55 protein-coding genes, 1 tRNA gene and 1 pseudogene (1 of these 57 running past the window's edge) are annotated in these 57671 nt (G+C 68.2%); 31 read left to right on the plus strand and 26 right to left on the minus strand.

What is annotated here, in order from left to right; all coding sequences use genetic code 11:
* The 4 genes from G3I65_RS47530 to G3I65_RS47545 all read left to right on the plus strand — a co-directional run.
* The coding region (locus G3I65_RS47530) for an NmrA family NAD(P)-binding protein (protein ID WP_160701963.1) at positions 1–805 on the plus strand (805 nt) is incomplete at its 5' end.
* Entirely contained in the window at positions 805–1821 is a 1017-nt protein-coding gene (locus G3I65_RS47535) for a CE1758 family FMN-dependent luciferase-like monooxygenase (RefSeq protein WP_160701965.1), read from the plus strand. The genes G3I65_RS47530 and G3I65_RS47535, both read left to right, overlap by 1 nt.
* 39 nt (positions 1822–1860) lie before the next feature.
* Positions 1861–3531, plus strand: coding sequence for an AfsR/SARP family transcriptional regulator (locus G3I65_RS47540; RefSeq protein WP_160701967.1), 1671 nt, complete (start codon positions 1861–1863; stop codon positions 3529–3531).
* A 91-nt stretch (positions 3532–3622) separates the two neighbouring features.
* Positions 3623–3706 (plus strand) — tRNA-Leu (locus G3I65_RS47545).
* Here G3I65_RS47545 and G3I65_RS47550 read toward each other — a convergent pair.
* From G3I65_RS47550 to G3I65_RS47575, 6 genes are all read right to left on the minus strand, one after another.
* Positions 3688–5439, minus strand: a complete 1752-nt coding sequence (locus G3I65_RS47550) for a recombinase family protein (RefSeq protein WP_160701969.1) — start codon at positions 5437–5439, stop codon at positions 3688–3690. The genes G3I65_RS47545 and G3I65_RS47550 overlap by 19 nt on opposite strands.
* A 148-nt stretch (positions 5440–5587) precedes the next feature.
* On the minus strand, positions 5588–7711 hold the full coding sequence (locus G3I65_RS47555; protein ID WP_160701971.1) for a cell division protein FtsK: 2124 nt from the start codon (positions 7709–7711) through the stop codon (positions 5588–5590).
* Positions 7704–8396 (minus strand): hypothetical protein, encoded by a 693-nt coding sequence (locus G3I65_RS47560; RefSeq protein WP_160701973.1) that lies wholly within the window; start codon positions 8394–8396, stop codon positions 7704–7706. Before G3I65_RS47560 ends, G3I65_RS47555 begins: the two co-directional genes overlap by 8 nt.
* Positions 8393–8722, minus strand: coding sequence for a hypothetical protein (locus G3I65_RS47565; RefSeq protein ID WP_160701975.1), 330 nt, complete (start codon positions 8720–8722; stop codon positions 8393–8395). Before G3I65_RS47565 ends, G3I65_RS47560 begins: the two co-directional genes overlap by 4 nt.
* Entirely contained in the window at positions 8719–9051 is a 333-nt protein-coding gene (locus G3I65_RS47570; RefSeq protein ID WP_160701977.1) for a WhiB family transcriptional regulator, read from the minus strand. Before G3I65_RS47570 ends, G3I65_RS47565 begins: the two co-directional genes overlap by 4 nt.
* Complete coding sequence (locus G3I65_RS47575; protein ID WP_160701979.1) at positions 9027–9227, minus strand: helix-turn-helix domain-containing protein; 201 nt, start codon at positions 9225–9227, stop codon at positions 9027–9029. The genes G3I65_RS47570 and G3I65_RS47575 overlap by 25 nt, the downstream gene beginning before the upstream one ends.
* A 155-nt stretch (positions 9228–9382) precedes the next feature.
* Between G3I65_RS47575 and G3I65_RS47580 the strand changes: the two genes are divergently transcribed.
* From G3I65_RS47580 to G3I65_RS47590, 3 genes are all read left to right on the plus strand, one after another.
* Positions 9383–9763, plus strand: a complete 381-nt coding sequence (locus tag G3I65_RS47580) for a helix-turn-helix domain-containing protein (protein WP_160701981.1) — start codon at positions 9383–9385, stop codon at positions 9761–9763.
* A 123-nt stretch (positions 9764–9886) separates the two neighbouring features.
* Positions 9887–11434, plus strand: a complete 1548-nt coding sequence (locus G3I65_RS47585) for a transcriptional regulator (RefSeq protein ID WP_239071873.1) — start codon at positions 9887–9889, stop codon at positions 11432–11434.
* Positions 11431–11781: a signal peptidase I gene (locus tag G3I65_RS47590; RefSeq protein ID WP_160701983.1), complete on the plus strand. Its 351-nt coding sequence runs from the start codon at positions 11431–11433 to the stop codon at positions 11779–11781. Before G3I65_RS47585 ends, G3I65_RS47590 begins: the two co-directional genes overlap by 4 nt.
* Here the strand turns inward: G3I65_RS47590 and G3I65_RS47595 are convergent.
* A complete protein-coding gene (locus G3I65_RS47595) occupies positions 11770–13239 on the minus strand; it encodes a helix-turn-helix transcriptional regulator (protein WP_160701985.1) in 1470 nt (489 codons plus the stop codon). The two genes, G3I65_RS47590 and G3I65_RS47595, sit on opposite strands and share 12 nt — an antisense overlap.
* 168 nt (positions 13240–13407) lie before the next feature.
* Here G3I65_RS47595 and G3I65_RS47600 point away from each other — a divergent pair, with 168 nt between their 5' ends.
* From G3I65_RS47600 to G3I65_RS47610, 3 genes are all read left to right on the plus strand, one after another.
* Complete coding sequence (locus G3I65_RS47600) at positions 13408–13857, plus strand: hypothetical protein (protein ID WP_160701987.1); 450 nt, start codon at positions 13408–13410, stop codon at positions 13855–13857.
* Between the two features lie 238 nt (positions 13858–14095).
* Complete coding sequence (locus tag G3I65_RS47605; protein ID WP_239071875.1) at positions 14096–14500, plus strand: transcriptional regulator; 405 nt, start codon at positions 14096–14098, stop codon at positions 14498–14500.
* 347 nt (positions 14501–14847) lie between these two features.
* Entirely contained in the window at positions 14848–15015 is a 168-nt protein-coding gene (locus tag G3I65_RS47610) for a hypothetical protein (RefSeq protein WP_160701989.1), read from the plus strand.
* A 135-nt stretch (positions 15016–15150) separates the two neighbouring features.
* Here the strand turns inward: G3I65_RS47610 and G3I65_RS47615 are convergent, their stop codons facing one another.
* From G3I65_RS47615 to G3I65_RS47625, 3 genes are all read right to left on the minus strand, one after another.
* On the minus strand, positions 15151–16539 hold the full coding sequence (locus G3I65_RS47615; RefSeq protein ID WP_160701991.1) for a HEPN domain-containing protein: 1389 nt from the start codon (positions 16537–16539) through the stop codon (positions 15151–15153).
* Between the two features lie 94 nt (positions 16540–16633).
* On the minus strand, positions 16634–17359 hold the full coding sequence (locus G3I65_RS47620) for a hypothetical protein (protein WP_160701994.1): 726 nt from the start codon (positions 17357–17359) through the stop codon (positions 16634–16636).
* Positions 17352–18404 (minus strand): ComEC/Rec2 family competence protein, encoded by a 1053-nt coding sequence (locus tag G3I65_RS47625; protein ID WP_160701996.1) that lies wholly within the window; start codon positions 18402–18404, stop codon positions 17352–17354. The genes G3I65_RS47620 and G3I65_RS47625 overlap by 8 nt, the downstream gene beginning before the upstream one ends.
* Positions 18405–19357: 953 nt before the next feature.
* Between G3I65_RS47625 and G3I65_RS47630 the strand changes: the two genes are divergently transcribed.
* The 6 genes from G3I65_RS47630 to G3I65_RS56740 all read left to right on the plus strand — a co-directional run bounded on the left by G3I65_RS47630 (position 19358) and on the right by G3I65_RS56740 (position 23645).
* Complete coding sequence (locus tag G3I65_RS47630; protein ID WP_160701998.1) at positions 19358–20227, plus strand: hypothetical protein; 870 nt, start codon at positions 19358–19360, stop codon at positions 20225–20227.
* 20 nt (positions 20228–20247) lie between these two features.
* A complete protein-coding gene (locus G3I65_RS47635; RefSeq protein WP_160702000.1) occupies positions 20248–21501 on the plus strand; it encodes a pentapeptide repeat-containing protein in 1254 nt (417 codons plus the stop codon).
* A gap of 414 nt (positions 21502–21915) precedes the next feature.
* A complete protein-coding gene (locus G3I65_RS47640) occupies positions 21916–22383 on the plus strand; it encodes a hypothetical protein (protein WP_239071876.1) in 468 nt (155 codons plus the stop codon).
* Positions 22380–23021 (plus strand): hypothetical protein, encoded by a 642-nt coding sequence (locus tag G3I65_RS58935; protein WP_309236035.1) that lies wholly within the window; start codon positions 22380–22382, stop codon positions 23019–23021. Before G3I65_RS47640 ends, G3I65_RS58935 begins: the two co-directional genes overlap by 4 nt.
* On the plus strand, positions 23021–23386 hold the full coding sequence (locus tag G3I65_RS58940) for a hypothetical protein (RefSeq protein ID WP_309236036.1): 366 nt from the start codon (positions 23021–23023) through the stop codon (positions 23384–23386). Before G3I65_RS58935 ends, G3I65_RS58940 begins: the two co-directional genes overlap by 1 nt.
* Positions 23387–23489: 103 nt before the next feature.
* The gene (locus G3I65_RS56740) at positions 23490–23645 is read left to right on the plus strand and encodes a hypothetical protein (protein WP_160702002.1); all 156 of its coding nucleotides are present in this window, start codon (positions 23490–23492) and stop codon (positions 23643–23645) included.
* A gap of 18 nt (positions 23646–23663) precedes the next feature.
* Here the strand turns inward: G3I65_RS56740 and G3I65_RS47650 are convergent, their stop codons facing one another.
* The 4 genes from G3I65_RS47650 to G3I65_RS47665 are packed head-to-tail and all read right to left on the minus strand — an operon-like array spanning position 23664 to position 29397.
* The gene (locus G3I65_RS47650) at positions 23664–24212 is read right to left on the minus strand and encodes a hypothetical protein (RefSeq protein ID WP_309236037.1); all 549 of its coding nucleotides are present in this window, start codon (positions 24210–24212) and stop codon (positions 23664–23666) included.
* Positions 24202–28518, minus strand: a complete 4317-nt coding sequence (locus G3I65_RS47655) for a DUF6531 domain-containing protein (protein WP_160702004.1) — start codon at positions 28516–28518, stop codon at positions 24202–24204. Before G3I65_RS47655 ends, G3I65_RS47650 begins: the two co-directional genes overlap by 11 nt.
* Complete coding sequence (locus G3I65_RS47660; RefSeq protein ID WP_160702006.1) at positions 28515–28838, minus strand: type VII secretion target; 324 nt, start codon at positions 28836–28838, stop codon at positions 28515–28517. The genes G3I65_RS47655 and G3I65_RS47660 overlap by 4 nt, the downstream gene beginning before the upstream one ends.
* 13 nt (positions 28839–28851) lie before the next feature.
* The gene (locus G3I65_RS47665; protein ID WP_160702008.1) at positions 28852–29397 is read right to left on the minus strand and encodes a YbaB/EbfC family nucleoid-associated protein; all 546 of its coding nucleotides are present in this window, start codon (positions 29395–29397) and stop codon (positions 28852–28854) included.
* 361 nt (positions 29398–29758) lie between these two features.
* Between G3I65_RS47665 and G3I65_RS59185 the strand changes: the two are divergent.
* The 3 genes and pseudogenes from G3I65_RS59185 to G3I65_RS47675 all read left to right on the plus strand — a co-directional run.
* Positions 29759–29893, plus strand: a pseudogene (locus tag G3I65_RS59185) (M28 family peptidase); the annotation flags it as partial.
* Positions 29894–29907: 14 nt separating this feature from the next.
* Positions 29908–30240, plus strand: a complete 333-nt coding sequence (locus G3I65_RS56745; protein ID WP_239071877.1) for a hypothetical protein — start codon at positions 29908–29910, stop codon at positions 30238–30240.
* A gap of 352 nt (positions 30241–30592) precedes the next feature.
* Entirely contained in the window at positions 30593–30904 is a 312-nt protein-coding gene (locus tag G3I65_RS47675; protein WP_160702010.1) for a hypothetical protein, read from the plus strand.
* Positions 30905–30958: 54 nt separating this feature from the next.
* On the opposite strand, the gene G3I65_RS47680 is transcribed toward G3I65_RS47675, so the two are convergent.
* The 4 genes from G3I65_RS47680 to G3I65_RS47695 form a co-directional block, all read right to left on the minus strand.
* A complete protein-coding gene (locus G3I65_RS47680) occupies positions 30959–31156 on the minus strand; it encodes a hypothetical protein (RefSeq protein WP_160702012.1) in 198 nt (65 codons plus the stop codon).
* A gap of 52 nt (positions 31157–31208) precedes the next feature.
* The gene (gene tcuA / locus G3I65_RS47685) at positions 31209–32663 is read right to left on the minus strand and encodes an FAD-dependent tricarballylate dehydrogenase TcuA (protein ID WP_309236038.1); all 1455 of its coding nucleotides are present in this window, start codon (positions 32661–32663) and stop codon (positions 31209–31211) included.
* Between the two features lie 68 nt (positions 32664–32731).
* A complete protein-coding gene (locus G3I65_RS47690) occupies positions 32732–34126 on the minus strand; it encodes an MFS transporter (protein ID WP_160702016.1) in 1395 nt (464 codons plus the stop codon).
* 43 nt (positions 34127–34169) lie between these two features.
* Positions 34170–35351 carry a PrpF domain-containing protein gene (locus G3I65_RS47695; protein WP_309236039.1) on the minus strand — a complete coding sequence of 394 codons (1182 nt, stop codon included), beginning with the start codon at positions 35349–35351 and terminating at the stop codon, positions 34170–34172.
* A gap of 113 nt (positions 35352–35464) precedes the next feature.
* Here G3I65_RS47695 and G3I65_RS47700 point away from each other — a divergent pair, with 113 nt between their 5' ends.
* On the plus strand, positions 35465–36379 hold the full coding sequence (locus G3I65_RS47700) for a LysR family transcriptional regulator (RefSeq protein ID WP_239071884.1): 915 nt from the start codon (positions 35465–35467) through the stop codon (positions 36377–36379).
* 361 nt (positions 36380–36740) lie between these two features.
* Here G3I65_RS47700 and G3I65_RS47705 read toward each other — a convergent pair whose 3' ends face one another.
* On the minus strand, positions 36741–37754 hold the full coding sequence (locus G3I65_RS47705) for a LacI family DNA-binding transcriptional regulator (RefSeq protein ID WP_160702020.1): 1014 nt from the start codon (positions 37752–37754) through the stop codon (positions 36741–36743).
* A 140-nt stretch (positions 37755–37894) separates the two neighbouring features.
* On the opposite strand from G3I65_RS47705, the gene iolC reads away from it, so the two are divergent.
* The 10 genes from iolC to G3I65_RS47755 are packed head-to-tail and all read left to right on the plus strand — an operon-like array spanning position 37895 to position 48554.
* Positions 37895–38848 carry a 5-dehydro-2-deoxygluconokinase gene (gene iolC / locus G3I65_RS47710; protein WP_309236040.1) on the plus strand — a complete coding sequence of 318 codons (954 nt, stop codon included), beginning with the start codon at positions 37895–37897 and terminating at the stop codon, positions 38846–38848.
* Positions 38841–39710 (plus strand): aldolase, encoded by an 870-nt coding sequence (locus G3I65_RS47715; protein ID WP_160702022.1) that lies wholly within the window; start codon positions 38841–38843, stop codon positions 39708–39710. The genes iolC and G3I65_RS47715 overlap by 8 nt, the downstream gene beginning before the upstream one ends.
* Complete coding sequence (iolB, locus tag G3I65_RS47720; protein ID WP_160702024.1) at positions 39707–40528, plus strand: 5-deoxy-glucuronate isomerase; 822 nt, start codon at positions 39707–39709, stop codon at positions 40526–40528. The genes G3I65_RS47715 and iolB overlap by 4 nt, the downstream gene beginning before the upstream one ends.
* Positions 40525–42384, plus strand: coding sequence for a 3D-(3,5/4)-trihydroxycyclohexane-1,2-dione acylhydrolase (decyclizing) (gene iolD / locus G3I65_RS47725; protein ID WP_160702027.1), 1860 nt, complete (start codon positions 40525–40527; stop codon positions 42382–42384). Before iolB ends, iolD begins: the two co-directional genes overlap by 4 nt.
* 10 nt (positions 42385–42394) lie before the next feature.
* Positions 42395–43879, plus strand: a complete 1485-nt coding sequence (locus tag G3I65_RS47730) for a CoA-acylating methylmalonate-semialdehyde dehydrogenase (protein ID WP_160702029.1) — start codon at positions 42395–42397, stop codon at positions 43877–43879.
* Positions 43880–43893: 14 nt separating this feature from the next.
* On the plus strand, positions 43894–44835 hold the full coding sequence (locus G3I65_RS47735; protein ID WP_160702031.1) for a TIM barrel protein: 942 nt from the start codon (positions 43894–43896) through the stop codon (positions 44833–44835).
* Positions 44836–44871: 36 nt separating this feature from the next.
* Complete coding sequence (locus tag G3I65_RS47740; protein ID WP_160702033.1) at positions 44872–46314, plus strand: sugar porter family MFS transporter; 1443 nt, start codon at positions 44872–44874, stop codon at positions 46312–46314.
* 2 nt (positions 46315–46316) lie between these two features.
* Positions 46317–46658: a universal stress protein gene (locus G3I65_RS47745; protein ID WP_160702035.1), complete on the plus strand. Its 342-nt coding sequence runs from the start codon at positions 46317–46319 to the stop codon at positions 46656–46658.
* 16 nt (positions 46659–46674) lie between these two features.
* Positions 46675–47691 carry a Gfo/Idh/MocA family oxidoreductase gene (locus G3I65_RS47750; RefSeq protein ID WP_160702037.1) on the plus strand — a complete coding sequence of 339 codons (1017 nt, stop codon included), beginning with the start codon at positions 46675–46677 and terminating at the stop codon, positions 47689–47691.
* Positions 47688–48554 carry a sugar phosphate isomerase/epimerase family protein gene (locus tag G3I65_RS47755; RefSeq protein WP_160702039.1) on the plus strand — a complete coding sequence of 289 codons (867 nt, stop codon included), beginning with the start codon at positions 47688–47690 and terminating at the stop codon, positions 48552–48554. Before G3I65_RS47750 ends, G3I65_RS47755 begins: the two co-directional genes overlap by 4 nt.
* A gap of 89 nt (positions 48555–48643) precedes the next feature.
* Here G3I65_RS47755 and G3I65_RS47760 read toward each other — a convergent pair whose 3' ends face one another.
* Together G3I65_RS47760 and G3I65_RS59190 are read right to left on the minus strand one after the other, a co-directional pair.
* Positions 48644–50509 (minus strand): hypothetical protein, encoded by a 1866-nt coding sequence (locus G3I65_RS47760; RefSeq protein WP_160702041.1) that lies wholly within the window; start codon positions 50507–50509, stop codon positions 48644–48646.
* A gap of 216 nt (positions 50510–50725) precedes the next feature.
* A complete protein-coding gene (locus G3I65_RS59190) occupies positions 50726–51358 on the minus strand; it encodes an amidase family protein (RefSeq protein ID WP_375336780.1) in 633 nt (210 codons plus the stop codon).
* A gap of 997 nt (positions 51359–52355) precedes the next feature.
* Between G3I65_RS59190 and G3I65_RS56750 the strand changes: the two genes are divergently transcribed.
* A complete protein-coding gene (locus G3I65_RS56750) occupies positions 52356–53132 on the plus strand; it encodes an Ltp family lipoprotein (RefSeq protein WP_203612708.1) in 777 nt (258 codons plus the stop codon).
* A 33-nt stretch (positions 53133–53165) separates the two neighbouring features.
* On the opposite strand, the gene G3I65_RS47780 is transcribed toward G3I65_RS56750, so the two are convergent.
* The 5 genes from G3I65_RS47780 to G3I65_RS47800 form a co-directional block, all read right to left on the minus strand.
* A complete protein-coding gene (locus G3I65_RS47780; protein ID WP_203612709.1) occupies positions 53166–54065 on the minus strand; it encodes an SDR family oxidoreductase in 900 nt (299 codons plus the stop codon).
* A 126-nt stretch (positions 54066–54191) separates the two neighbouring features.
* Positions 54192–55805: a carboxylesterase/lipase family protein gene (locus G3I65_RS47785; RefSeq protein WP_160702045.1), complete on the minus strand. Its 1614-nt coding sequence runs from the start codon at positions 55803–55805 to the stop codon at positions 54192–54194.
* A 49-nt stretch (positions 55806–55854) separates the two neighbouring features.
* The gene (locus G3I65_RS47790) at positions 55855–56625 is read right to left on the minus strand and encodes an IclR family transcriptional regulator (RefSeq protein ID WP_160702047.1); all 771 of its coding nucleotides are present in this window, start codon (positions 56623–56625) and stop codon (positions 55855–55857) included.
* 60 nt (positions 56626–56685) lie between these two features.
* Positions 56686–57639 carry an alcohol dehydrogenase catalytic domain-containing protein gene (locus tag G3I65_RS47795; protein WP_160702049.1) on the minus strand — a complete coding sequence of 318 codons (954 nt, stop codon included), beginning with the start codon at positions 57637–57639 and terminating at the stop codon, positions 56686–56688.
* Positions 57636–57671, minus strand: partial view of an alpha/beta fold hydrolase gene (locus G3I65_RS47800; RefSeq protein WP_160702051.1) — the final stretch only. 819 nt of this gene lie beyond the right edge of the window; only the last 36 of its 855 coding nucleotides appear in the window; its start codon lies off the right edge, out of view; it ends in the stop codon at positions 57636–57638. Before G3I65_RS47800 ends, G3I65_RS47795 begins: the two co-directional genes overlap by 4 nt.

The raw sequence follows: 57671 nt of genomic DNA on the forward strand, positions 1-57671 counted from the left end.
GGCCCTCGCCGCGCGCGGCGCCGAAGTCGTCGCCGCCGACCTCGACGACGAAGCGAGCCTGACGAAGGCATTCGAAGGCGCGTACGGCGCTTATCTCGTCACCGCGTTCTGGGAGTACAACTCCGTGGAGCGCGAACAGCGGCAGGCCCGCGCGATGGCCGGCGCCGCCAAGGCGGCCGGGCTGCGGCACGTGATCTGGTCGACCCTGCCCGACACCCGCCTCCACCTGCGCGACGACGACCGCGCGCCGACGCTGCACGGGCGCTACAAGGTCCCGCACTTCGACAGCAAGGCCGAGGCCGAGACGTTCTTCGCCGAAGCGGGCGTGCCCACGACGTTCCTCTCGACGACGTTCTACTTCGAGGCCTTCACGGACTTCTTCCGCCCGGTCCGCGACGCCGACGGCGTCCTCGCGCTGCACCTGCCGATGGCCGCCGGCCGGCTGCCGGGCATCGCGGCCGAGGACATCGGGCGGACCGCGTTCGGGGTCTTCGCCGCCGGGCCGGAACTCGCGGGGCAGACGATCAGCATCTCCGGCGAGAACCTGACCGGCGAGGAGTACGCGGCGGCGTTCGCGAAGCAGCTCGGCACCGACGTCGCCTACCGGCCGATGGCCGTCGAAGACCTGCGTGCTTCGGGCGCTCCCGGCGCCGACGACCTCGCGAACATGTTCTTCTACTACGCCGAGCACGAAAACGTCTTCGCCGGCGCGCGCGACCCCGAGGCGGTGCGGCGGCTGAACCCGCGGCTGCAGGACTTCGCCGGCTGGCTCGCCGACCACCGCGAAGCGTTCGGAGAGCTGTGATGGAGTTCGGGATCTTCGGGGTCGGCGACATCGCGCCCGACCCCGGAACCGGCCGCGCGCCCACCGAGCACGAGCGGATCAAGCGGATGGTCGAGCTGGCCGTCCGCGCCGAGGAGGCCGGCCTCGACGTCTACGCCACGGGGGAGCACCACAACCCGCCGTTCGTGCCGTCGTCGCCGACCACCCTGCTCGGGTTCATCGCGGCGCGCACGAGCCGGATCACGCTGTCGACGTCGACGACGCTGATCACCACGAACGACCCGGTCAAGATCGCCGAGGACTACGCGACGCTGCAGCACCTCGCCGACGGCCGCCTCGACCTGATGCTTGGCCGCGGCAACACCGGCCCGGTGTACCCGTGGTTCGGCAAGGACATCCGCGACGGCATCGCGCTGGCCGTGGAGAACTACGCGCTGCTGCGGCGGCTGTGGCGCGAGGAGGTCGTGGACTGGTCCGGGCGGTTCCGGACGCCGTTGCAGGGCTTCACGTCGACGCCCCGGCCGCTCGGCGGGACGCCGCCGTTCGTCTGGCACGGGTCGATCCGCAGCCCCCAGATCGCCGAGCAGGCGGCGTACTACGGCGACGGCTTCTTCCACAACAACATCTTCTGGCCGGTCGACCACACCCGCCGCATGGTCGCCTTCTACCGGGAGCGCTTCGAGCACCACGGCCACGGCCCGGCCGAGCAGGCGATCGTCGGCCTCGGCGGCCAGGTGTTCATGCGCCGCCGCTCCCAGGACGCGATCGCGGAGTTCCGCCCGTACTTCGACAATTCGCCGATCTACGGCCACGGCCCGTCGCTCGAGGAGACGATGGCGCAGACGCCGTTGGCCGTGGGCAGCCCGCAGCAGGTCATCGACCGGACCATGCGGTTCCGCGAGGACTTCGGCGACTACCGAAGGCAGCTGTTCAACGTCGACGGCATGGGCCTGCCCCACGAGGCGGCGCTGGACCAGATCGACCTGCTGGGCGCGGAGGTGGTCCCGGCCCTGCGGGCGTCGTCGCGCGCGGCGTGACGGGAATACCGGTCCGTCGCCACGGGTTCACCCGGCGTGATGCGGTACGAGCTGCTGGGCCCGGTCCGAGCGTGGCGCGACGACGTCGAGGTCGAGCTGGGCCCACCCCAGCAGCGGGCCGCGCTGGCGGTGCTGCTCCTGCAAGGCGGCACCCCGCTGACCCCGTCCCAGCTGGTCTCGGCCCTCTGGAGCGGCGCCGAGCCCAGAGCCGCGCTCGGCATGGTCCGCTCCTACGTCTCCCGCCTGCGCCACGCGGGCGTCCCGATCGAGTCGTCGGCCGGCGGCTACGCGCTGAGCGCCCCGGCCCTGGACCTGACGGAGTTCCAGCGCCTCCTGTCCTCGGCCCGCTCCGGCGCGCCGGCGGCGGTTCTGCGCGAGGCACTGGCGTTGTGGCGCGGCACCCCGCTGTCCGGCCTGAACGGCGCCTACGCAGAGGCGGAGCGCGTGCGCCTGGCCGAGCTGCGCCTGACCGCCCGCGAAGCCCTGGCGGCGGCCGACATCGCGGAAGGCAGGCCCGCGGAGGCGGCGGTGGACCTGGCCGACCTGATCGCCGAGCAGCCGTTGCGCGAGCGCCCCCGCGAGCTGCAGATGCTGGCGCTGTACCGCTCAGGCCGCCAGGCGGAGGCGCTCGCGGTGTTCACACGCACGCAGCAGCTCCTGGAGTCCGAACTGGGCCTGTACCCGGGCCCGGAGCTGAAGGAGATGCAGCGCCGCATCCTGGCAGCGGACCCGACGCTGACCCCGGTATCGACGGGCCCTTCCCAGCTACCCCCGCAACTCCCGGAGTTCACCGGCCGCGCCACCGAGCTGGCGACGCTGGTCTCAAGCCTGAAGCCGTCGTCTTCGGTCCCGGTCCTCGGCATCGAAGGCCTGGCTGCGATCGGCAAGACAACGTTGGCGGTCCACGCGGCGCACGAGGTGTCCCAGTCCTACCCGGACGGCCGCCTGTTCGTGGACCTGTCGGCGTCCCCGGACCCGCTGGCAGAGCTGTTGCGCGCAATCGGAGTTCCACCGCCGCCTTCACCCAGCGAACGCGCGGCGTTGTGGCGAGCCCGGACAACGGGCCTGAAGCTGCTGGTCGTCCTGGACGACGCTCGTACCGAGGAGGAGATCCGCCCCCTCATCCCAGGCCCAGCGGGACCAGCCCTGATCATCACGGCCCGCAGGCGCCTGTACGGCCTCCCGCACGCCCACTGGACCAAACTGGGCGGCCTGACCCCGTCGGATTCGCTGGCCCTGCTCGAGCGCCTGATCGGCCGCGACCGCGTGACCCAGGACCCCCAGGCATCGCAGGCCCTGGCCGAGCGCACGGCGGGCTTCCCCCAGGTGATCCAGGCGGTGGGAGCCAGACTGTCCGCCCGCCCGGCTTGGACCCTGGCGGAGGCCCTGACCCGCCTGGGCCGCCCGGCCCCAGGAGCCCCGGTGACACCCCCGGAGTGCTGGGCGATCGAGAAGCCGTACGAGTCCGCCCTGGCCCAGCTGACCCCGGCCCAGTCGAGGGCATTCAGCCTGCTGGCCTCGCCGACCCCGCTCTCGGTCGCGACGGCCGCCACCACCCTGGACCTACCCCTGCCCGACGCGGCGGTCCTGCTGGAATCCCTGGTCGACGCCCACCTGCTGCAGCCGTCCGGCACGGATCGCTACCGCTACGAGGAGCCGTTGCTGATGTTCGCCCTGGGCCGGCGGGCTGAATCGATGCAGGTGGGGTGAAACTTGACGATCTTGCCAGAGGGGGAGAGGAGGTGGATGTGCACCCCCCTGAACGAGGGGGCGGGGTGGCCGTATACTCTTTCTTCAGCAGGTCCGAGTGGCGGAATGGCAGACGCGCTAGCTTGAGGTGCTAGTGCCCTTAACGGGCGTGGGGGTTCAAGTCCCCCCTCGGACACACACGTTACCCACACGGGGAGAGGCAGTCACAGTGACTGCCTCTTTTTTGTTGTCGTAGACCACCTGTAGGCCCAGGTCGCGGTAGACCTGCGTGATCCTCTCCGAGCTGCGCGAGTTGAGGTGCCTGGCGACGTCGCCGAGTTGGTCGAGCATCGCGTACACCTCCGCAATGTCGACCGCTTGCGTGTCCGGCAGGTGCTTCAGCTCCTCCATGGCGGCCTGCCGCTCGGCCTGTGCGCGCTTCATCGGCTCGACGAAGTTGACGGGGTCTACGCCGGCCTCGATGGCCGCCAAGTGTCGCCGTAGCTTCTCCTCGGCGGCCTTCAGCCGCTTCTTCGCGCTGGCTCGACGGCCGTCCACCCGGCTGTCCTGCGACCCGGTGAGCAGCCGTACCGTCTCGTCGCGGTTGTCCGGGGCAAAGATCTGGCACAGCCAGTCGTTGATCGGCGGGACCACGACGTCCTCGCGTAGGTTGACCGTCTTCGGGTGATCGGCCAACGCCGCCGAACCCGGCGCCATCGTTCGAGCAATGCACCGGTAGTAGACGCCCTTCCGGATCGCAGCACCCTGCATCTTCCGGGTACAGATCTCGCATCGCACTAGTCCCTTCAACAGGTACGTGTGCTTCGTGGCCGCTCGATTCCGTTCGAGCTTGGCAATCCCAGGCAGTCCACCGGCCGCGCGTGACCGGCGCATCAACTGCGCCTGAGTGAACGCCTCGACAGAAACAATCTCCGGGTGCGCAGGTCGCCGCGACCGAACAACGCGATCCGGCGCCGCCCGCTTGAACCGCACGACGTGCCCCGCGCCGACGTCATCCGGATTCAGAAGCGTCTCGTGCTTGGTCCAACGCCCGAAGATCGCGTACCCGGTGTATCGCGGATTCTCCAGGATGGATCGGACGGTGCTGCCTTGCCAGCCGTCGGCGAGCCGGTGCCGGTTCTGGTCGGGCCGGCGTTCGGAAGGGCAGGGCACTCCGTCCTCATTGAGCCCCTTCGCGATGGCTCGATCGCCGACGCCTTCCATGTATTCGGAGAAGATCCGTTGGACCACCTCGGCTGCGTCGGGATCGATGGCCAGCACGCGCAGCCGGAACCCCTCAGCGGCCTTTCGGGGGTTCGGATGCGGACCGCCGTCAACGACGACGTACCCGTACGGCGCCCGGCCGCCCTGGTGTCGCCCTTCGTTGACAACCTGCGCATCCATCGCGGCGCGGACACGAGCTTGGACGTGTTGGCGTTCCGACTCGCTCATCCCGCCGAGCACGCTCATGAGCATCTTGTGCGATGGGTTCCGCGCGTCGTACTTCCCGCCAAGCTCTGGCACCCACAGGTCAACGCCGTACGCGGCGAACCGTGGCGCGATCAGTGAGAACTGATTGCCGAACCAACACCGGGTGCCCTCGCCGACCACGACGGCGTTCCACGTCCGCCGCGGGTTCTTCAACTCGGCTAGCAACTGGGAAGCCTCGTTCCGACGCTCCCAGGGGACCGACCGCGACTGCCCGATGTCGAAGTACTCGGCGGCGATCCGGCCGCCCAACGGTTCGACGAACTTCCGCGCGTTCCCGAACTGCCAGCCGCGAGAGGTCTCCGGGTCCTGGTTGTCTTCCGTCGAGCACCGGCCGTAGACCGCCAGCTCACCGATCCCGTCGTCGACCGGCTCGGCCACCTCAAGACCAAGGATGTCGTCCAGCGTCGACCACGGGTCGTTGCTGATTTCAGCCGTCACGGTTCCTCCTCTGCCGGTCCGTCCAACACCGGCACCTTGGTAAGCTCGATCAGAACGGCCATCAGTCCGCGTGCCACGACTGGCGTCAGCTCCGGCAATCCCGCAGGTAGGATAACCTGGATCGGTCGATCCTCGGAGTGAGTGGCGCTCATGACCGACCTTCCTGCCCGGTCGATTCGCCGCCTTCCCTTGCGCGGTCGATTGCGCTCCTGATTTCAGCCGTCCGATACCCGCGAACCTGCCGCATCTCGCCGTCTTCCCCGGTCACGCGGTCGCGTGTCGGCCGGCATCCCAGGTCGGTCATCTCCTGGGCGAACGTCTTGCGGTCGATCTCCAAGGCACCCAGCAGTTCGGCCGTGGGCACGAACTCCCGGCCGTCCGGGCCCAGATCGTCGCCCAGGTAGTCGACGAGCGACGCAAGCAGCTCAGGCAGCTGAACCGTGTCAACGGGCTGACCTGCACCGATTGCCTTGAAAGCCGCAGCATGGTCGAGCACCGGCGTCGCGTCCTGGCCGGCCGCGTGCCCCGTGAGCGTCCCGGCGGCCTCGCGCAGTGCCCGGCCCTGCTCGCAGATGGTTCGCCAGTCCTCGTTCGGCATGTAGTAGGTCCGGACCGTCATAGCCAGCACGTCCGCCCCGGCCGCCGTGTCGCCGTCCGGCCGCAGGATGCCCACGCCCTTGTGTGAGGGCAACAGCCGGGATGAGTCGAATCCGCGCGTGTTCATCTGCTCGCCGAGCACGATGTTGGAGTCGCGCCAGTCCATCACCCGCAGGGCGAACCGCGACCCGAGCACCGCGCGGAGCCCGGACGGGATGGTCTTCGAGTCCGGTCGCTGCGTGGCGAGGACAAGCACGATCCCGGCCGCCGGCCCCTTCTTCGCCAGCCACGTCAGCAGCTCGCCGACGTACTCGCCCGCAGGAAGCTTCTTTCCCTGAACGTCAACGGGTGTGCGGTCTTCCAAGGGAACTTGGACCTCATCGATGAAGATCGCGGTAATCGGCATGTCCAGCGCCTTGTCGCGGGACATCTCTGGCGTGACCTTCGACTCCGGGCACGTCAGGTCGTCCAGGTCGCGCATCCGCCGGAACCGCGTCTGGACCTCGCCGACCAGCTCAATCAGCCAGTCCACCAGGGCCAGGACGTGTTCGGATTCGTCACCGGACATGAACCGGTGCGCAACCAGGCCAGCCGCGTCCCAGTCCTTTCCGGCCTTGAAGTCCGCGACGTACAGCCGCACCCACGCGTCCAGGATGAGCCCGGCCGCGGCCAGCCGGGCGGCAAACGTCTTGCCCTGCCGCGGGATCGCACCCACAAGCAGTGACGTCCACACCAGCGGCAGGTCGATCCGCCGGGCACGCGCATCCCGTCCGAACGGGATCGGCCGCCACGCGTCCCACTGCGTCACGCCGAGCAATGGCGTCCGCAACGGTGGCGAGCTGTACGGGTCCTCATCGGCTACCCACATCGACACCCGCCCGGCGTGCCCGCCATTGCCGCGGACGCGCTCCACGATGAGCTGCACTTCATCAACCGCGAGGGCCGACGCGAGCGCGTCCCGGTTCTTCACCACGTCGGCTGCCTTGCGCGTGGCCGGAAGGTCGACGGTGACCGCCCAACCATCGCCGACGCGCGTCGCACGCTCGACGAGCCGCAATGTCTCGTCCTTGCCGATCAGCTTCGCGTCGCGGAACGCGTCCACCAGGACCTGCGGGTCCATCGTCCACGTCAACGTCCGTGGTCCGGCGAGCGCGGGTTTGCGCCCGGGACTACCGTCTTTCTTACGCCCGAGGATCGCGAGCGCTACACAGGCGGCGGCTCCGCCGATCCACAAAGGATCGGTTCCGTACACGAGATCGACGACAGCGACCGCCACGGCCGCACCGACCAGAACAGCACCGGTCACCTTCCACCGGAACAGCGTGAGCGCTCGGATCTCGGTGAACTTGTCGGCCAGCTTCTCCGACTCCTCTGCGGCCGTCCGGTAGTCCCGGACAGTCACCCAACCGCGCCACCACCGCGCGCCGACCACGACACCGCGCACCACGGCACCGAGGAACCGCAACGGCGACAGCACCAGCCACACCACGGCATCCTTGAGCGCTTGCCTCGCCTGCGGCTTGCTCTTCAGCCACAGCGGCACGCGCGACGAGTGCAGCCACCACAACACGAAGCGATTCCTCCTCGGTGCGCGCGGGCGCGGTTGCGGCAACGTGTCGTCGATCAGCTCGCCGTCGAACACGGGATCGGCCTTGACCGGCAACGAGTCAGTCATGACCCACCTCCGCCCGCAGCGCCCGCGCCAGCCGGGGCGACAGGCCACGTGAGCACCCGGTTGCCCGCCGCACCCACGCCGGCGTGATCTCGACGTCCGGCGTCCACATCTCCCGAGCGACGGCGAGGTAGTCGGCGAACAGCACGCGCCGCCCGCCGGTCTCCTGCTGGACGGGACGCCGTTCGGCAGCTACCAGTACGGCGTCGGTCAGCTTGTCCCGCAGGTCGGTGATCGCCTCGACGGCGACGAACACGACCAGCGGCGGCACCGAGTGCAGCACGATCGAGGCAGCTTCCCCAGCCGCGAACGACGTCCAGGTGTTCATCACGTACGTAGCCGCGAGCGTGAACCACTTCGCCCGCCGCACCCACGCACCCGTCTTGACCTGGTACCGCGCCGTCACTTGCTCCGCCCGCAGGATCGCCAGCAGGACGAGCGAGACGGTCGGGTCCAGCACCCACGCGGCGAGCCACGGCAGGGAGCCTGGCCGCGTCCCGGCCGACGCGAAGCCCTGGACGTTGGTCATCGTGAAGGCCAGCCCGAGCACGACCCCGGACCAGCACATCCAATCGACTTGCCGTCGCACGCGCTCGATCCGCAGCGCGACGACGTCCGGATCGGTCTGGTAAGCGCGCACCTCCGCGGCCTCGGCCGCGTCCTGTGCGAGCCGTTGTGCCCGGTTCATCGCCGACCACCCCGCTTCGAGGTGTCGACCGTGGTTACGGTCATGGCGCGGGTCAGTGCGTAGGACGCGAACAGCGCCGGCAACCCGAGCACGGCGAACAGCAGCCACGGGCTACCCGGGTGAGCGATCACCACCCACTGAACGGCGACGATCAACCCGGCGTTGAACAGCACGCGCCCGACCAGTGATACGAGCCGCGCTCCAGACCGGGCAGCTTCCGCTGCGGCCTTCGCCCGGCGAGCGCCGGCCCGCCAGACCCAGAGCAGGACGATCAGCACGCCGACACCGGCGAGGATCTGCGTCGGCGTCACGGTGAGTCCGTTCATCGCGCACCCCGCTCGAAACGCTCGCCGCGAGACAGCCAGTGCGGGTGCAGCGCGCGCCGGTCATCGTCGGTCATCGCGCCCCAGACGCCCACTGTGTCGACGCCGGCCATGCGAAGCTCCAGTTCAAGGCACTCGTCCTGGACCGGGCAGCCGCCGCACAACAGCTTGGCGAACTCGCGGTCATCGCGAGCGTCCGGCGGACCGGCCTCTGACGGTGTCATACAGGCTCCATCGCTGGTCACGACGTCGCGCAGGACATCAGAAGGTACCCACCGCAGACGATCGAGCCGCCATGCGATGCCGATCAGCCAGAGGTCGTCGGCTTCCATGCCGCACCTCCGTCCTGAAGCGCCTTGGCCAGCTCGGCGGACGAGACGCGCAGGCCGGAGCGGCAGAGGGTGGCGCGGAGCATGCCGGTCCGGATCGCCCGGCTGACGGTGTTGCGAGAGACCCCGAGAATCCACGCGGACTCGGGAATGGTGTGAAAGGTCGTTTTGGCGTTCATGAGAGAACCAATCTGATGATTTCAAGACTATGTTGTTGATTTCAGCTCTACGTCGGACGTGTTTGTCCGACGCGCCGCAGGCAATGCGCTATGCGACGCGATGAAAGCTCGATGAACCGCTAATCTCGGCGCTGAGGCGGAGCGCGGAGGAATACGTGACGGAGGACTGGGCGGCAGTCGCCAAGGCGATCAACATGCGCGTGAACGAACTCGGCTGGCGACAACGCGAGCTGGCCGAGCGGTCGCACGTGTCGCAGGCGATCGTGCGCGAGCTCCAGCACCACACGGTGGAGCGCCGTCGGAGCGCGCGGACGCTTGAAGCCCTGTCGACGACGCTGGGCTGGCATCCGCAGCATCTGTTGGCCGTGCTGCAGAATCGCACGCCGCCGCACCCGGACGAGCCGGTCGACGACGGCCATGAACTGTGGTCCCGGCTGGACGCGCTCGAACAGCGACTGGCCGAGATCACAGACCGGCTGGAGGACGTCCAAACGAGCCTCGCGACCGTCGTCGAGCACGTGAAACCGAAGGGTTAGCGACTTGGTGTGTGAGGTGTTTTCCATGCCTCTAATTCAAGGCCGGAAGGGCGTCGCAACCCATGCACAAGCACCGCAGGACCACTGCACAACCACCGCAGAGCAGCGACATTCGGGAGCGCGATGAGTCCGGCCGGGGGATGGACGGGGCGAACAGCGGTCGCATTGCAGTCGGCATTGCGGCTCAGCCAGGAGCGGTTCGCCGAACACCTCGGAATCAGCGCGCGCACGGTCGCGTCCTGGCACAAGAAACCCGATCTCCGGCCGCAGTCGGAGATGCAACAGGTTCTGGACACCGCCTATGAACGGGCGTCGGAGGCCGAGCGCGTCCGCTTCGCCGAGCTGATCGGCGAGGGGCCGACCGTCGACACGACGGAGGCCGACCGGCGGCTTGCTGCGGACCCCCACATCGGCGCCGCTCTTGAGTGGCTCGACCGGCACGCCCACTGGACGCCGGGCACCGCGCGCCGTGCCGTTGCCGAGCGAGTCGCGAGCGTCGACGTCCAAGACCTCCATGACCGCGGCACGCGACGCGGTTGGGTCAGCCAGCGCGAAGTCGCGGAAGCGCTGGCCACCTACTACGGCAACCGGCTCGACGACCATGGCCTGTACACCGCGCGGTGTGGCGAGCTGGCCATGAACACCAGCGTCCTGACCTGCGCAGACTCGCTGGACCTGGACTGCGAACTGCGCCCGCCGCACGACCGGTTCCGCGTTCCGAGCGCGCAGCCTGAAGTCGACTTGGACCTGGACGCCCACGCCGCCGGCCGCGCTGTTCAGCGGCTCGCCGAGACGCTGTCCATGAACACCCGGCTAACGGACAGCCCGATCTACCGGCTGACGAGCACGGACATCCGTGAACACCAGCTCGGCGGGACGTTCGGCATGTCGCAGTTCGTGCACTACGCGCTGACGGTCGACCTGCTCGAAGGCGAGCTGGTGGACGCCGTGGCCACCGGCTCGAGCGCGATGCCGCTCCGAGACCGCTACTTGCCGGATCTCCGGTCGGTGCTCGACATCGGCGACCGGCTGTGTGCAGGGGGCGTGCTCGCGCTCACCGCGATCGCCCGGCCTGCCGACCCGTACCGCGGCGAGGCGGACTACCTGCTCCTGATCCAAGAGCGGTCCGGCCACGTACTCAATGCCGCGCGCCGGCTCGCGGTGATCCCGAAGGGCTTCCACCAGCCACTCACCGACGTCCGCCGAGACGCCCAGGTCGGCATGACGCTCCGCCGCGAGATGGAAGAGGAGCTGTTCGGCCGCCCGGACATCGACAACACCTTGGGCGACATGCTGGCGGCCGACCCGCTGCACCCGACCAAGCTCACCGAGCCGATGAGCTGGCTCATGGCGGAGCCCGGCCGTCTGCGGATGGAGTGCACGGGGTTCGGCCTGAACCTCGTGAGCGGGAACTACGAGTTCGCCAGCCTGATCGTCATCGATGACGAAGAATTCTGGGCACGCTACGGCGGAGTGGTAGAAGCGAACTGGGAATCTGCGACTCTTCGTCAGTATTCGACTACCGACGCGGAACTCGTCACCGAGTTGCTGGGTGATGTAGCGTGGAGCAACGAAGGTTTGTTCGCCATGGCGCAAGGAATCAGGCGCCTTTCGCAAATCGGCGGAGCGCGTGTGAAACTGCCCGAGATCGAATGGGAGATCAGCCAGTGAGCGACGGTTGGACCGCCGGCAACGCCAACGAGGACGCGGCCGGGACGCGTGGCTGGCTGGTCGGGCACTTCATTGACCCGTCGCAGGGTGTCCGGGCCTCCAAGGACGTGGAAGTCAAGTGGGCCAACCACCCTGCGGGCGACAAACGTCCTGAGTGGACGTCTGACGACCAGCGGACCACGCTGGTGATGCTCGTCTCCGGGGAGTTCCGTGTCGAAGTCACCGGCGGCGGCAAGATCATGAATCGGCAGGGCGATTACGTGATGTGGGGTCCAGGCGTCGACCATTCCTGGGAAGCGTTGGCGGATTCGGTGGTCCTCACCGTCCGATGGCCGTCAGCAACCTAATTCGACGGCGGGAATCCGCACTCGATCGCCGCCTATCTCGGCGAGCCGACGCAAGCCCTGGAGAAATGCGAACAACCCCTCATTGCTCCAGGTTTCGTCGCCGATCAGCTCGCTGATCAAGTCGCCGTCGAGCGTCGAGTACTGCCGCAGCCCGGCGGCCTCCCAGTTCGCTTCGACGTCGCCCCCGAACCGTGGCCAGAACTCCTCGTCCTCGATCACAACCAGGCTAGCGAACTCGTAGTTCCCGCTGACCAGGTTGAGCCCGAACCCCGTGCACTCCATCCGCAGCCGGCCGGGCTGCTCGTTCAGCCAACGCATCGGAGCAGACAGCCTGCTCGGGTGCATCGGGTCGGCGGCGCGCTGCGTTCCGGTCGTTCGGTCGACGTCGAGCCGTCCGAACAGCTCTTCTTCCAGTTCGCGCCGCAGCGTGGCGCCGATCCGCGCGTCGGCACGGTGGTTGGCAAGCGGTGCGTGGAAGCTCTTCGGGATCACGGCCAGCCTGCGCGCAGCGTTCAGCACGCGACCCGACCGCTCCTGGACCAGAAGTAGGTAGTCCGCTTCACCGCGGTACGGGTCGGCCGGCCGGGCGATCGCCGTCAAGGCGAGGACTCCACCGGCACAAAGCCGTCCTTGAAGGTCGAGTACGGCAGGAAGATCGGGCAGGTACCGGTCCCGGAGCGGCATCCGGTCGCGACCGGCGGCCAGGCTCTCATGTAGCTCGCGTTCGAGAAGGTCAACGCTCAGCGCGTACTCGACGAACGGCACCACGCTGACCTTGCCGCCGACCGCGCCGGGCCGAACCTGCACGTCCGTGAGCCGATAGAGCGGCACGTCGGCGATACGTACGTCGTCTGTCGCGGCTTCAGCCAGCCTGCTAACCGCGGCGGCTGCGTCAACCTTCGCGCGCGACGCCTCGCCGTCGGCCGCCAACGCCAGCTGGTCGCCCTCAAACGTCAAGGGGCAAGCCAAATCCAGCCACTCCGGCCGTGTGAGAACGCTGGTCGCTATCCGAAGTGGATCGCACCGCGCGGCGTACTGCGCGTGACCAGGAATCGAATCGCCGTAGTAGCTCGCCAGGGTCTCAGCGACGAGACTTCGGCCGGCAGTAGTGCCACCATGCGACCTCGCGGGCGCGGCTGCTGCGACTCGCGTGCGCGTAGTTCCTGGGGGCCACCCAACGTGCCGATCCAGCCAGCCGAACGCAGGTTCAAGCCTTGACCGGGGCGTCGGTGCTTCCTGGGGCAGGCGCAGGCCGATCAGCTCGCGCAGCTCGTCGGCGGAGCGGCCGAGCACCTTGGCCAGCTTCGGCCACTGGTAGGGCAGGGGCGCGTACTCGCCGGCTTCCCACCGGATGACGGTTGATCGGTCGACGCACATCACCTCGGCGAGCTTCTCCTGTGTCAGCCCGGCCGCCTTACGAGCTGAAACAAGCTCATCGCGCCGACGAACGCTGACCATCCGAACACCTCGCTCTGCTGACCTTGATCACAGCCTAGCAGGCATATCACCAGGTAGATCGGACGACTGCCACGTCTCCGCCGCGAAACTGCGACGTTTGCGCTCTGGGCTCAGCCGAGCACTCGGGTTTGGATGATTTCAACACATCCGGCTACCAGGGGAGCGAACGTGACCAGGGGCGAACGCGTCTCGCGGCCTTCGCGCTTGTACGTGACCTGGCACCGCAGCGTGGCCGACAACCTGGACCACGCCGTCACCGACGAAGACCTTGCCGACGGCGTCGCGCACCAGACGGGCCGCTACTACTCGCTGTGCGGCCGCGAAGTGCCGTTCGACTCGTGCCTGGTGCCTCCGGGTCGTCGGTGCGGCGCATGCAACGTGCTGGTCCGGCTTCGCTCGGCCCCACCGGCGCCCGAACGCACGTGTCCCAGGAAGCCGTCACGCTGGCGTCGCCTGTTCGGCCGCCTCCAGACTCCGGCCGTCCTGCCGCCGCGCCCGCCTCAACGCGTGCGGCTCATTCCTGAGCAGGGCGGCCGGACCACGACGTCGGCGGGAACGGGCGGCGCCCCGACCGCGCCCGTTCCCGCCGATCACCACGCCCGGCGAGGCGCCCGATGACCGTTCGCCTGATCATCGCGCGCCCGTTGCCCGGCACGGTTGGCGAGTCTCGCCGCGTCGTTCACGTGTTCCCGGTCTCGGCGGAGGAGTCCACGCCAGAGCAGCTGACCGCATACTGTGGCGCTGCGTTCGGGCCTGGCGAGCTTGAGTTGCTGGAGCGTCCGGTCGGGATGCCCTGCGTGACCTGCCTCCACCGTGCACCGACCCCCGCAACTGTCGAACAGTCGGCGATCGAGCAATGACGTCAAGTTCTCAGCCGATCACGCCAGCCTTCCAACGCGAGCTTGACCCGCTGCTGCTCCTGCCGGTGCGGCTGTTCATCGCGTGCCTGCTGGCCGACATGCGCTGGCGCGACGACGTCACTGTCCAGGGTGTGTTGCGTCTGAGCGAGCGAAAGTTCGCCCCGCATGTCGAACGGCTGCGCGCCGCTGGGTACGTGGAGACCCTAACCAAAGGACGTCGCGTAGAGCTCCGCCTCACAACGCTCGGGCTCGACCGGCTGACCGAACACGTCAAGGCGCTCGACAAGGTCGCGAGCATGGCCGCTGAACTCGTATCGCGCGGCGCGCAGCACTCCGGCCGCTCAACACGTTGTGACAAGCGTTCCGCCGACGGCCCAAAGCCCTGTGCGGAGGACCTGTAGTGACGGTTGTGACGGCTTTGAGCAGGACCATCACAACCGTCACAAGCGACGTTCCCGCAGGTCAAGCAGCATTCGGCGCCGTCACAGCACGCGTGACGGCGTGACGGCTCGCGAGACGAGTTGTGACGGCTGATCCACGACAGCCTGACAGCCAACGCACGCCGCCCCGCTGCCCACGACACGGAAGAAGAGCGACGAGAACAACGAACGGTGCCTGCACCGCCAGTTATACGGCTCGGCGTCCGACAACCAGGGGTCGGGTAACAGTGTGCCCACAGACCCCGGCCGAAGAAGAGCGGGCGGAACGGAACGTCCGGCTGTTGGTTACATGCCCTGTCGGCACGCCGATGGTCGAGCCGGCCTGCGAATTCGACCTGTCGCCGAGCTGGACCGGCGCATTGCTACGCCAACTCGGCACGGACGTATCGAAGATCGGCCGCGGCATCAAATGTCACCTGAACGAGCCGACGGTCGTTGCACAGTATGGCAGCGGCCTGACGGTCCGCGCGCGGTAGTCGAGCTGCCCGGTGTCTCCTACGGCAAGGTTTACAGTCTGCTCCAGGCCGCTGGCGTACGAGTGGGCCCACGCGGCGGGAGACCCAAAAAAGAATTCTAAATCTCCCAGTAGGCGCTGGTACCCCTCCGTGGGACTAAGTGTCTTCGGTGCCTCGACTCCTGTCGTTTGATTCTCGAAGCTTCGCCGCTTGTATGTCAAAGGCGGCGTAAACGAACTCTTCATCGATCTTATCCGGATGAAAATTCTCCATCGAAAGAATAAGTTTAAGGAGTGAGCATAGGGCTGCAATCGCGAAGCGAGAAGCGTGTATTGGGACGCCGTCTATTTTGAGTAGATCTTGCTTATGTGGTCCTGGTGTTCCGTGAACAACCCTTGAACGGTAGCTGTACATGCCTTTCATTGCGTCATAGCTCTTCTTGCTATCCGCCCACCCGGCTAATGACAAGAGAGCTGCCGCGCGGAGGCTAATCCTGTGGACCGTTTCGCTAAATCCGGAACCGAGAATTGCTTCAAGGGCAATGCTGAGATCGATAATTCTGTCCTCGTCATTATCTCGATCGTAAGAGCTGACCAGTCGACGGGCGGCCACCCTTATGCTTGGATGTGCGGCTGAGAGCGAATTCGATAGCAAGCCCATTTCATTTGCGGTCTGGGCCGAAATGACAATTGGTTCCCGGCGATCCAAGCTGTCGATCCGGAACCCGTACTCCCGAAGAAGGTAAACGTACGGCCTTTCCGCGTCGGCTAAATTTGTCGACCAGCCACGCGGAAAGAAACCTAGTTGAGCGTGAGTCGCATGGCCTGGCAGCAGTATCGCGGCTGCCTGAAAAAGCCGGGAGATAATTTCATCGGTCTCTTCTTTTGGTGATGCGACGAAGTATTCTCCGTATCCACCAGGAACACACGCGACATTAGCTATGCGAATGGCGTGTGTAGCGTCCGTGAGACGTTGGACGTCTCGGGGTGAAACTTCCGCGCCGTCTCTGAATCTCTGTCGAAATGGAGATGTAAACTCGACTATTTCATAGTCGTTGAACGAAATGGCACCTGTAAATTTCGCGCCAAGAATTGGGATGATGATATCCACACGAGGGTCGACATTTAGCAGGTACAGCTCTTGCTGAGCGAACGATGATTTGAGTAGGACCTCGTCTAGCGAGTCGTCAGGCCCGTTAGTTCTTGTTATTACTTCTGCAAGTGTCAGCGGTAACGAGGCAACTTCATGCAGTATTAGTTCGAAAGATTCGTTGTAAGGGAGAGAGAACTTGCCTGCTACAACTGGGCGCTCGCGGATACCTTCGACAAGGTCTGCAAATCCATCTAGATTATCGCAATTGATAGATTTGATCGCAACCTCGCGCTTGAGTTTGCCTGAGCTGCTAATCGTTTCTGAAAGCCAATCCTCCGCGGAGAGTGCTCGGCGAATTATCCTTACTGCATGAAGAGTTGGCCGGCGTACTAGCTGATAGAGTTCAAGGTCAGATACTTGATTGAGTGACTGGTCGTTGATTTCTGACTCCAACCCTATTTGACCTAGCCCCTTACGGGAGGGTGACATGTTCAGCGTGGACTTAGCCCAAGTGTATCATCCAATCGAAAGATCTACTGGGCACTGGCTAATCGGAGGAGCCGTCGGATGTTAGGTTCTCCAGTGTTTCGTAAAGTCGTTCAGCGTAGGTCTCTCCTTGCTGCTGTACGCGATCCGCTTTCACTATTGTTAGCCAGCAAGCTGCAAACGCGATGTTCAGTAGGATGGCTATCAATGCTCCAGATACTTCACGCGTATACGCCAATGCAATACCGTTGGCGATAATTGTCAAAGTGAGCATTGCAAGCGCGAACGGCTTTAGTGCTAGCAAGTTGCGCCAAAATCCAAATCCTACATTTTCGTCGTGGACCCGTGGGTATTTTTCCCTCTGATCTCGGACGCGTGCTATCAGTATGCGAGTCGCAAGAATGTACCGCTGATCGGCCTCAAGGGGATTCTCGCGCTCCTCTTCTTCGGTTGGCAGCGGTTCTCCGATGAACTTTGCTAATAGTCGCCGACGTCTGTCCACTGATACTCGGTTCGCCTCGCCCCCGACGATGCGCAGCATCTGTGTTGTGGGTAAGCCTCCCCAGGTCTTCTCAAGCTTCTTTTGCAACCGTTGTCCTCGAATGCGGACTACGCTCATCGTAAAGAAAGGAATGCCGGCAGCGATGATGATTGGTAAAAATTTCTCAAATGTGAACCCAGGTAAGATAAGGGTGACTGATAACGCGACCGGGAGGCTGACAAGTAGTGCTGGATAGAGCCGTGCTTTCCGAGAGTAAGAGTCCAATTTGTCGAGTAGATCAGTCATCCTCTTCGCTGCCTTCATCTAGTGGGGGCAGCACTGGAGCAGGCCCCCAGCCGGGACGCATAGCTACGCCATTCGGGCAGCAGACCGTTCGCCCTGCTGTTACCGTAATGCTCGCACCGCGACGCAAGAATGCATTTGTCACCTTCGCAGAAGGATGCTTCGGCGCATCTCTTGCGGCGGACACTATGCCCTCGGTGTTTGAATGGGGTAGTCCGCGTGGTCCGAGAATACGGTCCAGTAGGGTTGGGCCAATGTTTCTCCTGCTGCCATGGTGGGGAACCTGAATTATCGAAAGTGGAGAGTCTTTAAAGCTGCCGACCTGACGTTCGTACTCATCGGCAATGCGTGACAAAGATCTTTGTCCGGCATCGCCGGTGAATAGAATCCTCTGGCCGTCTATAGTTAGGAGTGTGACGACCGACGTTTCGTTCCTTGGCGTTGTTTCACCGAAGTCAGTGAGCGTCTCCTCGAATGGAATGAGAGAGACTGCATCCGCGAAAATATTGCGAAATTTCCGGGCAGCTCGCGTGAGATTTAATGGTCGCGCGCCTGAGCGTTCATCGTCAATATGTTCATCCAGGAGTTGCTCGTAGAAAACGCGATCGGGACCCAATATTCTTAGTATTCCATCGAATCGTGTCTTCCCCGTAAAGGGGCTTGAGACAACCGTATGATGGCGAATAGAAGTTTCGATCAGACTGTCGACTGCTTCGATGTTCGTGACAAATGAAGCTGCTGACCCTGCGTGCGCTCGCGGTTGATGCACGAGAAGCTCGCCAACTTCGAGCTCCTCGATTACTGTAGAGAGGCCATTAATATGGTCGCCATCGGGGTGGGTGGAAATAGCCAAGTCAACGTACTCGGTTTGATAGTATTCAACGATGTGTTCAACTAGCTCTTGTCCGGTAGCTTGAAACCCCGCGTCAATGACGATCACTCGTTGTTGACCCGCATGGTCATGGAATCTCGCAGCGATGGCGTCACCAGATTTCGTGCCGGCATCTTCCGCTGAATTTGCAACCGGGAGGAAGTCGATCTCAAACATTGGCGCCCTTTCGGGAAGAAGTTATGCGTGACGTAAACGGTGCGAGTTGGTCGTTCGTCATGCAGTTACCTTCTTTGCGTCGCCAACACAACCTATGTCTTCGTGGAAAGATCGAGTTGCTCCTCTGTCGCGTTACGCATTCCGTGAAGTTGATAAGCGCCACGTGCGCAGATGGTCTGTTATTTACGAACAGGATGTCCGGCCGGCACTTCCGCTGCTCGGGCCCGGCGCGGTTCAGGTTTGGGTTACCAGCAGTAGTGCCCGCGGAACTCCTCCAGGGCCGGTGAGTCGGGTATTGCGCGGCCCGGCAGGTGCGGCATCATAGCCGGGTGACTGGGCTTGACGATCGTGAACGACTTGATATCGCGGCTGCGGCAAGGACACTCGGCCTTCGACCTCTGCAAGCCAGGTGGTACCACTGGCGCCGAAGTTTCTGCGTGCCGGCAGGTAGTCACGACGATCGCTTGTACTGGCACGAGAACGACCTGTTCCGGTGGGCTGCGTTGACCGGCCGGCGAGAGCTGCTCCGCCAAACATCGTTGAGGTATTGGCCGGACGCCAGAGACGAAGCGACGTACCGAGGAAGTACGGAAGTTGTCGACGCTGTGATCCAGGAGTGGGCCACGGAATCTGGCATCGTTGCGGTTTGCTGGCCACTTCGCCACCACCACGGTCCGACGGCGCTTGAGGTCGCGGAGTTGTTCCCCGAGGCCGATGCGCTGGTCAGGATAGCGTCGGACTTCGGTCGAGACGGACCTACAGTGGGTACGGCCCAGCCCGGGCACGAGAATCCGACCTGGGCGGATTTCGCTGCGCGATGGGCCGATCTTTCGCGCGTACTGGGGCGACCCGCGCCTTATTGGCCGTTTTCTCTTCGCATCCCTCATATTATGGAGGAATGGACGCCCAGTAGCACAACAGTCAGTTACCTGCCAAACCCAGACGTGGACGTTATGCCGCTTCTGCGGTTGGCGAGCGCATTGGCTGACGGAGAACCGGCACAGCAGGTCCTGGTACAGCTGGCTCGTGTAGCACAGCGAAGGGCAACCGAGGGAGCCCTTCTGGATCTCAAGATAGTGGCAGAGTCGCACGAGCGGCGTGGCAAGTCGATGGAATTGACTACCATGATCGCTGCAAGGCCAATCGACTTTCCTGAGCCCGATGATATCGATCAGGCAGTCGCGCAAGCCGGCTGGCGCGACGTCTTGTCCCGCAGCGACCTCGTGGCCCTTGAGTGCGTACGGATCGTAGGTGGTTGGGACGGTGGGGCGAACTTCCGGTATGCCAGCACCGAGACCGTCCGCCCCAACTCCCGCTACGGTGCGGAATGGGCGAGAAGGCTCACGGTTGCCGGGGAACGCACGGCGTTCCACGAGTACCTCGGCGGACAGTCCGAGCCCATGGTTGACCCGGTGAGCGGAGCGCCCGCCGTCCGGAACTCCGATGGCACCCTGACTGTTGCGGTACCGCAACGCCTTACAGTCGAGAACGGCGAATTAGCCGAAGTAATTCTCGACCGGCCGATCTGGGTTCGAACAGGAAATGGAATCCTTCAGCTGGCACCTCAACACTACTACTACGGCATCAACTGGGGCTACGGCGGAAGCGGCCCAGGATCGCTGGCACTGCTCATCGACCGGCTTCTCGACGATATCTCTGCGCCTGCTGCCGACAATACCGACGGAGCGCCAGACGGGCTCGATAGGCTCACTGAACTGCAGTGGCCGCAAGAGCAGGTCCTCACCCGAGAGATGCTTGAAGCAGCAAGGGATGGGCGATCCTATCGACGACCAACTCCACACTCCGAGGAAGACGACTCATGAACTTGCCCCCTCGACGTCGGGTGACGCTGTTCCTGTCCTGGATTTGCATCAGCGGGGGCGTGGCGCTGGCTGGCTGGGCGGTGAGGGCATGGTGGAGCCCGTTATGGAACTGGTTGAAGACCTGGTGGGCCGTTCCCACGTCGTTCGTGCTGGTGGTAATCGGTGGTGCCGCACTGCTCAGTCACAATCGACGAGAAACGAGCGATCAGCCGGATGATCTGCGCGTTATTTCAGTCCGAAGCATTGCTCTAGGCGCCGCCACTCTTCTGGTGATCGGAACAACAGCTGTTGTGGTTTTGCTCCGGCTCTATGGTGGCGGTGCTCCCGCGGTGCAGCTAGATGCTATCCGCACGGCAGGTACCATCGTCGTCGGTACCGGTGGTGCGGCTGCGTTGTTGCTGGCGGCCAGACGTCAACGCTCCGCCGAACTTGCCTTGGCCGATCAGCGCGCTGTGGCCCAACAGACCGAACATGATGCGACAGAGCGCAGGATTACCGAGCTGTACACCAAAGCGGTGGAGCAACTGGGTTCAGATGCCGCTCCAGTGCGCCTCGGCGGCCTGTACGCATTGGATCGCCTAGGGCGAACCTCTACTACTCAACGCGAGACGATCCTCAACGTTGTGTGCGCGTACTTGCGCATGCCGCTTCCTGCCGGCAGTCAAACAGCTGCGGAGAGGGACGATGAGGCTTCCCCTGATTTGGTGCGTGCCGGACTGGAAGAGCGGCAGGTTCGCCTGACCGCTCAACGAATCCTGCATAGGTCCCGCCAGCCTGGGCCGGACTGGTGGCAGGTCGGGCAGCTCGATCTTCGAGGCGTGGATCTGACTGGTGCGGAACTGAGCGGCATCAACCTGGCGTCGTGCATCCTCAGCGAAGCCAACCTCGCTGGCGCCGACCTCGCCAACGCCGATCTGACTAAGGCGGACCTCACCGGGGCGAACCTTGACGGCACGAACTTCCGCGGGGCAACGCTGAAGGGCGCGGTTCTCGACCGGACGAACTTGCGCGGACAAGTGCTGTCTGGCCTGGACCTGGCGGGAGCCCACCTTGAGGGCGTCGACCTCTCGCAGGCCGATCTCACCCGCGCAACCCTGAACGAAGCCGTTCTCAGAGGCTCTGACCTTACGGAAGCTGATCTCACCGACGCTGACCTCCGCAACGTGAGTTTTAGGAAAGTGAATGTCACGCGGGCGATTCTCAAGACCTCCCTGTCCCCGGAGCAGCTTAAGGAAGTCGCAGGCATCTCCGGCGCGACGCAGAATCTCGAGTGAGGTCCGTCTCTTCCCAGGCTGGCTAGATGCGCCATCGTCCTGGGCGAGGACTGCAGTAGCGCGCAATGAGAGCATGATCGACAGACGAAGCAGGCCGGCTACGCCAGTCGCCGCCTGCAGGTCAATGGGCGAGGCGAATGCGTGTGGTAGCTAGCAAGATCGTCCACGGTCGGTCTTCGGCCGTGGCTACCTGCTCCTAGCGTCCTGGTCGCTCATCTGGAAAGTATCTTAGAGGCTAAGGGTTGTTTCGAGCGAGCAAGATCGTCCTCGGACACAAAAACACGGGATATCTCCCGCATCGCAGAGTAACAGGCCCGCCACGGCGGGTCTTTCTGACGTTCAGCCCCAGCCGACCTCGGCTACGCTGATCTTGACCGTGCCCTCCCCGCACGACCGCTGTCGGGGAGGTGCGTCATGACCGGCATCCCGCCGCTCACGCTCCCGCCCCGCACCGGCGTGCACGAACCCGCGCCTGGACCGGCCGCAACCCTCGTCCCGCTGCCGATGCCCGCGTTGCCGGACCTGGCTGCCGACGGGCAGCGGCGATTCTCCACCGCCCTGCTGGACGCCTCCGGTCGGATCCAGGACCGAAGCGTCGTGACCGCTCTGGGCTGGAAACCGGGGGACCGGCTGCTGATCACCCAAATCCGCTCGTCCGTAGTGATCTGCCGACGCGGCGACGGGATCTTCCGGATGACCACCAAACCGTACGTCGTGCTGCCGGCACCGGTCCGCCACGGCTGCCGCGTACCAGCCGGCAGCCGGGTCCTGCTCGTGGCAGACCTGGCCTGCGACGTCCTGGTCGTGCACCCCGAACACGTCGTGCACGCGATGCTGCGCGACTTCCACACCTCCCTTGCCGCCGGGGAGACGGACCAATGACCGAGACCACGACCACGAACGCCGCCGACCTCGAAGCCGCCCGCCTGCTGCTCTCGCGCCTGGGCGTCGACCCCGCCGACCTGCTCACTGAACCGGCCAACGCCAGTGACCGCGAGCCCGTCCCGACGATCAACGAATGGATCCCCGTCGTCGCCGGCCTCGTCTCGGCCAGCACCGCGGCCTCCTACGGCTCCTACTGGAACAAGGCCCAAGCCGCGTGGGACGGGCGACGGATGGACACCATCACCGCCAGCGACATCAAAACCCAGGCCGAGATCGCGCGCCGCACCGCCCTCATCCGGCGCAACTCCCGCGGTGGCCGCAACGCCGCCGAGAACTTCATCGCCGCCATCCGCTGCCTCTACAAGCATCTGGTCAACGACAAGCGCATGGACGACCGGGACAACCCGGCCAAGCGCGTCACCAAACCACGGCGCAACCCGTCCACCCGCCGTGGCCTGGCCGAACTCTCCGACGTCGTCGCCAGCACCGGCAACGATCCGGAGCTCGACGCCCTGATCTGCCGGCTGCACGTCGAGACAGCCTGCGGCCACGGGACCTCGACCAGCAGCAGTGCCTCATCCTTCTGCGGGAGAAAGGGGAGACCGAACGCTGGCAGCCGGTGTCGCCCACCCTGATGCGGCACCTGGTCGCCCACAGCGACGAACGCGGCGACGGCGACCGAGACGGCCAGCTGCTGCGCTACGCCAGCGGCAAGCCGATCACCGGCCGCCGCTACTACTACATCTTCAGCCGCGTCCAGAACATCCTCGACTGGGCCAGAGCCATGGGCGTGTCCGTGCACTGGCTTCGCCACACCACCCTGAAATGGGTCGAACGCCGCTTCGGCATCGGTGTCGCCCGCGCCTACGCCGGTCACGCCGAGAGCGGCAGCGATTCCAGCACCACCACCTACATCAAAGCCGACATCACCGAAGTCGCCGCCGCCCTGTCCGCCCTCACCGGCGAGCCACACCCACCCGCACTCGACACCGCAACCTGAGCACTACAGCGGGGTGTTCGCGCCGCGGCTGCGCGGCGCGAACACCCCGCAATCTGGGCGGCGGCGAGGCCGGCCTGGCCGCCGCCCACCTACGAAGGGGCTCGTGCCGCGCGGGAACGACGGAAAGAAGTTCGTGCTCGTCTTTCCCCTGGACGGTTCCTACGTCCGCGTCGTCCAAGGGCGCTTCATGACCAGCGCCTCCACACACGCCGACCTCGCCGCCGCTCAGGCCGGTGGCGACTACGTTCCCCTGGAATGACGGACCGGGGAGCAGCCGTCAAGCCCGGTTCTTCGCGATGTTACGGATCTTGCGGGTGTGCCCCGACTCGGCGAGCAGCGCCAGGACCGGCTGCGACGTCGATTCTTCGGCCAGGAGCCGCTGCATCCAGGGCGTGACTTCGGCCAGTTCCGCCTCGGCCGGCACGTGACCGGCCTTCACCAACAAGTAGAGCAGCCAGTCACCGACCCGGCGGCGGACGAAGGCGCGGTTGCCTTCGGACCGGAGCCGGTCCGCCTCCGGCAGGATCCCGTCGGCCCACTCCCGGAACCCCGCCGGGTTCGCGGCCTTCGCCGCGACCCGGTCGACGAGGTCGACCACCGCCGACTTGGCCGCCAGCTGGTCGGGGTCGCGCACGAGCGCGGCCACGAGCTCGCGGTCACCGTCACGGTTCTCGCCGGCGGCAGCGACCGCGACGACGCGCCGGTAGGCGGACGACCGCACGTGCTCGTCGGCGAGGGCCTCGTCGACGTCCACGTCGACGAGGCCGGCGTTCGCCAGCAATGCGGTCAGATCGCCGCGCAGGGTCGCGGTGGGGTCACTTGTCACAAGGTTTGGCCTTCGCTTCGCGTTGTGCCTTCTGCTCCGCCTCCTGCGCCTGGTTGCGCCGGCCGAGCTTCCGGACGGCCTTCCGGATCTCCTTCTTGAAGTTTTCTACCACCTGCCGCTCCACGCGGCTGAGCTCCGGCTCGTCTTCCATCGGATGGCCGTTCGGGCCGATCCGGATGTTCCGCCTGCCGTTGAAGACGTGGGCGTGTGCGGGCCAGTCGTCGTCGTACTCGTGGACGACGATCCGGACGCCGTTCTTGATGACGTCGAGCAGGGAGAGCCCGAGCGGGTCGAGCCACACGAACGGGTTCGGCACGTAGCTGTGCGGTGCGTACCCGCCGGCCAGGCCGATCGGGTCGGCGCTGAGGTAGCGGGCGGATTCCGGGTCGTAGTACCGGAAGTAGTTGTAGTTGAGCTCGGATTCCGGATCGGCGTACTGGCCGGGGAACCGCAGCGGGGTCGACGCGCCGCCGCCGTGGGCGACCGGCCGTCCCCACACCGTGGTCTGCGCGAACCACGCCACGTTCCCGTGCTCGTCCAGCAGTTCGGTCGGGGTGCCGACCAGGTCGGTGACGATCGCGTAGAACTTCTCGTCGGTGCTCCGGTGGTCGTCTTCGGTGCGCTCCACCTGGACGAGCGGCCGGTGGGACGACGGGTCGTAGTCCCAGGTCACCGAGCGCTGGTGGGTGACCTGCTCGGTCAGAGTCGTCCCGTCCCAGACGAAGTCGACCCGCTCCACGACCTGGCCGTGGGCGTGCCGCTCCTTCGCGATCCGCCGGCCGAGCGCGTCGTAGCGGTAACGCCAGTCGGCGCCGTCCGGCGTGCGCACGCCGACCAGCCGGTCGTCGGCGTTCCAGGCGTACTTCCAGACGTCGGCGCCGCGCTGCTTGCGGACGACTCGGCCCTGCCGGTCGTACTCGTACCGCAGGGGACCTGCTTCGTGCAGCAGGGTTCCGGTGTAGCGCCACGGCGGGTCCGGCGCCTCGCCCTGCCTCGCCGCACCGGCCAGGTTGCCGGCGACGTCATAGCGGTAGTGCTCGGACCACCGCCGGCCGTGCACCTGCTCGACCCGGCCGAACCCGTCGAGGTCGAACCTGCGCGCGCCGGCGAGCCGGTCGGTGACGGCGGTGAGGTTGCCGTCCGGGCGGTAGCGGAAAGTGCGCTGCTGCACGGGTTCGGCCGCGCTCCCGCCCAGCACGGTCTGGCTGAGCAGCTGGTCGTTCGCGGTCCACGTCTGGGCGAGGCGCAGGCCCGCCGGGCTCGTCCGCGCAGTTTCCCGGCCCGCGGCGTCGTAGCTGAACGCCAGGGTGCCGCCGCCGCTGTGCAGGGCGACCGCCGAGCCGGCGGCGTCGAACTCCCACGCCGACACGGTGCCGCCCGGCGTCCGCCGGCGGACGCAGCGGCCGAGCAGGTCGTACTCCGACGTGACCGTCCGGCCGTTCACCGTCTCGGCCACCACCTGGCCGAGGGCGTCCCTGGTCAGCGTGATGGCCGAGTCGCGGCTCGACGCGGAGACGAGCCGCCCGGCGGCGTCGTAGGAGAAGCTCATCGTGTCCGCCGGGGACTGCGTCGCCACCACGCGGCCGCATGGGTCGCGGTGGTAGGTGGTCGTCTCCCCGGCGCCGTTGGTGCGGCTGACGAGCCGGCCGGCCGCGTCCCGTTCGTAGGTCGTCACGCGGCCGTTGAAGTCGGTTTCGCGCGCCAGGAAGCCGGCCGCGTCGTACTCGTACCGCCACACCAGGCCCTGCGCGTTGGTGACGGTGGTCAGGTTCAGTTCCGTGTCGTAGCCGAACTCGACGCGGCTGCCGTCGGCGTTCACCTGGGTCACGGGCAGGGCGAAGTGGGTCGTCGTGATCGACAGCAAGGGGCCGTCGCCGACGGAGTACTCGGCGAAGTTGCCTTCCGGGTCGTGCCGCCACCGTTCGACCGTCCCGTCCGGACGCGTCCTGGTGAGCGGTTTCCCTTCCACGGTCCACGTCGTCCGGGTCGTGTTGCCCAGCGGGTCGGTCTCTTCGGTGATCCGGCCCAGCTCGTCCCGGCGGATCCGCGTCGTGTGGCCGAGCGGGTTGATCACCGCGGTGGGCAGGCCGCGGGCGTCCGCCTCGATCCGGTGCACGTTGCCCAGCGCGTCGGTTTCGCCCCGGCGGTGCCCGAGTTCGTTGTATTCGTAACGGGTGAGCGCGCCGGCGGGATCGGTTTCCTCGACGACGTTGCCGCGTTCGTCGCGCCGGTAGGTCCAGCGCGCGCCGTCGGGGTCGGTGACCGCGACGGTCGATCCGTGTTCGTCCTCGGTCCTGGTGGTGCTGGTGCCGTCCGGGTGGACGACGAGCGTGGGCTCCCCGGTCCGGCCGTACTCGTACCGCGTGGTGCGGCCCAGCGGATCGGTTTCCGCGGTGGCCCGGCCGTACGCGTCGCGTTCGTACGAGGTCGTCGCGCCGAGCGGACCGACTTCGCGGACCAGCTGCCAGTCGTCGTCGAAGTGGTAGGTGGTGACCGCGCCGAGCGAATTGCGGTAGGTGGTGACCCGGTTCCGCTCGTCGTACGCGATGGCGCAGGCGAGCGCGCCGCCGCTGCCGTCGGTCCGGACCACCCGGCCCGCGTGGTCGTAGTGGTAGGCATACCAGTGGCCGTTCCGGTCGGTCCAGCGCGTGACGCGGCCGTCGCCGTCGTACTCGAACCGCATGGCGCGGCCGGACGAGTTGGCGACGGCGGTCAGCCGGCCGGCGTCGTCGTATTCGTAGCCGGCGAGGGGGATGTCGCCGCCGGACGCGCGCTTCAGGCGCAGTCCCGTGATCCGGCCGGCCACCGAGTCGACGGCGACGTGGTAGCCGCCGGAGTGGTCGATGGCCGTCGGCGTCCCGGCTTCGTCACGGAGAATGGCGACGCGGTTGCCGTTGCGGTCGGTGATCGCGGAGAGCAGTCCGCGTGCGACCGGCCCGGTTCCCGCCGGAGCCGCGAAGTGGCGGATCTGCCCGTCGCCCGGGCTGGTGACGGTGAACTCCCCGGCTCCGGTCGCGCGCAACGGCCAGCGGGCGCCGTGCGAGGAGAACACCGGGCTGCCGTCGGTCGCGGGCAGGGGATAGGTCAACCGGACGCCGTCCGCCCCGGCGTAGCAGACGCCGTCCGCGTCGACCTCGATCCGCTGGTCCACTGTGGACGCCCAGGACCGGCCGAACGACCGGCCGAGGCGGTAGGTCGAGATGTGCGTCCGGCGCAGCACCAGGGGGAGCACGCCGGGCAGGTCGACGTCGGTCTGCGACATCAGCATCTCGCCCGTGGCGAGGTCGACCGGGTCGCCGCCGGTGCATTTCTCTTCGTTGGGCCGGCCGTCTTTCGCCGGGTCGGTGTTCTCGCGGGCGTCGGGCTCTTTCGGTTCCCCCGGCCGGTCGCCGGACGGGGTGGTGCCGTCGCCGCCGGCCTCGGACGGGTGGGTTTCCTCGCCGGCGGGAGTCCGCGGTTCCTCCCCGCCCGGCTTGGCGTGGGGTTCCTCGGCGGCCGAGGACACGTGGGTGGAGCCCTCGCCGTTCAGGTGGGGTTCGGCTTCGCCGGGACGCCCGTGCAGCTCGCTCATGATCTTCTTGACGGCGGCGAAGATCTCTTCCAGCTTGCTCATCAGCGGCCGCAGCTTCTCGACCGAGTTGATCAGCTTCTTGATGGTGGCGCCGATCTTTTCCATCCACGCCGAGACCTGCTCGACCACCTGCGCCACCACGACCGGCGTGCCCAGCCCGAGCGAGCAGACCTCCTCCAGCGCGTCCTGGATGAAGTCGCCGATGGCCTGGGTGACCATGTCCCGCACCAGGCCGCGCACCATGCCGGTGAGCACCCCGACGATCTCGACCACGGTGCTGATCGCGTTGGCGCAGGTGGCCGCCGCGGTGATGTGGTCGAGCTTCTTCTTGATCCCGGCGCGGTAGGAGTCCGCGGCCGCGCCCGCCCAGTGCGCGGTGTCCTGCTGCACCGTCGTGGCCAGGTCTTTCGCGGCCTGGCTGACGGCCTGCCCGACGTTCTTCCAGGTCTGCGCGTACGCGGCGATCTGGTCGGCGTCCCCGGCGAGGTGGTTCAGCGCGTCCTGCAACGGCTTCACGTGCTCGATCAGCCAGTTCAGCCCGTAGGAGATCAGCGTGCCGACCGGGTTCATCGCCATCGTCAGCAGGTCCAGCCCGGCGCCGATGGCCGCGATCCCGCCCTCGATCCAGTTCCCCGAGGAGATCCCGTCGTAGGCCCCGGCGGCGTCGTCGATGACGTTGATGCCGGTGTGCCAGTTCGTCGAGTCCTGCTTCTGCGCGACCAGCGGGTTGCTCACGACAGCCCCTTGCCGAGATCGGTCAGGGTCTTCGCGTGCGTCCGCTCGGCCTCCCGGTACTTCTCCGCCGCCTTGTCCACGGACTGCGATACCGAGCCGATCGCCTCCTTGGCCGCGTCGAGCGCGAGCAGCCCGGGCGCGCTCACCGCGAGCACCATCGGCACGAACAGCGGCCCGCAGATCAAGCCGTAGGCCTGCACGCCCATGGTCACCTGCTCGGCCGCCGACAGCGCCTGCCCGAGCGTGCGGGAGACCTGCTCCACGGCCTTCGCGTGCTTCGCCAGCTCGTCCGGCCGGACCTGGTAGCCCTCTCCTGCCATCGTGCGCCCTCGCTCACTCGCGGACCATGAACGAACCGCCGAAATCCTCGTCACCGCCGTCGTCCTCCGGCGGGCGGCGGGCCGGGCGCGGCGGCGGTGGCGGCGCCGGCTCGGCCGCGGTTTCCTCGATCCCGCCGATCCGCCGCACGTTCTCCGCCGCCGGTTCCGGTTCTTCCGGTTCCGGTTCCGGGAATTTCGCCCGGTAATTGCCGACGATCGTGTCCACCGTGCGCTGGTCGTCCCCGATCGTGTCGGCCATGACGTCGGCCAGCCGTTCCGGCAACCGCGACTGTGCCCGGCGCAACGTGGTCAGCACGGCTTTCGCGACCTGCGCGCCGGACAGCTCGCGGACCCGGTCGGTGAGCTGCAGGTCGGTGACGTTTCCGGCCGAGTCCACGGTGACCGTGACCAGGCCGTCCCCGCCGGATTCGGTCACCGACACCTGGCCGACCGCCGCCTGCATCGCCTGGTAGCGCCGGGCTTTCTCCTTCGCCTGCGCCACCCACTGATCCACCTGCGCGGCCGGATCGCCCGTCGCGTCCGAAAACGGACCACTCATCGCCACCGCCCTGTTCGCTCCGGCCGTTCGACGCGAAGAGCAAACCACCGGGTTCCGGCCGGGGGGCCCGGATGGCGGGAATTACCCCGAACAGTGCAAGCGATTTTTCCCGGATCAGTGGAATGTCTGGTTTCCCATTCCTCGAGCTTCTCCGTGCCGGTCCGTCGAAGTGACTTGGGTCACCTGCTGTCACGCCCGTGCGGCCCCCGGCGTGATAGCCGCCAACCGTTTCACCTCGCGCGACGACGTCTCCGTCACGCTGATCAACCCGCGGTTCGCACGGCCCCAAGCGGAGGTCCGGACATCCTGCTGACCGCGCACTTCGACGGCGTCGGCGACGACCCCAGGCAGCGGCTGCCCGCTGCGGCGGGACAACGCGTCCGGCGTCGCCGTCGTGCTGGAAGCCGCCCGTCTGCTCGTCGACACGCTCCCGGACGGCCTCGGCTTGGCGGTCACGTTCCTCGACGCCGAGGAAGCCGGAGCCTGCGGGGCCGCCCATCACACACGGTCGTGCTCAACATCGACGGCGCCGCCCAGCTCGGCGACGACGCCGCGGTGGAAGCAGGCGGCGCGGCGCACGCATTGCTCGCCGCGCTCGACCAGGCCGGCCGGGAGACCGGCGTGCCGCTGCGGGCTGGCGCGATGCCCTCGGACAACCGCCGCTACGCCGCGACCGGGCTGGCTTCGGTCGGGATCGGCATGGGGATGCCCGGCTACCAGACCCCGGCCGAGACCGCCGACTGCGTGGAAAGCGACACCCTGATCTCGGCGACCCGGCTCGTCGTCGCGGCTGTGCAGCAGCTGGCGAGTTCCTCGCTGGAGTATCGCCTGCGGGCGCCCTGATCGTTTGTCCACACATGACCGGATCACCTTCGCCCCGAGCGGCTCGTGCTCGGGCCGGGCGAAGGCTTCCGGTTCGCCGTGGGGTCGGCCGACGGGCCGAGGGCGACGGTGTGGAAGATCCTGTCCGCGAAGACGAGTTCCGACGTCTACCTGGTATCGCTGCCGACAGCGCACACGATGAAGGTCAGCTTCCACGAATCCGGGCAGTGGCAGCATTCCTATCTGTCGAACGGCGCGATGCAGTACGTCGACACCTACGCCGACCGGCACGTCGACCGCTGGGAGCAGCCACCTCCGTTTGTCGCGGGCCTGCGCCGCGGCTACCGCGTGAGAGGGCCTGCTCGTCGGGGAGTTGCGGCTGCACGACGGTGGCAAGGCGATCGTGGTCGCCCAGCGGGTCAAGCCCGAGCCGGCGCACGCGGTCCTGCTGGCCCAGTACCGGGACATGGTCCTGCAGAACCTGCGGGATCAGGGCTTTGCCGACCGGTTCCCCGACCCGGTGGCGCTGATGTACGGGTGCGACGACGACGGAACCCGGACGGTGACCGAGCTGGCGCTCACGCCGCCGCCGGTCGGGTTCACCCCGATCTGCTCGGCCCGGTACCGGCCGCTGGATGGCATCGGTATTCAGTTCCGGCAGCCTCGCGAACCTTCGCCGGGCTAGGAGAGCCGGCCGGTAAGGTCGGCGACCGCGGCGCGAGCGGTCCGGCCGCGCCGATCAGGTGGCTGAGGCGGGGCCGGTCCAGTCGCCGTAGCCGACCAGGTGCAGGCCGGGAACGTCGAGGGCGCGGGTGCCCTCGGTCCGGACGTGGCCGCTCGTGCTGCGCAGCTTCAGCGGCGCGAGGTGGCCGAGCTCGGGCCCGAATCCGGTGCAGCAGATGACGGCGTCCGCCTTGGTCGTGGTGCCGTCTGGCATCTGGATGCCGGGCCGGCGGCAGCCCCTTACCCGGCCTTTTGTGGCGTCGCGGTCAGGCTACGGAACCGGCACGACGTCCGAAGACGACGCCGGCCGCGAGGCCTGAGCCTCCCGGGTAGTTGCCGGCGAAGAGGCCACCGAGCATCTCGCCGCATACGTAGAGCCCGGGGATCAGCTCGCCGCTGTTGGCCATCACGCGTCCGTGCGTGTCGGACTTCAGCCCGCCGAAGGTAAAGGTGATGCCGCAGGTGACCGCGTAGGCGTAGAAGGGGCCCGTGGTCAGCGGGGTCGCCCAGTTACTCTTTACCGGCGTCGTAGTGGCCATGCGTCCGTCCTTGACGTTGGGGTCGAAGGGGATCGCGAGGTCGATGGAGTTGTTGTAGTCGTTGACGGTCTTGGCCAAGGCCTCCGGATCGAGGCCGATCCGCTCTGCGAGATCCTCGACCCTGTCGGCGGTCTCGACCGAGACGCCCGGCATCTCGTACTCCTCGGAGCGCAGCATCGGGCGCAGGGTGGCGTCGAAGATCTGGTACGCGATGGAGCCGGGCTGCTCGAGGATGTTCTTGCCGAACTTCGCGTACGTGTAGTTCCGGAAGTCTTCTCCCTCGTCCACGAAGCGTTGTCCGTCGTTGTTGACGATGATGCCCAGTGGATAGCTCTGCCGGGTGAGCCGGTTGGTCAGTTCGCGGTTGGATTCGTTGCCGGGAGTGAAGGCGTCCCATTGGGTGGAGTGACAGGATCCCCAGTCCCCGGCCTTGGCCGCGCCGAGGTCGAGGGCGGCCATGAGCATCTGGCCGGTGTTGAAGGGCGTGCCCCGCACCTTGGCGTTCTCCCAGCCCGGGCCGAGGTGCGTCCGGCACAGTTCCCGGTTCGCCTCGAAGCCGCCCGCTGCCAGGATGACGGACTCGGCGCGCAGTTCCCGCACGGTGCCGTCCGGCTGCCGGACCTGCACGCCCGTCACGGCGCCGCCCTCGGTGAGGAGGCCGAAGACGTCTTGGCCGTACCGGACTTCGGTGCCCATTTTCCCGGCGACTTCGAGGTGGTCGTGAATCAGGCCCTCGCCGCCGCCGACGTTCCCGACGTGCAGGCCGCCCCAGAACAGGTAGGTGCCGTCCTCGCGTTCGTAGGCCTGGCGCTCATACATGAGCCGATACTTCAGGCCGAGGGAGTGCAGCCACCGCAGCGTGGGCGCCGCCTCGTGGACCAGCACCTCGGTCAGGCCGGGGTCGTTGCGGCCGTCGGTGACCTTCTCCATGTCCCGGGCATAGTCGGCCGGGGTGTACGGCGGTACCTCGGTGACGGCGTGACGGTCGTCGGGCTCGATGAAGTCCGTCAGATCCGCCAGGCCGTTGTGCGCGATCCGGGTCGCTCCCGCGGTGTAGTAGCTGTTGCCGCCGAAGAGTTCCCGCGGTGCCTTCTCCAGCAGCAGCACCTTGCGTCCGCGGGTGGCGGCGGCGTGCGCCGCGGTGAAGCCGGCGTTGCCGCCACCGACCACGATGACGTCCACGTTCGCAGTTGCGTTCGACCCGTTCAAGGGTGTGTTCCTTCCCATGCGTTCGTTGCCGACGGAGACCGTCAGGCCGGCGAGGACTTGGCGTAGGCGGCCGGCTTCGGCGCCCTCCGTGTTTCCGCGGTCTTCGTGGACAACGCCTCCAGCGACTGCTTGCCGGTGCGCGGCCCGAACAGGGCGATGGCCACGGCGACGACCAGCCAGCAGGCGGCGATGTAGCCGAACACGGCCTGGTAGCCGAGACCGGCGAAGATCGCGGCGACGATCAGGGGGCCGAAGATGTTCGCCAGCCGTCCGGTTCCGTAGACCAGCCCGTTGCCCGCGTTCCGCAGCCCGGTCGGGAACAGTTCGGGGCTGTAGGCGTAGAGCAGGGTGGCGAAGGTCTGGATCAGAAGGTGCACGCAGAAGCCGAAGACGACGATGGCCAGGGGGTTGAAGGTCAGGCCGTAGGCGAGGCCGCTGACCGCGGTGGCCAGGGAGACGACGACGAGGGGGACCTTGCGCCCGAAACGGTCGGTGACCGGCCACGCGAGCAGGGCCCCGGGGACGGCGCCGATCGTGGTCAGGGCGGCGAACCCGAGGGACTCGGCGACGCTGAAACCGTGCTTCGCCAGGAGGGTGGGGACCCAGGCCACGAAGCCGTAGAAGCCGAGCGTCTGGAAGATCCACACGACGGCCAGGAACAGGGTCGTGCGGCCGGTCCGGCCCCGGAAAAGGTCCCGGTACCCCTGGCGGGCCGGTGCGGGTGCGGCCGTCGACGGCGTTTCGTCGATGGGGGTCAGCGGCCCGGCCCGGCGCTCGAGCCGTGCGATGACGCCCTCCGCGGCCTCCAGACGGTTCTTGTGGACGAGCCACCGGGGGCTCTCGGGCAGCGTCACGAGGGCCGGGACGGCCAGCAGCGCGGCGGAACCGAGCACGAAGACCAGACGCCAGGTGTCCGTGCCCAGCGGGACGATTCCCTTGGCGGAGAACGACATGACGGGGATCCCGGCCAGACCCACGGCCATGACGGCGGACTGCATGCGCCCGCGCCGCGCGGCCGGCATGACCTCCGAGATGTAGGTCGTGGCCGCGACGACCATCGCCGAGAGACCGACACCGGTCAGGAAACGGAAGATGATGAAGGTGGGCACGTTGAACCCGGTCGCGTTGACCAGGGAGAAGATCGAGAACGTCAGGGTCGAATAGAGCAGGGCCCGTTTCCGGCCGATCAGGTCCGAGATCCGGCCGCCGAACACGGCCCCCACGGCCATGCCCAGGAAGGCGGCCGAGGTCACCACCGCGACGTCCTGAACGGAGAACGCGAGGTGCTTGATGAGAGCCGGTGCGACGTAGGCGAAGGTGTTCAGGTCGCCGAACTCGAAGAGGAACACGAAAGCCAAGGTGGCCAGGGCGATCTTGTGCGCCCTGGTGATCGGCAGACGGTCCATGCGAGCGGCCGTCGTGGTGGGGGTGAGCACTCTATCCTCCTTGATAGATGGACTTGACGACTGCGCCGTTCTTTTAGGCCGGCACCGGGAGTTCGACTGTCCCTCCGGGACGTTCTGTTGTCCCGAGGCGTACGGGGTCGCCCGCAGTCGGGACGTGCAGGACCGCGGTCGCCAGTCTGCGCGCGGCGCGGTGCAGGGACACACGGTCGACACCGCCTCCCGACGAGGTGGTCCAGTCCACCTCGACCACTCCGGAGAGGGTGCCGATGCGCAAGGTGCGCCCGCCGCCGCTCCGGAGCGAACGCACCACGGTCCCGGGGGCGGCCGCGGCCGTGGCCACAGCGACCGCCGACGTCAGCCCGATCGCCGGGTGCGCGGCGTGCATGGACAGCATGCGCACGGCGACGTCGTAGTCCCGTGCCTGAACCAGAGCGCCGTCGGAAGTCCGGTAGTCCCGCGCCGGTCCGATCACCCCCGTCTTCGGCACCGCGTTCGGGGCCGGCCTGCCCGGCAGGATCAGCCCGTGCCGCACCGCACCGGCCGCCCGGAACCCGGTGAGCATCGGCAGCCTCTCGGCGATCTCCGCGGCGCTTTCGGTTCCGGACATCGCGATGCTGCCCGCCTCGATCAGGATCGCCGGTGCCCCGGCATTGACGATGCTGGCCTCGGCGACGACCCCGCCGGCGCTGACGACCTCCCGTGCCTGGCCGGTGGGGAACGCCCCGGGAAAGTCGAACGGCCCCTGGAAGATCAGCTCGACCGGGACTCCACCGGATTCCACCCCCGGCACGCGGGCCTCCCCGTCCTGAGGAGCACGCCGGCCCGGCGTGGCGACCGCGACGCTCAGGGCCGCGCCTGTGTTGACGTTGCGCAGCCGAACGGGCGTCGTCTCGCCGTCGATGGCCACCAGGCCTTCCTGGAGGGCGTACAGACCGACAGCGGTGGCACAGTTGCCGCAGTTGCTGCCCCATTCCACCACGCGGTCCTCGATGCCCACCTGGCCGAAGAGGTAGTCGACGTCGGCGCCCGGGTCGGTGGAGCGCGAGACGACGGCGATCTTCGAGGTGGTCGAAGTGGCCCCGCCGACGCCGTCGATCTGCCGGTGGTCACCAGACCCCAGTGCGTTCTCCAGGAGCACGTCGAGATCGAGCGGGGTGGCCTCGACCGCCTCGGCGGCGAAGATCCAGCACTTGCTCGTCCCGCCGCGCATCCACGCGGCCGCTATGTCGACCGTGGCCTCCTCCGTTGGACTCACTGAAACTCCTTTGGCTCGTCGCTTCGAGAACAAGCTTGGAGTCGCCGGAGGTTTTGAACCAGCTAAAGCTTCTGAAGCTTCCTTTAGTCAAGCTGTAGGATCAGGGGGTGAGAATGGACATCCGGCGCATGCTCGTGCTGGTCGAGGTCGCGCGCGCGGGGTCTCTGACCGCCGCCGCGGCGAACCTCGGCTACACGGTTTCGGCCGTATCGCAGCAGGTCGGCCAACTGGAGGACGAGGCGCGCCAGCCGCTCATCGAACGCAGGCCGCGAGGGGTGACCCTGACCGAGGCCGGGCACGCCGTCGTCCGTCACGCCGAGAAGATCGAGCGGATCGTGTCGGCCGCGCACGAGGAGCTCCGCGACCTCGCGGGACTCAACACAGGCACGCTCCGGCTCGGCACGATCCCGACCGTCACCGAGTCGTTCCTGCCGACGGCGATCTCCGCGTTCCGCGACCGCCACCCCGGGGTCGACCTGCGGATCCACAGCGCGCAGCTGTCGGGACTCGATCATCTGCTCGAGTCCCGGGAGATCGAGCTGGCCATCACCTGGGACCAGGACAGGCCTGACGGCACGGGGGAGGCCGGGAGGAGCACGGAGCTGATCTTCCGCGACCCGAACGTCCTGCTGGTGCCCTCCGGTCATCACCTCGCCGGCCGGCCGTCGGTCCGGATGGAGGAGCTCAGGCAGGAGCCGTGGATCATCCGGACCTCTCCCAACGTCCTGGCTCTGCTCCAGGAAGCCTGCGAAGCGGCGGGCTTCGACCCGATCGTGACCTTCGAGGCGCGCAGCTACCAGGAAGCACAGGCGATGGTCGCCGTCGGCATGGGCATCGCCCTGGTGCCGCAGCTGTCGCTGTACCGCCTGCGGAGCGATATCCGGGTCCTGAAGATCGTCTCACCTGGCCCGCCCACCCGCCGGATCGTGCTCGCGCACCGGCGGGGCGAGCGGCTCACCCCCGCCGGTGCGGCGATGGGCAAGATCCTGATGGAGACCGGACGCGCGTGGCAGCCCGCACAGCCGTAGCCGGCGAGCGGGCTGGCTCCGGGGCGCTATCCGGAGATGCCGCAGATTTCCCCGGCAGTGCAGAAGGCGGCCGCCACCCATGCAGAGCGCCGACGCGAGTGGCCATCAGCCATTCGCTGCGCTGCCTCAGACGGCTGCGCAACGCGACATCGCTGGTTCGTATCGAACCCTGCGCTGCCGCCATCATCGCGGACGCCGACCTTCGCTGTCGTCGAAGGCAGCCCGGCGATCGTGACGGCTTCCCAGCGAGCGTCGCTGAGGTCGCCCAACGGATCGTCGAACACTGCGGGGCCGTGGTCGGAACCGTCCGTTCGGCCGCCCGGAGCGCGAATCACGGAAGTCCAAGATTTGTCGCACATCTTCAGAAGGGAGGAGGGCCCGTGGTGCCGCGGACGACGAGCTTGGGGTCGAGGACGATCTCCGCGGGTGCGCGGGTCTCGTCTTCGAGGCGGTCGGTGGCGGCGTGGACGGCCGCTTGAGCCAAGCCGGCGGCGTCCTGGTGGACCGTCGTGAGGTCGATGTGCGACAGGTGTGACAGGTGGTTGTCGTCGAACCCGACAATCGAGATGTCGCGCGGGAACTCCAGCCCGGCCCGGCCGAAGGTGTGCAGGAGCCCGATCGCGCACCGGTCGTTGCCGGCGACGACGGCGGTCGGCAGCGAATCCTCGGCCAGCAGCCGGCGGGCCGCGGCCATGCCTGCTTCCTCGTCGTGGGCCCCAGGGAGAACTCGATCGGACAGGTCATGCCGTCGCATGGCTGCGCGGTAGGCCCGCCGTCGGTCGGCTGAGCCCGGTTCCTTGCCGCCGTCGACGTGGACGATGCGGCGGTGGCCCAGGTCGACGAGGTGGTCGACCGCCTGGCGGATGCCCTTGGTGTCCGCCGTGTGGATGCTGTCGACCTGGATGCCGGACAGGCGGCGGCCCACCACGGCCACCACGGCGCGCCGGCCCAGGGCGTCGAGGGCTGAGCGCTCGGCGTTCGGGCCGAGCAGGATCAGCGCCTCGCAACGGTGGCTCAGCAGGGCTTCGACTGCCTTGGCCTCGTCACGGCTCGGCGCGGTCGCCGACAGAAGCACGTCGTAGCCGAGCCGCTCGGCCTCCGGGTAGATGCCTTCGACGAGGTCGGCCTGGAACGACTGGTGCACCGTCACCATCACGCCCAGCGTCCGGCTGCGGCCGCGCGCCAGCAGGCGGGCGGCGTTGTCGGGGCGGTAGCCGAGCTCCTCGGCGGCGGCGAACACGCGATCGCGCGTCTCCTGGCTCGCTCCGGGCTGGCCGCGGAACACCAGGGACACCAGGGCGCGGGAGACGCCGACCTTCGCGGCCACGTCCGCCATCGTCGGCTTCGACCTACTCGTGAGTTCGCCGTCGTGCACGCCCGCTCCCGCCTCTGCTCCGGTCGGGGCCGATTGTCCCAGGCCCTTGACATCTCCGGTTCCGACCCAGGATAGTCCCTGCCACTAGAGCGCGCTAGTAGAGCGCGACAGTAGCCGCGGAGCAGCGGGAGGTGCGGGAAGTGGATCCGGAGTTCGAGGTGCTGACCATGGGCCGGGTGGGGGTGGACGTCTACCCCCGGCAGATCGGCGTGGGGCTCGAGGAGGTCACCTCGTTCGGCAAGTTCCTCGGCGGCAGCGCGACCAACGTGGCGGTGGCCGCGGCCCGCTACGGGCGGCGCTCGGCCGTGGTCACGAAGGTCGGAGCCGACCCGTTCGGCCGGTTCGTCCGCACGGCGCTGACCGGCTACGGCGTTTCGGACCGCTTCCTCGGCGAGTCGGCGGACCTGCCGACTCCGGTGACGTTCTGCGAGATCTTCCCGCCGGACCACTTCCCGCTCTACTTCTACCGCGCGCCCAAGGCCCCGGATCTCGACCTCGTGCCGCAGGAGCTGGACTACGACGCGATCCGAGCCGCGGACGTCTTCTGGGTGACGGTCACCGGGCTCTGCCAGGAGCCGAGCCGCTCGGCCACGCTCGCCGCGCTCGAAGCCCGCGGCCGCCGCGGCATCACCGTGCTCGACCTGGACTACCGCCCGATGTTCTGGGAGTCGCGCGAGACGGCACGCCGCTGGGTGCACCAGGCCCTCGAGCTGGTCACCGTCACCGCCGGGAACCTCGACGAGTGCGAGACCGCGGTCGGCGTCCGCGACCCGCACGAAGCGGCGGAAGCGCTGCGGGACCGCGGCGTCTCGCTCGCCGTGGTCAAGCAGGGCCCGCGCGGGGTACTGGCAGTCGACGACGATGGCGCCGTCGAGGTCCCACCCGTGCCCGTCGAGGTGGTCAACGGCCTCGGAGCAGGTGACGCCTTCGGCGGCGCGCTGTGCCACGGCCTGCTCTCCGGCTGGGACACCCGCCGCACCATCACCTTCGCCAACGCCGCCGGCGCGCACGTCGCGGGCGAGCTGTCCTGCGCCGACGCCATGCCGGACGAAGCCCAGGTGCTCGCCAAGCTCGAGGAGGCCGCTCGTGTCTGAGCGCGTACGCCGCATCGTCACCACCCGGGTCCAGCACCCCACCGCGATCGCCGAAGCCGCGGCCCACCGCGTCAAGGCGAAGTCCGTGCTGGGCGACAACGGCCGCGCGATGATCATCGCCGCCGACCACCCGGCCCGCGGCGCCAACGCCGTCGGCGCCGACCCCTCCGCGATGGCCGACCGCGCCGAGCTGCTCGACCGGCTGTGCACCGCGCTGGAGCGGCCCGGCGTGACCGGGGTCCTCGGCACCGCGGACATCCTCGAAGACCTGCTGCTGCTCGGTGTCCTCGACGGCAAGAGCGTCTTCGGGTCGATGAACCGCGGCGGGCTCGCCGGTTCCGCGTTCGAGATCGACGACCGCTTCACCGGCTACGACGCCGCCACGATCGCGGCCATGGGGTTCGACGGCGGCAAGATGCTCACGCGCATCGCGCTGGAGGACCCTGCCACCGCCGAAGCGCTGGAAAACTCCGCACACGCGATCGACGCACTGAACGACCGCGCGCTGATCGCCATGGTCGAGCCGTTCCTCTCCCGCTGGGCCGACGGCCGCATCCGCAACGACCTGACCCCGGACGCGGTGATCAAGTCGATCACCATCGCCTCGGGACTCGGCCGAACGAGCGCCTACACCTGGCTCAAGCTGCCCGTGGTGGACGACATGCCGCGCGTGCTGGCCTCCTCGACGCTGCCCGTGCTGCTGCTCGGCGGGGAAGTGGCCGACGCCGAAGCCGCCTTCACCGCCTGGCGGAAAGCGCTTGCGCACCCGACCGTGCAGGGCTTGGTCGTCGGCCGCTCGCTGCTCTACCCGGCTTCCGGCGACGTCGCCGGCGCGGTCGACCGGGCGGTGAGCCTGCTGTGAGCAAACACCACCTGCCCGCACTGTCCACGAGCGACGGTCCTTTCCCGACGGTCGTCACGCCCGAATCCGCCGGCTGGGGCTACTCCGGCCTGAAGGTCCTCGACCTGCCCGCGGGCGGTTCTACGAAGATCACGACCGATGACGCCGAGCACCTCGTCCTCCCGCTGTCCGGCTCCTGCCGCGTCACGACTGACGGCGAGGTCTTCGAACTGGCCGGAAGGAAGGACGCCTTCGACGGCGTCACCGACTTCGCCTACCTGCCCCGCGACACGGAGTTCACCGTCACCACCGACGCCGGTGGCCGCTTCGCCCTGCCGTCCGCGCGGTGCGAGCAGCGGCTCCCCGCGCGCTACGGCCCGGCGACGGACGTGCCCAGCGAGGCCCGCGGCGCCGGGACCTGCGCCCGCGAGGTGCACAACTACTGCCTGCCCGGCACGTTCGACGCCGACCGGCTGCTCGTGTGCGAGGTCCTGACGCCGGGCGGGCACTGGTCGTCCTACCCGCCGCACAAGCACGACGAGCACGGCGAGCACGAACGTGAGCTGGAAGAGATCTACTACTTCGAGATCGCCCGAAACGGCCTGGGTTACCAACGGGTCTACGGCACCGAAGACCGGCCGATCGACGTGCTCGCCGAAGTCCGCTCCGGCGACGTCGTGCTCGTGCCGCACGGCTGGCACGGCCCGTCGATGGCCGCGCCGGGCTACGACCTCTACTACCTCAACGTCATGGCCGGCCCGGGACCCGACCGTGCCTGGCTGATCACCGACGACCCGGCCCACGCCTGGGTCCGCGAGACCTGGGGGAGCACCCGATGAGGCTGACCACCGCCCAGGCGCTCGTCCGGTTCCTGGCGAACCAGTACAGCGAACGCGACGGCGTCGAGCAGCGGCTGATCCCCGGCTGCTTCGGGATCTTCGGCCACGGCAACGTCGCCGGGCTCGGCCAGGCGCTGCTGCAGGCCGCCGAGACCGGCGAAGCCGACCTGCCCTACTACCTGGCGCGCAACGAACAGGGCATGGTCCACGCGGCCGCCGCGTACGCCAAGACCCGAGACCGGCTGGCGACCTTCGCCTGCACCGCGTCCACCGGCCCCGGCTCGACCAACATGATCACCGGCGCCGCGCTGGCGACCACCAACCGGCTGCCGGTCCTCCTGCTGCCCAGCGACATGTTCGCCACCCGCTCACCCGACCCGGTGCTCCAGCAGCTGGAGGACACCCGCGGCGGCGACGTCACGGTCAACGACGCCTTCCGCCCGGTGTCGAAGTACTTCGACCGGATCACCCGCCCCGAGCAGCTCATCCCGGCCGCCCTCGCCGCGATGCGGGTGCTCACCGACCCGGCCGAAACCGGCGCGGTGACGCTGTGCCTCCCGCAGGACGTCCAGGCCGAAGCGTTCGACTGGCCGGAGGAGTTCTTCCGGCGCCGCGTCTGGCACGTCGGCCGCCCCGTCCCCGAGCCCGACGCACTGCAGCGCGCCGTCGAGGCGATGCGGAGCGCCCGGAAGCCGCTCATCGTCGCCGGCGGGGGAGTCGTCTACGCCCAGGCCACCGAGCAGCTGCGCGCGTTCGCCGCGGCCACCGGCATCCCGGTCGCCGACACCCACGCAGGCAAGGGCGCGGTGCCGTGGGACCACCCGTGCGCGGTCGGCGGGATCGGCTCGACCGGCACGGCGGCCGCCAACGCCCTCGCCGCCGAAGCCGACGTCGTGCTGGGCATCGGCACCCGCTACAGCGACTTCACCACCGCGAGCCACACCGCCTTCGGCGACCCCGTGTTCGTCAACCTCAACGTCACGCGCCTCGACGCGGTCAAACACGCGGCGATCCCGCTGCAGGCCGACGCCCGGCTCGGCATCGAAGCCCTGCACCAGGCCCTCGAGGGCTGGCAGGTCGACGACGCCTACCGCGCCCGCACCAGGGCGCTGGCCGACGACTGGCGCCGCACCACGAACGCCTGCTTCGCCGCCGCGCACGGGCCTCTGCCCGCGCAGACCGAGATCCTCGGCGCGCTGCAGGAGGTCCTCGACGACCATGACGTCGTCATCAACGCGGCCGGCTCGCTCCCCGGCGACCTCCAGATGCTCTGGCGCGCCCGCGACCCCAAGGCGTATAACGTCGAATACGCGTACTCCTGCATGGGCTACGAGGTCGCCGCCGGGCTCGGGGTGAAGCTCGCGGCGCCGGAGCGCGAGGTCGTCGTCCTCGTCGGCGACGGCTCCTACCTGATGATGGCCCAGGAACTGGTCACCATGGTGTCCGAGGGCCTCAAGGTGATCGTGGTGCTCGTGCAGAACCACGGGTTCGCCTCGATCGGCTCGCTGTCGGAATCCCTGGGTTCACAACGGTTCGGCACGCGGTACCGCTACCGCGGCGACACCGGTCAGCTCGACGGCGGCGTGCTCCCGGTCAACCTGGCCGCCAACGCCGCCAGCCTCGGCGCCCACGTCCTCCGAGCAACGACTGTGGACGAGTTCCGAGCCGCCATGACCCAGGCGAAGGCAGCGCACGAGACGACCGTCGTGCACGTCGAAACCGACCTCTACGGACCGAACCCGCCGGGATCCGGCTGGTGGGATGTCCCGGTGAGCGAAGTGTCCGAACTGGACAGCACCCGCAAGGCCCGCGAAGACTACGCCGCCGCCAAGCGCGGCCAACGCCACTACCTCTAGGAGAACCAGCGTGCAGACCATCGACCACCGGATCGGCGGCGCTCCCGCCGGGGCCGGCCGGGCCGCCCCGGTGTACGACCCGGCCACCGGACGGCAGCGGGCGGAAGTCCTGCTGGCCGGGAAGTCCGAAGTGGACACCGCCGTCGCCGCCGCGGGCAAGGCCTTCGAAACCTGGGCGAACTCGTCATTGTCCCAGCGTTCGCGGATCCTGTTCGCCTTCCGCGAGCTGCTCGTCCGGCACGAGACGGATCTGGCGAAGACTATCTCGGCCGAGCACGGCAAGGTCCTCGACGACGCCCGCGGCGAGATCGTCCGCGGCCGCGAGGTCGTCGAATACGCGTGCGGCATCGCCGACGCGCTCAAGGGCGGGTTCTCCGACCAGGTCTCGCGCGACGTCGACGTGCTCAGCTTCCGCCAGCCCCTCGGCGTGTGCGCCGGGATCACCCCGTTCAACTTCCCGGTGATGGTCCCGTTCTGGATGCACCCGATGGCCATCGCCACCGGCAACACCTTCGTGCTCAAGCCGAGCGAGCGCGTGCCTTCGGCGTCGAACCTGGTCGCCGAGCTGTACGCCGAAGCCGGCCTGCCCGACGGTGTGTTCAACGTCGTCCACGGCGACAAGACCGCCGTCGACGCGATCCTGGAGCACCCCGACATCGCCGCGGTGTCCTTCGTCGGCTCGACGCCGATCGCCAAGTACGTCCACGAGCGTGCCACCGCGACCGGCAAGCGCGTCCAGGCGCTCGGCGGCGCGAAGAACCACGCCGTGGTGCTGCCGGACGCCGACCTGGAGTTCGCCGCCAACCACCTCAACGCGGCCGCGTTCGGCTCGGCCGGGCAGCGCTGCATGGCAATCTCGGTCGCCGTCGCCGTGGGTGAAGCCGCCGACGCGCTCGTCGCGACGCTCGCCCGCAAAGCCCGCGAGGTCAAGGTCGGTCCCGGTGACGACCCGGCCAGCGAAATGGGCCCGGTCATCACCGCCGCGGCCAAGGACCGCGTCGAGAACGCCGTCGCCACCGCCGCTGAGCAGGGCGCGACCGTCGTCGTCGACGGCCGTGAACGGCGTTTCGCCGGGGACGGCTTCTTCACCGGGCCGTCGCTGGTGGACCACGTCCGCCCGTCGATGGACGTCTACCGCGAAGAGGTCTTCGGACCGCTGCTCGCGGTGGTGCGCGCCGCGACGCTCGACGAAGCGATCGCACTGATCAACGCCAACCCCTACGGCAACGGCACCGCGCTGTTCACCTCCAGCGGCGAGGCCGCCCGCCGGTTCCAGCGCGAGGTCCGCGTCGGGATGGTCGGCGTCAACGTGCCGATCCCGGTCCCGATGTCCTACTACTCCTTCGGCGGCTGGAAGGACTCCCTGATCGGCGACAGCCCGATCCACGGTCCCGAAGGCGTCCGGTTCTACACCCGCCCCAAGGTCGTCACGACCCGCTGGCCCCACGTCACCCAGTCCGTCGAAGCCGCCTTCCACTTCCCGACCTCGTCCTAGAAGGGACCCCTTCCGTGACAACGACGTCCGCGCGCACCGTCGCCGGCAACCTCTGCCTCGGCTCCGCCCCCGACTCGTGGGGGATTTGGTTCCCCGAGGACGAGCAGCAGGTGCCCTACACCCGCTTCCTCGACGAGCTGGTCACCGCCGGCTACACCTGGCTGGAGCTCGGCCCCTACGGCTACCTGCCGACCGACCCGCGCGAGCTGGCCGACGCGCTCACCGCCCGGGGGCTGCAGGTCTCCGGCGGCACCACCTTCGGCGCCCTGCACCGCCCGGAAGCCTGGGACACCATGCTCGCCGAGACCCGGCGCGTCGCCGAGCTGACCGCCGCGGCCGGGGCGCACCACCTCGTGTTCATCCCGCCGATGTACCGGGACGAGAAAACCGGCGAGTACACCGAAAGCCCGCAGCTGACCGCCGAGCAGTGGAACTCCCTCGGCGGCCGCGCGAACGAGCTGGGCAAGATCCTGCTGGAGGACTACGACGTCCGGCTGTGCCTGCACCCGCACGCCGACAGCCACATCCAGACCCAGCCCGAGATCGAGCGGTTCCTGAACGAGACCGACTCGCGTTACGCCAACCTGTGCCTCGACACCGGGCACGTGGCCTACGGCGGCGGAGACAACCTCGACCTGATCCGCCGCTTCGGCGAGCGCGTCGGGTACGTCCACATCAAGCAGATGGACGCCGACGTCCTCGCCCAGGTCACCGCCGAAAAGCTCTCCTTCGGCGAGGCCGTCAAGCGCGGCGTCTGCGTCGAGCCGCCCGCCGGCGTGCCCGACCCCGGGGCGATCGTCGACGCACTGTCCACACTGGACGCGGAACTGTTCGTCATCGTCGAGCAGGACCTCTACCCCTGTGCCGCCGAGGTGCCACTGCCGATCGCCGTGCGCACCCGCGAGTACCTGGCCGGCCGCGGCCTCTCCGGCAGCAAGCGGCCCACTTCCCGCTGAACCTCGAAGTACCACTCCTGCACCGGGAGAAACACCATGGCACACGTCCACGCAACGACGCCGACGGTTCCACTCGACACCAAAGGCCCGCACGGGCGCCGGCTCCGGCTGGTCACCATCATCGCCACCTTCGGCGGCCTGCTCTTCGGCTACGACACCGGCGTCATCAACGGCGCCCTGCCCTACATGGCCACCGACCTCGGGCTCACCCCGTTCACCGAAGGCCTGGTCACCAGCTCCCTGCTGCTCGGTGCCGCCCTCGGTGCGGTGGGCGGCGGGCGGCTGTCCGACCGGCGCGGCCGGCGCAAGAACATCCTCATGCTGGCCGTCATCTTCCTGCTCGGAACCCTGACCTGCACCTTCGCCCCGACCACCGCGGTGATGGTGCTCGGCCGGTTCGTCCTCGGGCTCGCCGTCGGCGGCGCGTCGGTCACCGTGCCGACCTACCTCGCCGAGGTCTCGCCGACCGAGCGGCGCGGCCGGCTGGTCACCCAGAACGAGCTGATGATCGTCACCGGCCAGCTGCTGGCGTTCACGTTCAACGCGATCATCGGCAACGCCTTCGGCGAGTCCGGCGGTGTCTGGCGCTGGATGCTCGTCATCGCGACGCTCCCGGCGGTCGTGCTGTGGTTCGGCATGCTGGCCATGCCGGAAAGCCCGCGCTGGCTGGCGTCCAAGGACCGCTTCGCCGACGCGCTGGCCGTCCTGAAGCAGGTCCGCTCGGCGCAGCGGGCCGAAGCCGAACTGGCGGAGGTCGAGCAGCTGGCGCTGGAGGACAAGAAGTCCCAGACCGGTGGCCTGCGCGACCTGGGCACGCCGTGGATCCGGCGGCTGGTCCTGGTCGGTGTCGGCATCGCGATCATCCAGCAGATCACCGGCGTCAACTCGATCATGTACTACGGCACGCAGATCCTGAAGGACGCCGGCTTCTCCGCCGACGGCGCGCTCACGGCGAACATCGCCAACGGCGTCATCTCGGTCGTGGCCACCTTCGTCGGCATCTACCTGCTGGGCAAGGTGAACCGGCGGCCGATGCTGATCGTCGGGCAGATCGGCACGACCACGGCGTTGCTGCTGATCGGCGTGTTCTCCCTGCTGCTGCCCGCCGGCCAGGGCCGCGCGTTCGTGGTGCTCGCGCTGACGGTCACGTTCCTGGCCTTCCAGCAGGGCGCGATCTCGCCGGTCACCTGGCTGATGCTGTCGGAGATCTTCCCGCTCAAGCTGCGCGGCCTCGGCATGGGCATCGCCGGGCTGGTGCTGTGGCTGACCAACTTCGCGATCGGCCTGACCTTCCCGGTGCTGGTCGACGCCCTGCACATCTCGAACACGTTCTTCATCTTCGTCGTCCTCGGCATCGGCGCGATCACCTTCGTGGCGAAGGCCGTCCCCGAGACGCGGGGCCGATCGCTGGAACGGCTGGAGACCGAACTGCACACGCGGTTCACCCGGGAGCCCGCCATCGCCGGAAAGGGGGCCTGACCATGGCGATCCTCGTGGCCGTCACCGATTCCGGCGAAGGCGACCTCGCGCTGGCCCGAGCGGTCGAGGAAGCCGAGCTGCGCCGCACCCCGCTGCTGGTGGCGAACCTGCGGCTGAGCCCGCTCGAAGCGCCCGCCGACGCGAAGCTCCTCGAACGCCCGCCGAACGTCGACGTCGCCGACCACGTCCTGGCGCTGCTCGACGAGCACGCCGGCGAGGTCGAGCTGCTGGTCATCGGCATGAAACGTCGTTCGCCGGTGGGCAAGGCGCTGCTGGGCAGCCTCGCCCAGCGGTTGCTGCTCGCCGCGAACGTCCCCGTCCTGGCCGTCAAGACGGCCGACTGAGAAAGGAGAACCCGCCGTGACCGTACGGGTGGGAGTGATCGGCGCCGGCATGATCGGCCAGGACCACATCCGGCGCCTGACCGAGGTGATCACCGGTGCCGAAGTCGTCGCTGTGACCGACATCGACGCCGATCGGGCCGCCGAGGTCGCGGGCCGGGCCGCTGCCCGGGCCGTCGCGACCGGCGCGGACCTGATCGGGCAGCCGGACGTCGACGCGGTTCTCGTGACGTCGTGGGGACCGACCCACGCCGAGCACGTCCTGGCCGCGATCGCCGCGGGCAAGCCGGTGTTCTGCGAGAAGCCCCTGGCCACCGAAGCGGCCGACTGCCTGCGGATCGTCGAAGCCGAACAGGCCGCGGGCCGTCGCCTGGTCCAGGTCGGGTTCATGCGGCGCTACGACAGCGGCTACCGCGAGCTCAAGTCCGTTTTGGACGCCGGCGAGATCGGTGCGCCGCTGATGGTGCACTGCGCGCACCGCAACCCGTCGGTGCCGGACTCCTACCACTCGGCGATGGCGGCTCAGGACACGGCCGTGCACGAGATCGACGTCCTGCGGTGGCTGCTCGACGACGAGATCGTCGCCGTCCAGGTGCTGGCGCCGCGCCGGACCCGGCACGCGCACGCCGAGCTGCAGGACCCGCAGATCATGCTGTTCGAGACCGCGTCCGGGATCCGGATCGACCTCGAGGTGTTCGTCAACTGCCAGTGGGGCTACGACATCCAGTGCGAGACGGTGGGGGAGACCGGGCTGGCCCGCCTCCCCGAACCCGCCCGCGCGACGGTCCGCTCCGCCGGCACGACCCGCACGGCCGTCCCGCAGGACTGGCGCGAGCGGTTCGTCACCGCGTTCGACGTCGAGTTCCAGGAGTGGGTCGACGCGATCGCCGTGGGTGAGCCGACTGGTCCGTCGGCCTGGGACGGCTACGCCGCGACCGTGATCACCGACGCCACCGTCGAAGCGCTGCGCTCGGGCCGGATCGTGGGCGTCGACATGAAGGACCGGCCCGCCTTCTACGCCGGAGGAACCCGATGAAGATCGCCCTCGACCCGTACATGCTGCGGGCAATGCCGATGACCGAGATGGTCCGCACGGTGGCGGACATCGGCTACGAGTGGATCGAGCTGTCGCCGCGCGAGGAGTTCATGCCGTTCTTCCTGCACCCGCGGGCCGACGACGAGAAGGTCGCGGAGCTGAAGAAGGTGCTGCGCGAGACTGGCGTGGGGTTGTCGAGCGTGCTGCCGCTGTACAAGTGGTCCAGCCCGGACGAAGCCGAGCGTCAGGCCGCGGTGCGGTACTGGAAGCGGATGATCGAGGTCACCGCCGAGCTGGGCTGTTCGCTGATGAACTCGGAGTTCAACGGGCGTCCGGAGCGCGCGGCGGAGAGCGAGGCCGCGTTCTGGCGCTCGCTGGAGGAGCTGCTTCCGGTGTTCGAGCGCGAAGGCATCGCGCTGAACCTCGAAGCCCACCCGGACGACTTCTGCGAGGTCAACGATCCGGCGGTGGACCTCGTCCGGGCGATCAACAAGCCGTGGGTCAACTATCTGTACTGCGCGCCGCACACGTTCCACCTCTCCGGTGACGACCCGGGTGCCGATGTCGGCCGGATGCTGCGCTACGCGGGTTCGAAGCTGGCGCACTTGCACATCGCGGATTCGTTCAACCACAAGGGATCGTCCGGGCTGCGCTACATCATGAACCCGCCCGGGACGCCCGCCCGGATCCACCAGCACCTGGACATCGGGCAGGGCGAGGTGGACTGGGACGCGTTCTTCGGCACCCTGCGCGACATCGGGTTCGACGGGGTGGCGACGGTGTGCGTCTTCGCGTGGGAGGAGCGTGCGGTCGAGTCGTCGAAGTTCATGCTCGAGCGGGTCACGAAGGAACTGTCCGGGTGACCCCGGGAACTACCCCGTTGCGCCTCGCGGCGCGATGATGCCAGCCCGATCAGCTCGACACCCCGATCAGCAGTCGCCCTCGGTAACCGCTACTTGCTGGCGAACACCAGCAACTCGGCCCCGGCTTTGACCACAGACGAGTACGCCAGGTTCAGCAGCAGTTCCAGCCGCCGGAACCGCAGCAGCTCCGCGCTCATGTCCTTCTGCTCCTCGCAAGCGCGGAGCTGCTGGTACACAGCCTCGGTGAGATGCGGCTGAACGATGATGACTTCGCGTCTGTCGGATTCGCCGAGAATCCGCAGGCACTCGATGAAGTCGTTGCGACCGGTGACCGGCTTCCCGTCGACCCAGCTGGCTTTGCCGGGCGCGGAGGCCGTCAACCGGCTGATGAGCAGTTCCTTGTCGAAGAAGAGCAGGTTCTTCGACGCCTGGGCCGCCACAGCCTCATAGGCGGACGTCGAGACGCGTCGTCCCGGAGCGTGGCTCTCGGCTCCTTTGACTTGGATGAGACGAAGAGTTCCATCCGGTCCGATGTGGAGGAAATCGGCGATCTCGCCGCTGCCGTCGTCGCAAATCAGCCATCCGTCGTTCCAGTTCCGGGCAACCCAGCGGAAGAGGGAGTCGTCGCCCTCGACGTTGATGCAGCGATGAATCTCGGTGCTGGACAACAGATCGAAGGGCTTTTCCCGGCTCACCTTGGTGCCATGGAAGTCCTTGAAGCGCCAATTCCGGAAGGGTGCCACCCGGGACTTCCGCTTGGAGATGCGCCCACCGGAGTAGACGTGGCCGGACTCGTAGTACACGGACAGCAGGTCGCTCGAGTCGATGGCGTCGAGGATCCGGCGTGCGGTGGCGGGGATGGCCGGCTCGCCGCTGAACCCGGCGCTGAGCCGGAACCCGTGCGTCGTGGGCTCGGGCCTGATGCCCAAAGTGCCGCTGGCAGTCCCGTCCAGCCCGACGTCGAGCTTGAACTTGGCGCCGGAGCCTCCCTCGACAACGCGTAGAACGGCGTTCTGCAAGAGCTCGGCCGCGCTCTGGAGCTCCTCGCCTTCGGCCACCGTGGACGGCAGCTGGTCGAGATCGGCGACGGAGACGTCGTACGCACCGCGCACTTCCGAAAGGTCGGAGACTTCCCTGGCCAGTTGCGGGAAGGCTTCGATGACGGCATCCGGGTCGGCTTCCGCCGCCTCGATGAGGTCGAAGATCTCCCCGACGGCGTGCAGGAAAAGTTCGAAGTTCTCCATGGGCTTCAGCCACAGCTGAGACGTGCTCAAGGTGGACCCGATCCGCCCGGTCAGCGCGACCAGCCCGGGCGCCCGAGGTAACTCGCAGCGTGCGGAGGACAGGGAGTAGGCGCCATCGTCGATTTCGTCGAGCGTGTCCTGCAGGCGCATGCCGACGCTCGTCTTGGCGTCGGGCCTGCGGGTCGTCCGTCCACTCGCGCCGTGGAGCCACAATCCCTTCGCCTCTCCCTGGAGGAAGGTGTACTCGAGGATCAGTGGCTTGATTCGTTCCACAGTCGAAGCGCCATTGCGATCGATCCATTTCTGGAACCGGTCAGCACCGCCGTTGTCAGGCTTCACCGCGATGAGGCCACCTCGGCGGACAACAAGGTTCAGTTCGTAGGTGGTGTTGAAGAACTCGAGGCCCTCGCCGGCCCACGCCGGTTGCGACGTGGACTCCCGAACGAAGGCGGCTACTTGGTCCATCCCGGTCGACACCAGCAGCGGGTCCGGCGCTGCCGCGTCTTCGCCGTGGGCCGGTGACTCGGCCGTCGCCACGATCCGGACGTGTTTGCGCGTCCGCGAAGACGCGTCGGTGTGGAGCTGACGCCAGACGGCGTCGTAACAGTGGTGGGGGTCCACTTGCGGCCGGCACTTGAGAACCGCCACGGACAAGTACGGGTAGAGCTCAGTCCAGGGCAGTTCCGCCAGGCCGTCTACGATCGTCGTCATCTGCTCAAACCCCGCCATCGTTCCGCGGGAAGACGAGTTCGGCCGCGGGAATCGAAGATCCGGATGATGTACGGGCAAAGTCAGCGAGCGGGACGTCGATGCAACACCGACCGGCGGACATTCACCCGAAGGGAGCAATGGCCGGATCGCGCCTCACCGTCGGGCTCCGCGCTCGCGCAGGCCGGCCCGATCGGCTGGCGCTGCAGAGCGGTGTGCTCAGCTGCGGGCAGGTCCACCCCGTGCTGTCGGCGGTCGAGCCGGAACACGGTGATGGCCGTGCGGACGACCCATTCGTGCTTCGTTCGGTGGTGGTTGCGGTCCCGGTCGGCGCTCGATGGGCATGGGATGCCGCGGTCGTTGAGCTCCGCGCGATGTCGGCGACGCTGCGTCCGGTGGCTCGTTGCCGGAGCGCCGGTCACCGCGGGAAGACGTACCCGCCGGTGACCGACGACGCGTGCCTGGCGAACACGGTTGCCGTGGTGTCGGCGCCGTGGGCCGCCACCACCTGCATGCCGACCGGCAGACCCGCCGGGGTGCGGCCGACGGCATGGTCACCGTCGGGAGGCCGAGGACGCTGAACAGCCCGCACCACCCGATCGTCGACATGTGGGGTCGCGGCACACCGTCGATCTCGACGACGCGGGTGCCGATGTCGCCGGCGTGGTCGTGGGGGAACGCCGGCATCGCCGTCACCGGGCACAGCAGCACGTCGACGTCCTCGAACCACCGCGCCCACGACCGGCGCGCCCGAGCCCGGTCTTCCGCGCGGGCCAGCCAGGCCCGGTGCGTTCGCGTCGCGGGCGGCAGCCCCTCGTCCGGGAGGTTGTACGCCACCGCCGCCAGGACCATGTCCAGGTGCAGCTCCCACAACTCGTCGAACGTCCCCGGCGGCGAAACCTGCCGGACATCCACACCGGACGACTTCACGGACTGAACGGCCGCCTTGAGGAGTTCCGCCGTCTCGCTGCCGACCGGGCACGCGGGGTCGTCCAGCCACACTGCCGCACGGAACGGACCCTTCGGTGCCGTCACCGAGCGTCCACCGAGGACCGACAGCACCAGGTCGAGGTCGTCCGCGCGCAGCCCGCGGTCGCTGTCGCCACGGGATGCGGCGGGAGGTGCCGGCGTCGAAATAGGTGGCGACGACCCGGCCGTGGCCCGCGACCAACTCGTCGGCCATGTCGCGTTGCCAGCCCTGCGACGGCACACGATCTTGATGTCGGACGGTCGACGTGCGGCCGCAGAAGGCGAACCGCAAGCCACTGCCGGGGGCGGGCCGGGTAGCGGTGGTGGTTGTCGGCTTCTTGCCGTTCATCCACTGCGCCACCAGGTCGGCCGTGCCGGCAAGTAGTGCGGCCATCTGAGGCGAGGGCGGGTGCGGTGGGATCACGCTGGACGGATGTCGCAGCCGTTGGGCCATGACGGCGCGCTCTGAGCGGTTCATCCGATGAGCGCAGTCAACGCGTCATCTAGCCCGCGGCGCTCCCGACGCACGCGTTCTCCGCAGCTCCGGAGGTGAAGGTGGGGCGTCGTCTCGCAGGCTCGCCGCCAGCCAGTGACAGTGAGCGCTCATGTCGTAACTCAGCTCGGGGCGACGTCGTCTCACCTCTTCACTTGCTCCGAACGAGTGAACTTGAAGTTTCAATTTATTACCCTAGGTAACGGTGGTGAGTCAGTCGCTCACTGCGGTCACCAGCGGAAATGATCGTGAACATCGTCGGCTGAGTCCATTTCGTGACCGAAGGCGGCTTTCGGGCACTGTTACGCGCGGGATGCGGATGTCGACGAATGCCACAGAGCGTGACGCGTTCCGTTGCGTCGCCGCTGGACTGAAAGAGGCAGCCCCGTGTCTTACGCCCCCATGCCGCCGTCGGTGCCGATGCCGGTGGCGAACCAGCCCAAGAACGGCCTCGGCACGGCCGGGTTCGTGCTCGGCCTGATCGGGTTGATCTTCGCGTTCATCCCGATCATCGGGATCGTCGCGTGGCCGCTGACGATCCTCGGGCTGATCTTCGGCATCGTCGGGACGCTGCGCGCCAACCGGGGCCAGGCGAGCAACAAGGGGCTGGCCATCACCGCCGTCGTGCTGTCGGCGATCGGGCTGGTCATCTGCGTGCTCTGGACCGCGGCCTTCGGCAAGGCGGTCAACGACGCCGCCAACGGGATGCCCGCCGCTGCCCTGACCAGCTCGGTCGCCGCGCCCGACCACATTCAGACCACCAGCCCCAACCTGAACGACGCCGCCGCTTCGGCCGCGGCCACTGCTCCGGTCGAGCCGCCGGCACCCACCACGAGCGAAGCACCCAAGTTCCCGCCGCAGGTCGAGCAGGCCCGCGCCTCCGCCCAGAACTACCTGAGCTTCACCGCGTTCTCGCGCAACGGCCTGATCCGGCAGCTGTCCTCGTCGGCCGGCGACGGGTTCCCGAAGGATGTGGCGACCCAGGCCGTCGACAGCCTGTCGGTGGACTGGAACGCGCAGGCGGTCAAGTCGGCGGAGAACTACTTGAGCTTCACGTCGTTCTCTTGCTCGGGGTTGAAGCAGCAGCTGTCATCGTCAGCGGGTGACGGCTTCACGAAGGCCCAGGCCGCCTATGGGGCTGGCCAGACTGCAGCCTGCAAGTAGATCCGCCGCAACCAACGGGAGCAGCGGATGTCCTCACCCATACGACCTGTCGCGGAATTGGCCGCCGATCGTCGCCGAGTACGGGAAGTCGAGCGTCTCGCGCCGGGAAGCGGGTAAGGCGTTCCAGCAACGCGGCCGGCGTCTCCTATGGGGGCGCGTCGCGTTGACCATCGCCTGATGCGTAGCCGGAAGTAGCGGGCGGGGTCCTCGCGGAGGCCTCAGGTAACGGCGACGACAAGTGGACCAGGTTGTCGTCCATGACCGCGTGGAAATGCAAACGGGCAAAGGAATCTGTGGTTCAGATGCTGCGGTGGGTGCTGACAGCGGCCCGGAGTTCGGCGAGCTTGGGCGCGAGGGCGGCGTCGACGGCGGGTGGATCCCGGGCGTTGAGCTCCTGCATCGTACGGCGTCGGGCAGCTGGGTGTTGATGTCGATCCGGCGCTCCTCCAGCCCGGCCACGATTTCCGCGACCACCTCGTCGACGGGCCGCAGGCCGTAGCCCAGGTCCGCGCCGGCTCGGGGCGTGGCCATCATGGGCGTGTCGACGGGGTCGAGGTAGACCGCGGCGACGTGGATGCCGCTGCTGTACAGGTCGCGCCACAGGGCTTCGCCGAAGCGTATGACTCCGGCCTTCGTGGCGGCGTACGTCGCGTAGAACGGCATGCCGACCAGGCCCGCGGCCGAGGAAATCCCGAAGAGGGCGGCGTTTCTGCGCGCCGCGCCCGCGGCGCGGAGGTGCGGTAGCGCTGCCCGGGTCGTGGGGACGGGGGCCAGCAGGTTGAGGGCGACCATGGCCCGGATGTCCGCCACGTCGATGTCCTCGAGGGGTGCCGCCCGGACGTTCCCCGCGTTGTTGATCAGGACGTCGAGGCAGCCGGGTCGACGGCGGAACGCGGTCGCCCTGCACCGATGACGACGTTCGAAGTGAAGCACTGCCAGACCATCGCGTATAACGCTCTGTTCATGGGCCCTCTATCCGTGCACTCGGGTGCCCCTGGCATCGTCCTTCGTGAACGCCGGCCGACGTGACTCGCATCTCATCGGCCGGCGTTCCTGGAACTACTGGCGTACGACGCCGACCTGCTGGGCCAGCTGCTCCGCGTTGATGTCGAGCCACTTGTAGCTGATGCTGTTCCACAGGTCGCAGTGTTGCGCGGCCGCGAACGCGGCCGAGGTCACCGTCGAGCTGCCGCCGAGCTGGAAGACCATCGCCCGCTGGTCCTTGACGCTCGGCCACTCCGCCTGCCCGGCCGTGTCCGGGGTGCCCTGGCGGACGAACGTTCCCCAGTACCGGACCATTTCGGCTGACAGCCGGAGCTTGTCACGGTCGTAGATGCTGGTCGGGGTCGGCCAGAGGTACGCCTGATCCGCTCCGTGGGAGGCGCCGACGTCGAAGGTGCCCGGGGCCGGTGGGGCCGACGGACTCCGCGCGTCGAAGCGGTACAGGAACGTCTTCGGCTGGTACTTCGCGACCTGCTGGGCCAGCTGGGCGTACTGGCAGCCGCCGAGGCCGTAGAAGACGCTCGAGTCCGTCCACACGGCACCCAGCGCGTACGCCGCCGTGTCCTGCGCGGGGTAGTTGCTCAGCGGGTACACCTTCTCGACGTCCGCGGCCCGGTTGCCGAAGAGGTATTCGAGGCTCTTCTCGTACTGGGCGGGAGTCGCGGTGGCGAAGGACCGCGCCCAGCCCCGGACCTCGTCGCGGGTGCTGCCGATCAGGAGCGGGACGCGCTCGAAGCGGCCGGTGCGCACGGCTTCGGACGGCGGGAGGGGCAGTTCCGGCACGCCGGCGGTCGGGAGCGGGCCGGTGAGGATTCCGCCGCGGAACCCGGCGCTCGAGTTCTGGATGTCGGCCGTGGACTTGGCGCGCAGGCAGCTCACCGGGGCGGTGGTGCAGCCGGCGTCGGTGGCGAACCGCGCGCCGGCCGCCTGGGACTCGGCGACGGTGTGGCTCGGGCAGCCGCCGCTCTGGATGATGGCGCCGTTGACCAGGCCGTGTGTCAAGGGCGAGGAAAGCAGGGCGCACACCGAGTGGCCGCCGGCCGAGAGCCCGGAAATGGTGACGGCTCGGTGGTCGCCGCCGAAGCGGTCGATGTTGTGGTTGGCCCAGTTCAGGGCTGCGACCTGGTCGAGCAGGCCGTAGTTGCCCGCGCCGGACTTGCTCAGGCCCGGGAAGTTCAGGAAGCCGAATGCGCCGAGGCGGTAGTTGATGGTGATGACGACGATGTTGTTCGTTTCGGCCAGGAGTGAGCCGTCGAACGCGCTGCCGGAGCCGGACGAGAACCCGCCGCCGTGGATCCACAGCAGCACCGGCAGCCGCTCGTTCGTCGCCCGCGCCGGGCGGTAGACGTTGAGGTAGAGGCAGTCTTCGGTCACCGCCGAGCCGGAGCCCTGCGGGCACTCCGGGCCGTAGCTCGTCGCGGGCCGGACGCCGGGCCACGCCGGTGCCGGCTGGGGCGGTTGCCACCGCAGGCCGCCGACCGGCGGGGCGGCGAACGGGATGCCCAGGAACGAATCCACCGCCCCGGTCGTCTTCCCTTCGACCTTGCCCGCTTCCGTCTGGACGACGAGCGAGTGCGCCGCCGGACGGCCGGCGTTCGCCGCTGCTGGAGCGGACGCCACCGTCATCGCCACCGCGATCGTGACGCCGAGCCACTTGAGTCTTTTCCGCACCGATCCTCCCGGAACTGATTGGGTGTCGGTGCAGCTTGAAGCGCCGGGCTCACCGCGTGACCGCCGCGGTTCGGCCACCGGACCGCAGGGCGCTGACCGTTTTGGTGATCCGGTGCCCCACCATCGTGAGCAGCCCGGCGTACTTGCCGACGTCGGCGCGGTACAGCGGCGCCGTGATGGACAGCGCGCCGGTCGTCAGGCCGGTCGCGCCGGTCAGCGGGATGGCCACGCTCACGAAACCGACGCGGGTCTGCTCGTACTCGACCGCGTAGCCGTTCGCGCGGGCGCGGGCGAGTTCGTTGAGCAGCAGGCCGGGAGCGTTGACCGTGTGCGGCGTGACCCGCTCGAGCGGCGACGCGGTGACCTCGTCGACGAGCGCGCCGGGCCCGAAGGCGAGCAGGACCTTGCCGGTGGCGGTGCAGTGCATCGGCATCCGGCCGGCCACCCGGGACGGCTTGGTCACCTGGCTGTGGCCGGACACCTTCTCCAGGTAGAGGACTTCGCGTCCGTCGGGGACGGCGAGGTGGATCGTCTCGTTGGTGGCCTGGTAGAGGTCCTCCATGTACGGCCGGGCCGCGTCGCGCAGGATGCGCTGGCGGGGGACCCGCTGGCCGATCTCGAACAGGCGGATGCCGAGCCAGTAGTCGCTGCCGCGCCGCTCCAGCACGCCCCAGGTCAGCAGCTCCTGCGCGAGGCGGTGCACCGACGCCTTCGCGACGCCGGAGCGGCGGGCCAGCTCGGTGAGGCTGAGGTGCTCGTCGTCGGGGCCGAAGGCTTCGAGGATGAGCTGGACCTTGCCGAGGACGCTGTTCGCTTCCATGGGTCCAGGTTCGGTCAGCGGAACCGGTCCGGCCAACGGACCGGTCCGCTGACCGAACCGCTAGGGGACGAGCACCGCGCGGCCGCGCACCCGGCCGGCCCGCAGGTCTTCCAGGGCGAGCGCCGCGTCGGCGAACTCGTACTTCTGCACGGCCACTTCGAGTTCTCCCGCGGCGAGCCGCTTGACGAGGTCGCCGGCGATCTCGCGGGCCCGGCGTTCCTGCCGGATCATGTTGACCGGCAGCAGCGCTACGTCGTCGAGGAGCCAGGACGGCAGGTCGACGCGGACCTCGGTGCCGGTCACGTAGCCGATCACCGCCGCGCGCCCGCCCGGGCGCACCCAGCGGGTCCGGGCCACCAGGCCGTCGCCGCCGAGCGTGTCGACCAGCAGGGACGCGGGGCGGTCCGTGGCGAGCCGGTCGATGTCGTCGGTGGATTCGAGGCAGACGCCGGTGACGCCGCTGGGCACGTCGGCGAGCTGGTCCGCGCGGCCGACGATCCCGGTCACCTTCGCCCCGGCGAGCACGGCCTGCTGGGCGACCATGGACCCGACCGCGCCCGCGGCGCCGACGACGATCACCTGCTCGTCCTCGCTGAGCCGGGCAACGTCGTGCAGGACCACGAACGCGGTCGTCGCCGGCACGTAGAACGTCGCCGCGACCTCGGGTGGCAGCGGGGCGTCCAGCTTGTTCGCGGCCTTGGCCGGCACGCTCAGCCGCTCGGTCCAGGTGCCGTCACGCAAGAGCCCGAGCCCGGCGCCGCGCAGCATCACCTGATCACCCGGTTGGAGTCCGGAGTCCACATCGGACTCTACGACGACGCCCGCGCCCTCGACGCCACCGGCGTAGGGCAGCGGCGGTTTCAGGTTGAAGGTGCCGCTCGCGACGGTGACGTCCAGGTGAGCCACCGCCGCGGCTTGGACCTCGACCAGCACCTCGCCCTCGCCGCGCGTCGGCTCGGGGACCTCGTCGACGACCGGGGCCGAGCCCCAGGTGTGGAACCGCGCGGCCCTCACGCGGCGGCCTTGCGGATGAACTCGACGCTCAG

Source organism: Amycolatopsis sp. SID8362 (genome assembly GCF_010550475.1).
Lineage (GTDB): Bacteria > Actinomycetota > Actinomycetes > Mycobacteriales > Pseudonocardiaceae > Amycolatopsis > Amycolatopsis eburnea.

Excerpts from the sequence above, each read along its gene's own strand:
- G3I65_RS47535 (WP_160701965.1), top strand. The coding sequence starts at position 805 with ATGGAGTTCGGGATCTTCGGGGTCGGCGACATCGCGCCCGACCCCGGA.
- G3I65_RS47540 (WP_160701967.1), top strand. The coding sequence starts at position 1,861 with ATGCGGTACGAGCTGCTGGGCCCGGTCCGAGCGTGGCGCGACGACGTC.
- G3I65_RS47555 (WP_160701971.1), bottom strand. The coding sequence starts at position 7,711 with ATGACTGACTCGTTGCCGGTCAAGGCCGATCCCGTGTTCGACGGCGAG.
- G3I65_RS47560 (WP_160701973.1), bottom strand. The coding sequence starts at position 8,396 with ATGAACCGGGCACAACGGCTCGCACAGGACGCGGCCGAGGCCGCGGAG.
- G3I65_RS47565 (WP_160701975.1), bottom strand. The coding sequence starts at position 8,722 with ATGAACGGACTCACCGTGACGCCGACGCAGATCCTCGCCGGTGTCGGC.
- G3I65_RS47570 (WP_160701977.1), bottom strand. The coding sequence starts at position 9,051 with ATGGAAGCCGACGACCTCTGGCTGATCGGCATCGCATGGCGGCTCGAT.
- G3I65_RS47575 (WP_160701979.1), bottom strand. The coding sequence starts at position 9,227 with ATGAACGCCAAAACGACCTTTCACACCATTCCCGAGTCCGCGTGGATT.
- G3I65_RS47585 (WP_239071873.1), top strand. The coding sequence starts at position 9,887 with ATGAGTCCGGCCGGGGGATGGACGGGGCGAACAGCGGTCGCATTGCAG.
- G3I65_RS47595 (WP_160701985.1), bottom strand. The coding sequence starts at position 13,239 with ATGGTCAGCGTTCGTCGGCGCGATGAGCTTGTTTCAGCTCGTAAGGCG.
- G3I65_RS47605 (WP_239071875.1), top strand. The coding sequence starts at position 14,096 with ATGACGTCAAGTTCTCAGCCGATCACGCCAGCCTTCCAACGCGAGCTT.
- G3I65_RS47610 (WP_160701989.1), top strand. The coding sequence starts at position 14,848 with ATGGTCGAGCCGGCCTGCGAATTCGACCTGTCGCCGAGCTGGACCGGC.
- G3I65_RS47620 (WP_160701994.1), bottom strand. The coding sequence starts at position 17,359 with ATGACTGATCTACTCGACAAATTGGACTCTTACTCTCGGAAAGCACGG.
- G3I65_RS47625 (WP_160701996.1), bottom strand. The coding sequence starts at position 18,404 with ATGTTTGAGATCGACTTCCTCCCGGTTGCAAATTCAGCGGAAGATGCC.
- G3I65_RS47630 (WP_160701998.1), top strand. The coding sequence starts at position 19,358 with ATGCCGCTTCTGCGGTTGGCGAGCGCATTGGCTGACGGAGAACCGGCA.
- G3I65_RS47640 (WP_239071876.1), top strand. The coding sequence starts at position 21,916 with ATGACCGGCATCCCGCCGCTCACGCTCCCGCCCCGCACCGGCGTGCAC.
- G3I65_RS58935 (WP_309236035.1), top strand. The coding sequence starts at position 22,380 with ATGACCGAGACCACGACCACGAACGCCGCCGACCTCGAAGCCGCCCGC.
- G3I65_RS58940 (WP_309236036.1), top strand. The coding sequence starts at position 23,021 with ATGCGGCACCTGGTCGCCCACAGCGACGAACGCGGCGACGGCGACCGA.
- G3I65_RS47660 (WP_160702006.1), bottom strand. The coding sequence starts at position 28,838 with ATGGCAGGAGAGGGCTACCAGGTCCGGCCGGACGAGCTGGCGAAGCAC.
- G3I65_RS47665 (WP_160702008.1), bottom strand. The coding sequence starts at position 29,397 with ATGAGTGGTCCGTTTTCGGACGCGACGGGCGATCCGGCCGCGCAGGTG.
- G3I65_RS47680 (WP_160702012.1), bottom strand. The coding sequence starts at position 31,156 with ATGCCAGACGGCACCACGACCAAGGCGGACGCCGTCATCTGCTGCACC.
- G3I65_RS47700 (WP_239071884.1), top strand. The coding sequence starts at position 35,465 with ATGGACATCCGGCGCATGCTCGTGCTGGTCGAGGTCGCGCGCGCGGGG.
- iolD (WP_160702027.1), top strand. The coding sequence starts at position 40,525 with ATGAGGCTGACCACCGCCCAGGCGCTCGTCCGGTTCCTGGCGAACCAG.
- G3I65_RS47740 (WP_160702033.1), top strand. The coding sequence starts at position 44,872 with ATGGCACACGTCCACGCAACGACGCCGACGGTTCCACTCGACACCAAA.
- G3I65_RS47745 (WP_160702035.1), top strand. The coding sequence starts at position 46,317 with ATGGCGATCCTCGTGGCCGTCACCGATTCCGGCGAAGGCGACCTCGCG.
- G3I65_RS47755 (WP_160702039.1), top strand. The coding sequence starts at position 47,688 with ATGAAGATCGCCCTCGACCCGTACATGCTGCGGGCAATGCCGATGACC.
- G3I65_RS47760 (WP_160702041.1), bottom strand. The coding sequence starts at position 50,509 with ATGACGACGATCGTAGACGGCCTGGCGGAACTGCCCTGGACTGAGCTC.
- G3I65_RS59190 (WP_375336780.1), bottom strand. The coding sequence starts at position 51,358 with ATGGTCCTGGCGGCGGTGGCGTACAACCTCCCGGACGAGGGGCTGCCG.
- G3I65_RS47790 (WP_160702047.1), bottom strand. The coding sequence starts at position 56,625 with ATGGAAGCGAACAGCGTCCTCGGCAAGGTCCAGCTCATCCTCGAAGCC.